At 65.1% G+C, this 55,572-nt stretch carries 56 protein-coding genes (2 of these 56 running past the window's edge); 18 read left to right on the plus strand and 38 right to left on the minus strand.

From position 1 onward, the window contains the following. The 8 genes from RB2654_RS19260 to RB2654_RS19295 form a co-directional block, all read right to left on the minus strand. Window positions 1-99 carry the 5' portion of a capsular polysaccharide export protein, LipB/KpsS family gene (locus RB2654_RS19260; RefSeq protein ID WP_008334935.1) on the minus strand. It extends 3,669 nt beyond the left edge of the window, so the window shows 99 of its 3,768 coding nt (coding positions 1-99); the start codon lies at window positions 97-99; its stop codon lies beyond the left edge, outside the window. A gap of 2 nt (window positions 100-101) precedes the next feature. Next, window positions 102-1,322 carry a glycosyltransferase gene (locus RB2654_RS19265; RefSeq protein ID WP_008334938.1) on the minus strand — a complete coding sequence of 407 codons (1,221 nt, stop codon included), beginning with the start codon at window positions 1,320-1,322 and terminating at the stop codon, window positions 102-104. 45 nt (window positions 1,323-1,367) lie between these two features. Then, the gene (gene kdsA / locus RB2654_RS19270; protein ID WP_008334939.1) at window positions 1,368-2,198 is read right to left on the minus strand and encodes a 3-deoxy-8-phosphooctulonate synthase; all 831 of its coding nucleotides are present in this window, start codon (window positions 2,196-2,198) and stop codon (window positions 1,368-1,370) included. Continuing rightward, complete coding sequence (locus RB2654_RS19275; protein ID WP_008334941.1) at window positions 2,195-2,995, minus strand: 3-deoxy-manno-octulosonate cytidylyltransferase; 801 nt, start codon at window positions 2,993-2,995, stop codon at window positions 2,195-2,197. The genes kdsA and RB2654_RS19275 overlap by 4 nt, the downstream gene beginning before the upstream one ends. Then, window positions 2,992-3,945, minus strand: a complete 954-nt coding sequence (locus tag RB2654_RS19280; RefSeq protein ID WP_040885871.1) for a KpsF/GutQ family sugar-phosphate isomerase — start codon at window positions 3,943-3,945, stop codon at window positions 2,992-2,994. The genes RB2654_RS19275 and RB2654_RS19280 overlap by 4 nt, the downstream gene beginning before the upstream one ends. A gap of 111 nt (window positions 3,946-4,056) precedes the next feature. After that, the gene (locus RB2654_RS19285) at window positions 4,057-6,255 is read right to left on the minus strand and encodes an ATP-binding protein (RefSeq protein ID WP_008334944.1); all 2,199 of its coding nucleotides are present in this window, start codon (window positions 6,253-6,255) and stop codon (window positions 4,057-4,059) included. Continuing rightward, window positions 6,252-6,701, minus strand: a complete 450-nt coding sequence (locus RB2654_RS19290; protein ID WP_040885296.1) for a response regulator — start codon at window positions 6,699-6,701, stop codon at window positions 6,252-6,254. The genes RB2654_RS19285 and RB2654_RS19290 overlap by 4 nt, the downstream gene beginning before the upstream one ends. Before the next feature lie 131 nt (window positions 6,702-6,832). Beyond that, window positions 6,833-7,993 carry an alpha/beta hydrolase family protein gene (locus RB2654_RS19295; protein ID WP_008334946.1) on the minus strand — a complete coding sequence of 387 codons (1,161 nt, stop codon included), beginning with the start codon at window positions 7,991-7,993 and terminating at the stop codon, window positions 6,833-6,835. A 174-nt stretch (window positions 7,994-8,167) separates the two neighbouring features. Between RB2654_RS19295 and RB2654_RS19300 the strand changes: the two genes are divergently transcribed. The 4 genes from RB2654_RS19300 to RB2654_RS19315 are packed head-to-tail and all read left to right on the plus strand — an operon-like array spanning window position 8,168 to window position 11,027. After that, the gene (locus tag RB2654_RS19300) at window positions 8,168-9,103 is read left to right on the plus strand and encodes a VOC family protein (protein ID WP_008334947.1); all 936 of its coding nucleotides are present in this window, start codon (window positions 8,168-8,170) and stop codon (window positions 9,101-9,103) included. 19 nt (window positions 9,104-9,122) lie between these two features. After that, the gene (locus RB2654_RS19305) at window positions 9,123-9,500 is read left to right on the plus strand and encodes a Rieske (2Fe-2S) protein (RefSeq protein WP_040885873.1); all 378 of its coding nucleotides are present in this window, start codon (window positions 9,123-9,125) and stop codon (window positions 9,498-9,500) included. A gap of 14 nt (window positions 9,501-9,514) precedes the next feature. After that, complete coding sequence (locus tag RB2654_RS19310) at window positions 9,515-10,288, plus strand: cyclase family protein (RefSeq protein ID WP_040885299.1); 774 nt, start codon at window positions 9,515-9,517, stop codon at window positions 10,286-10,288. Further along, a complete protein-coding gene (locus RB2654_RS19315; protein WP_008334951.1) occupies window positions 10,281-11,027 on the plus strand; it encodes an SDR family NAD(P)-dependent oxidoreductase in 747 nt (248 codons plus the stop codon). Before RB2654_RS19310 ends, RB2654_RS19315 begins: the two co-directional genes overlap by 8 nt. A gap of 46 nt (window positions 11,028-11,073) precedes the next feature. Here RB2654_RS19315 and RB2654_RS19320 read toward each other — a convergent pair whose 3' ends face one another. Further along, on the minus strand, window positions 11,074-11,841 hold the full coding sequence (locus tag RB2654_RS19320; RefSeq protein WP_008334956.1) for an SDR family NAD(P)-dependent oxidoreductase: 768 nt from the start codon (window positions 11,839-11,841) through the stop codon (window positions 11,074-11,076). Between the two features lie 87 nt (window positions 11,842-11,928). Here RB2654_RS19320 and RB2654_RS19325 point away from each other — a divergent pair, with 87 nt between their 5' ends. Next, entirely contained in the window at window positions 11,929-12,867 is a 939-nt protein-coding gene (locus tag RB2654_RS19325; protein WP_008334958.1) for a LysR family transcriptional regulator, read from the plus strand. Window positions 12,868-12,938: 71 nt separating this feature from the next. Continuing rightward, a complete protein-coding gene (locus RB2654_RS19330) occupies window positions 12,939-14,075 on the plus strand; it encodes an FAD-dependent monooxygenase (protein WP_008334959.1) in 1,137 nt (378 codons plus the stop codon). Between the two features lie 51 nt (window positions 14,076-14,126). Here the strand turns inward: RB2654_RS19330 and RB2654_RS19335 are convergent, their stop codons facing one another. The 4 genes from RB2654_RS19335 to RB2654_RS19350 form a co-directional block, all read right to left on the minus strand. Then, the gene (locus tag RB2654_RS19335) at window positions 14,127-14,666 is read right to left on the minus strand and encodes a TetR family transcriptional regulator (RefSeq protein WP_161600708.1); all 540 of its coding nucleotides are present in this window, start codon (window positions 14,664-14,666) and stop codon (window positions 14,127-14,129) included. Between the two features lie 84 nt (window positions 14,667-14,750). Further along, window positions 14,751-16,430 carry an FAD-dependent oxidoreductase gene (locus RB2654_RS19340; protein ID WP_008334961.1) on the minus strand — a complete coding sequence of 560 codons (1,680 nt, stop codon included), beginning with the start codon at window positions 16,428-16,430 and terminating at the stop codon, window positions 14,751-14,753. Between the two features lie 141 nt (window positions 16,431-16,571). Further along, a complete protein-coding gene (locus RB2654_RS19345; protein ID WP_008334967.1) occupies window positions 16,572-17,537 on the minus strand; it encodes a fumarylacetoacetate hydrolase family protein in 966 nt (321 codons plus the stop codon). Between the two features lie 33 nt (window positions 17,538-17,570). Next, window positions 17,571-18,485, minus strand: a complete 915-nt coding sequence (locus RB2654_RS19350) for an SDR family oxidoreductase (protein WP_008334977.1) — start codon at window positions 18,483-18,485, stop codon at window positions 17,571-17,573. Window positions 18,486-18,656: 171 nt separating this feature from the next. On the opposite strand from RB2654_RS19350, the gene RB2654_RS19355 reads away from it, so the two are divergent. Together RB2654_RS19355 and RB2654_RS19360 are read left to right on the plus strand one after the other, a co-directional pair. After that, the gene (locus RB2654_RS19355) at window positions 18,657-19,673 is read left to right on the plus strand and encodes an SMP-30/gluconolactonase/LRE family protein (RefSeq protein WP_040885303.1); all 1,017 of its coding nucleotides are present in this window, start codon (window positions 18,657-18,659) and stop codon (window positions 19,671-19,673) included. A gap of 38 nt (window positions 19,674-19,711) precedes the next feature. Next, window positions 19,712-20,578: a DMT family transporter gene (locus tag RB2654_RS19360; protein WP_008334980.1), complete on the plus strand. Its 867-nt coding sequence runs from the start codon at window positions 19,712-19,714 to the stop codon at window positions 20,576-20,578. A 75-nt stretch (window positions 20,579-20,653) separates the two neighbouring features. Here the strand turns inward: RB2654_RS19360 and RB2654_RS19365 are convergent, their stop codons facing one another. The 5 genes from RB2654_RS19365 to RB2654_RS19385 are packed head-to-tail and all read right to left on the minus strand — an operon-like array spanning window position 20,654 to window position 25,763. Beyond that, the gene (locus RB2654_RS19365; RefSeq protein WP_008334982.1) at window positions 20,654-22,339 is read right to left on the minus strand and encodes a sulfatase-like hydrolase/transferase; all 1,686 of its coding nucleotides are present in this window, start codon (window positions 22,337-22,339) and stop codon (window positions 20,654-20,656) included. Between the two features lie 30 nt (window positions 22,340-22,369). Next, window positions 22,370-23,146, minus strand: coding sequence for an ABC transporter permease (locus RB2654_RS19370; RefSeq protein ID WP_008334984.1), 777 nt, complete (start codon window positions 23,144-23,146; stop codon window positions 22,370-22,372). Continuing rightward, entirely contained in the window at window positions 23,146-23,916 is a 771-nt protein-coding gene (locus RB2654_RS19375; protein WP_008334985.1) for an ABC transporter permease, read from the minus strand. Before RB2654_RS19375 ends, RB2654_RS19370 begins: the two co-directional genes overlap by 1 nt. Before the next feature lie 22 nt (window positions 23,917-23,938). Continuing rightward, entirely contained in the window at window positions 23,939-24,910 is a 972-nt protein-coding gene (locus RB2654_RS19380) for an ABC transporter substrate-binding protein (RefSeq protein WP_008334986.1), read from the minus strand. Window positions 24,911-24,962: 52 nt separating this feature from the next. Then, complete coding sequence (locus tag RB2654_RS19385) at window positions 24,963-25,763, minus strand: ABC transporter ATP-binding protein (RefSeq protein WP_008334987.1); 801 nt, start codon at window positions 25,761-25,763, stop codon at window positions 24,963-24,965. A 149-nt stretch (window positions 25,764-25,912) separates the two neighbouring features. Between RB2654_RS19385 and RB2654_RS19390 the strand changes: the two genes are divergently transcribed. Further along, window positions 25,913-26,566 carry a TetR/AcrR family transcriptional regulator gene (locus tag RB2654_RS19390; RefSeq protein WP_008334988.1) on the plus strand — a complete coding sequence of 218 codons (654 nt, stop codon included), beginning with the start codon at window positions 25,913-25,915 and terminating at the stop codon, window positions 26,564-26,566. A gap of 1 nt (window position 26,567) precedes the next feature. Here the strand turns inward: RB2654_RS19390 and RB2654_RS19395 are convergent, their stop codons facing one another. The 4 genes from RB2654_RS19395 to RB2654_RS19410 are packed head-to-tail and all read right to left on the minus strand — an operon-like array spanning window position 26,568 to window position 29,316. Next, the gene (locus RB2654_RS19395) at window positions 26,568-27,038 is read right to left on the minus strand and encodes a winged helix-turn-helix transcriptional regulator (protein ID WP_008334989.1); all 471 of its coding nucleotides are present in this window, start codon (window positions 27,036-27,038) and stop codon (window positions 26,568-26,570) included. A gap of 42 nt (window positions 27,039-27,080) precedes the next feature. Beyond that, complete coding sequence (locus RB2654_RS19400; RefSeq protein WP_008334990.1) at window positions 27,081-27,506, minus strand: nuclear transport factor 2 family protein; 426 nt, start codon at window positions 27,504-27,506, stop codon at window positions 27,081-27,083. Beyond that, on the minus strand, window positions 27,503-27,739 hold the full coding sequence (locus RB2654_RS23480; RefSeq protein WP_008334991.1) for a hypothetical protein: 237 nt from the start codon (window positions 27,737-27,739) through the stop codon (window positions 27,503-27,505). The genes RB2654_RS19400 and RB2654_RS23480 overlap by 4 nt, the downstream gene beginning before the upstream one ends. Beyond that, on the minus strand, window positions 27,736-29,316 hold the full coding sequence (locus RB2654_RS19410; RefSeq protein WP_008334992.1) for a phytoene desaturase family protein: 1,581 nt from the start codon (window positions 29,314-29,316) through the stop codon (window positions 27,736-27,738). Before RB2654_RS19410 ends, RB2654_RS23480 begins: the two co-directional genes overlap by 4 nt. A gap of 137 nt (window positions 29,317-29,453) precedes the next feature. Between RB2654_RS19410 and RB2654_RS19415 the strand changes: the two genes are divergently transcribed. The 3 genes from RB2654_RS19415 (at window position 29,454) to RB2654_RS19425 (ending at window position 31,417) form a co-directional block, all read left to right on the plus strand. Beyond that, window positions 29,454-30,065 (plus strand): cupin domain-containing protein, encoded by a 612-nt coding sequence (locus tag RB2654_RS19415; RefSeq protein ID WP_008334994.1) that lies wholly within the window; start codon window positions 29,454-29,456, stop codon window positions 30,063-30,065. Beyond that, entirely contained in the window at window positions 30,058-30,546 is a 489-nt protein-coding gene (locus RB2654_RS19420; protein WP_008334995.1) for a VOC family protein, read from the plus strand. The genes RB2654_RS19415 and RB2654_RS19420 overlap by 8 nt, the downstream gene beginning before the upstream one ends. A 70-nt stretch (window positions 30,547-30,616) precedes the next feature. After that, complete coding sequence (locus tag RB2654_RS19425; protein ID WP_008334996.1) at window positions 30,617-31,417, plus strand: SDR family NAD(P)-dependent oxidoreductase; 801 nt, start codon at window positions 30,617-30,619, stop codon at window positions 31,415-31,417. Here the strand turns inward: RB2654_RS19425 and RB2654_RS23740 are convergent, their stop codons facing one another. Beyond that, window positions 31,418-31,855: a hypothetical protein gene (locus RB2654_RS23740; RefSeq protein ID WP_008334997.1), complete on the minus strand. Its 438-nt coding sequence runs from the start codon at window positions 31,853-31,855 to the stop codon at window positions 31,418-31,420. Window positions 31,856-32,002: 147 nt separating this feature from the next. On the opposite strand from RB2654_RS23740, the gene selD reads away from it, so the two are divergent. The 3 genes from selD to RB2654_RS19445 are packed head-to-tail and all read left to right on the plus strand — an operon-like array spanning window position 32,003 to window position 36,519. Continuing rightward, window positions 32,003-34,189 (plus strand): selenide, water dikinase SelD, encoded by a 2,187-nt coding sequence (selD, locus tag RB2654_RS19435; protein ID WP_008334998.1) that lies wholly within the window; start codon window positions 32,003-32,005, stop codon window positions 34,187-34,189. 56 nt (window positions 34,190-34,245) lie between these two features. Continuing rightward, the gene (locus RB2654_RS19440; RefSeq protein WP_008334999.1) at window positions 34,246-35,061 is read left to right on the plus strand and encodes an MBL fold metallo-hydrolase; all 816 of its coding nucleotides are present in this window, start codon (window positions 34,246-34,248) and stop codon (window positions 35,059-35,061) included. A gap of 36 nt (window positions 35,062-35,097) precedes the next feature. Further along, complete coding sequence (locus RB2654_RS19445) at window positions 35,098-36,519, plus strand: FAD-binding oxidoreductase (protein ID WP_008335004.1); 1,422 nt, start codon at window positions 35,098-35,100, stop codon at window positions 36,517-36,519. A gap of 213 nt (window positions 36,520-36,732) precedes the next feature. On the opposite strand, the gene RB2654_RS19450 is transcribed toward RB2654_RS19445, so the two are convergent. The 4 genes from RB2654_RS19450 to RB2654_RS19465 are packed head-to-tail and all read right to left on the minus strand — an operon-like array spanning window position 36,733 to window position 39,151. Next, entirely contained in the window at window positions 36,733-37,272 is a 540-nt protein-coding gene (locus tag RB2654_RS19450; protein WP_187432405.1) for an adenine phosphoribosyltransferase, read from the minus strand. Continuing rightward, complete coding sequence (locus RB2654_RS19455) at window positions 37,269-37,598, minus strand: hypothetical protein (RefSeq protein WP_008335006.1); 330 nt, start codon at window positions 37,596-37,598, stop codon at window positions 37,269-37,271. Before RB2654_RS19455 ends, RB2654_RS19450 begins: the two co-directional genes overlap by 4 nt. Window positions 37,599-37,616: 18 nt before the next feature. Beyond that, a complete protein-coding gene (locus RB2654_RS19460) occupies window positions 37,617-38,285 on the minus strand; it encodes a DUF2927 domain-containing protein (RefSeq protein WP_008335007.1) in 669 nt (222 codons plus the stop codon). Continuing rightward, window positions 38,282-39,151, minus strand: a complete 870-nt coding sequence (locus RB2654_RS19465) for an S-methyl-5'-thioadenosine phosphorylase (RefSeq protein WP_008335008.1) — start codon at window positions 39,149-39,151, stop codon at window positions 38,282-38,284. The genes RB2654_RS19460 and RB2654_RS19465 overlap by 4 nt, the downstream gene beginning before the upstream one ends. A 102-nt stretch (window positions 39,152-39,253) precedes the next feature. On the opposite strand from RB2654_RS19465, the gene RB2654_RS19470 reads away from it, so the two are divergent. Both RB2654_RS19470 and RB2654_RS19475 read left to right on the plus strand, forming a co-directional pair. Then, a complete protein-coding gene (locus RB2654_RS19470) occupies window positions 39,254-39,856 on the plus strand; it encodes a hypothetical protein (protein ID WP_040885306.1) in 603 nt (200 codons plus the stop codon). A gap of 92 nt (window positions 39,857-39,948) precedes the next feature. Beyond that, window positions 39,949-41,577, plus strand: coding sequence for a SulP family inorganic anion transporter (locus tag RB2654_RS19475; protein ID WP_008335010.1), 1,629 nt, complete (start codon window positions 39,949-39,951; stop codon window positions 41,575-41,577). Window positions 41,578-41,731: 154 nt separating this feature from the next. Here RB2654_RS19475 and RB2654_RS19480 read toward each other — a convergent pair whose 3' ends face one another. Together RB2654_RS19480 and RB2654_RS19485 are read right to left on the minus strand one after the other, a co-directional pair. Next, window positions 41,732-42,103 (minus strand): DUF4260 domain-containing protein, encoded by a 372-nt coding sequence (locus RB2654_RS19480; protein WP_008335011.1) that lies wholly within the window; start codon window positions 42,101-42,103, stop codon window positions 41,732-41,734. Between the two features lie 91 nt (window positions 42,104-42,194). After that, window positions 42,195-42,800 carry a flavin reductase family protein gene (locus RB2654_RS19485; protein ID WP_008335012.1) on the minus strand — a complete coding sequence of 202 codons (606 nt, stop codon included), beginning with the start codon at window positions 42,798-42,800 and terminating at the stop codon, window positions 42,195-42,197. Window positions 42,801-42,958: 158 nt separating this feature from the next. On the opposite strand from RB2654_RS19485, the gene RB2654_RS19490 reads away from it, so the two are divergent. Then, the gene (locus RB2654_RS19490; RefSeq protein WP_040885879.1) at window positions 42,959-43,450 is read left to right on the plus strand and encodes a GNAT family N-acetyltransferase; all 492 of its coding nucleotides are present in this window, start codon (window positions 42,959-42,961) and stop codon (window positions 43,448-43,450) included. 73 nt (window positions 43,451-43,523) lie between these two features. Here the strand turns inward: RB2654_RS19490 and ptsP are convergent, their stop codons facing one another. The 9 genes from ptsP to RB2654_RS19535 form a co-directional block, all read right to left on the minus strand. Further along, window positions 43,524-45,785, minus strand: a complete 2,262-nt coding sequence (gene ptsP / locus RB2654_RS19495; protein ID WP_040885308.1) for a phosphoenolpyruvate--protein phosphotransferase — start codon at window positions 45,783-45,785, stop codon at window positions 43,524-43,526. 314 nt (window positions 45,786-46,099) lie between these two features. Next, window positions 46,100-47,335: an aspartate kinase gene (locus RB2654_RS19500; RefSeq protein WP_008335015.1), complete on the minus strand. Its 1,236-nt coding sequence runs from the start codon at window positions 47,333-47,335 to the stop codon at window positions 46,100-46,102. A 69-nt stretch (window positions 47,336-47,404) separates the two neighbouring features. Next, on the minus strand, window positions 47,405-50,380 hold the full coding sequence (locus tag RB2654_RS23485) for a calcium-binding protein (RefSeq protein ID WP_008335016.1): 2,976 nt from the start codon (window positions 50,378-50,380) through the stop codon (window positions 47,405-47,407). 221 nt (window positions 50,381-50,601) lie between these two features. Beyond that, entirely contained in the window at window positions 50,602-51,423 is an 822-nt protein-coding gene (locus RB2654_RS19510; RefSeq protein ID WP_008335017.1) for a glycosyltransferase, read from the minus strand. Between the two features lie 39 nt (window positions 51,424-51,462). Next, on the minus strand, window positions 51,463-51,882 hold the full coding sequence (locus tag RB2654_RS19515; RefSeq protein WP_008335018.1) for a DUF1178 family protein: 420 nt from the start codon (window positions 51,880-51,882) through the stop codon (window positions 51,463-51,465). A gap of 64 nt (window positions 51,883-51,946) precedes the next feature. Next, the gene (locus tag RB2654_RS19520) at window positions 51,947-52,414 is read right to left on the minus strand and encodes an NUDIX hydrolase (RefSeq protein ID WP_008335021.1); all 468 of its coding nucleotides are present in this window, start codon (window positions 52,412-52,414) and stop codon (window positions 51,947-51,949) included. Between the two features lie 69 nt (window positions 52,415-52,483). Beyond that, on the minus strand, window positions 52,484-54,202 hold the full coding sequence (gene metG, locus RB2654_RS19525; RefSeq protein WP_040885310.1) for a methionine--tRNA ligase: 1,719 nt from the start codon (window positions 54,200-54,202) through the stop codon (window positions 52,484-52,486). Between the two features lie 60 nt (window positions 54,203-54,262). Further along, on the minus strand, window positions 54,263-55,159 hold the full coding sequence (locus tag RB2654_RS19530) for an EamA family transporter (protein WP_008335025.1): 897 nt from the start codon (window positions 55,157-55,159) through the stop codon (window positions 54,263-54,265). Continuing rightward, window positions 55,156-55,572 carry the 3' portion of a lipocalin/fatty-acid binding family protein gene (locus tag RB2654_RS19535; RefSeq protein WP_008335027.1) on the minus strand. The gene runs 30 nt beyond the window's last position, so the window shows 417 of its 447 coding nt (coding positions 31-447); the start codon falls outside the window, past its right edge; its stop codon occupies window positions 55,156-55,158. Before RB2654_RS19535 ends, RB2654_RS19530 begins: the two co-directional genes overlap by 4 nt.

The raw sequence follows: 55,572 nt of genomic DNA on the forward strand, positions 1-55,572 counted from the left end.
GAGGACGTGTTCACGGATGTCGATGGTCGGGTCGTGGCGGACCTGTCGCTGATCCAGAAGCTCCACGAAACGGCGAAAGGCGCGGTCGTTCTGCTTCATCTTCAAAAGGCCTTCTTGACCGGCGTGTCGACCTCGGCGGTGCCCCAGACCATTTCCCAAAGCTTCAGCCGGATGATCTCGTCCCGGCTCGGTGCGGGCGCGACGGGACCGATGTCGAAGGCTTCGTAAAACATGTCCTCCCACATCGCGAAGACGACCTCGTTCGAATAGTTCCCGGCATAGCGTTCTTGTCCGGCTTCACCCATACGCTTGCGCAGATCGCCGTCCTCCATCAGCGGGCGCAGCGCCCCGGCCAGCGAGGCGACGGGATCGACCCCATCGGCAAGCATCCCGGTCTCGCCATGCACGACCTGGGTGTTCACGCCATTGCAGGTTTCGAACCCGACCACGGGCAGGCCATGCGCCATCGCCTCACAGACCGTCATCGGGAATCCTTCCAGAAAGGACGGGATCGCGAAGATGTCGGCAGCGGCGAAGAACGGGTAGGGGTCGCTCGTCTCGCCATGCAGCACGACACGGCTTCCCAGACCGAGCGAGCGGATCTGTTTCTTCAACGCGCCGGTCATCGAGCCACCCCCAACAATGTCGAGCGTCCAGTCGGGAAAGGCGCGCGCCAGCGTCGCGAAGGCCCGGATCAGGGTATCGACGTTCTTGCGCGGGACGAGCCGCGACACGGCGAGGATCGACTTGCGGCTCCGGTCCGCGCCGGGGGTCGCCATCTTGGCGGGCGGCGCGATGGTGTTCGGAACGATCCTGATCCGGTCGTGCAGGCTTTCGTGCAGCGAGTCGCGGAACGGCTCCACCAGCAGGTGAATAAGCGTCGCGCCCGCGAACGAGATTTCGCGTTCGGCAGGGTCGAACACGTCGAGCCACTTGGGGAAGCGCGGGTCGATATGTTCGGACAAAACGATGGGCACGCCCACCTTCTGCGCGCAGCGCACATAGCGGCAGAAGGTCCGGTTCATGTGCAGGCCGACGAGCAGGTCCAGAGACTTGGCGGCGACCGCGAGCACCATCTTGTCGTCGGCCTGTTTGTCGTCCGCTTCCGTCAGGTGAATGAGGTCGATGCCGTCGTCGAGCGGCCAGCAGGACGGTCCCTTGGCGTCGTCGAAGGTAAAGATCGTGACGTCATGCCCGCGCTGCCGCATGGCGTTCGCCATCATATGACCGACGTTCTCGGTGCCGCCCCGGCCCTTGGTGATCCACGGAACGAAGAAGCCGATGCGCAGGCGGCGTCTGTCTGGCGTTCCGGTCTTGGCCATATGGTCCTCGTCGTCTGATGCCGCGGCGCAATAAGGATCAGTGGTCTACTGAATGAGTTCCCGCGTCAACGCGTCGTAGCGCACGAGCGCGGTGAGAACGCCGGCAAGCTCGTCGACCGGGATCATGTTCGGGCCGTCCGAAGGTGCGTTGTCCGGGTCTTCGTGGGTTTCGAGGAACACGGCGGACACGCCCACCGCACAGGCCGCCCGCGCGAGGATCGGCGCGAATTCGCGCTGCCCGCCCGAGGTCGTGCCTTGCCCGCCCGGCTGCTGCACCGAATGGGTCGCGTCGAACACCACCGGGTATCCGGTCTGGGCCATGATCGGCAGGCCCCGGAAATCGGTGACGAGCGTGTTGTACCCGAAGGATGTGCCCCGGTCGCAGAGCATGATCTTTTCATTGCCGGTCGAGGCGATCTTATCGGCCACGTTGCCAATGTCCCAGGGTGCCAAGAACTGGCCTTTCTTGACGTTGATCGCGCGGCCTGTCTCGCCAGCCGCCAAAAGCAAATCGGTCTGGCGGCACAGAAACGCGGGGATTTGCAGCACGTCGACCGCTTCGCCCACAGGGCCGCATTGATGCGCGTCGTGAACGTCGGTCAGAACCGGCACGCCGAACTCGTCGCGGATTTTCGACAGGATCGTCAGACCCTCGTCCATCCCAAGGCCGCGCTTGGTCGAGATCGACGAGCGGTTCGCCTTGTCGTAGCTCGACTTGAAGATGAACTTGGCACCCGCGCTCTCGCAGGCCGCCGCGATCTTTTCGGCCATCATCCGGGCATGGTCGAGGCTTTCAAGCTGGCAGGGGCCGAGGATGAAGGCGACGGGGTTCTCGCCGCCCACGGTCAGGTCGAGGATATCGACGGTCTTGGTCATTGTGCGATGGCCTCCAGTGCCTGTTCGATCCGGGCGGTGTCATGCGGGTTGTTGAGTTCCCAGAACACCCGACCGCGCCCGTCCACTTCGACGCAGCGCACCGACGCGCCGTTGGCGAGGAAACGAAGCTGCTCCAACCCTTCGAGTTGCTCCAACTCGCACTCGCCCCACGCGGCATAATCCAGCAGGGTCTGGCGACGGTACGCATACACACCGACATGGTGAAACACCGGGATCGGGTCCATGTCCGCGACCTTTTTCGGGTCGAGCCACGGGATCACCTCTTTCGAGAAGTAGAGCGCGTTGCCCGCATTGTCGCGCACGGCGGTCGTGCCGCCGACCATGCCGTTCTTGCGGTCCTCGACGAAATTCCCATAGGTCTCGCGGTCGCAGCGGATGATCGGCGTCGCCATCACCGCGTCCGGGTCACGCTTCATCTCGTCGATCAGCGCCTCCACGAACCACGGCGGGGTGAGCGGCGCGTCGCCTTGCAGGTTGACGATCAGGTCCGCATCCAGCCCCCCGTTCGTCACCGCATCGGCGCAGCGCGCCGTGCCGTTTTCGCAGTCGCGCGAGGTCATGATGACCTCGGCCCCGAACCGCTTGGCCGCATCCTCGATCCGCGCGTCATCGGTGGCGACATAGACCGCGTCCACACCGGGCACCGAACAGGCGGCCTCCCACGACATCTGGATCAACGACTTGTGGCTTCCGTCCGGCTGACGAACCGTGACCAGCGGCTTGCCGGGATAGCGGGTGGAGGCATAGCGGGCAGGGATCAGGATGACGGTCTTCATTGGACACCCAAGCGTAGAAGGTCGTGAAGGTGGACGATCCCGATGGGCTTGCCATCCGCATCCACCACGAAAAGGGCCGAAACCGCGTGTTCTTCGATCTTCGACAGCGCCTGACTGACCGGCACGTCAGTCTTGGTCGTGATCGGCGTCTTGGTCATGATGTCTCGCGCGGTCTTGTCGAAAAGCCCGTCGATGTTGCGGCGCACGTCGCCGTCGGTGATGATGCCCGTAAGCTTGTCGCCCTCCATGATCCCGGCGGTGCCAAAGCCCTTTTCCGAAATCGTCAGAACGGCTTCCTTCATCGGCGTGTCCGGCGTCAGGATCGGCAGGCGGTCGCCGTCATGCATCACCTGACCCACGCGCATCAACTGCACGCCCAGCTTGCCGCCGGGGTGGAACACGCCGAAATCGGTGGGGCTGAAGCCGCGCTTCTGCATCAGGCTCGCCGCCAGCGCATCGCCCAAGGCCAGCGTCATGGTGGTCGAGGTCATGGGGGCCAGCCGGATCGGGCAGGCCTCCGGCACTTTCGGTAGAAGAAGCTGGCATTGCGAGGCCAACATCAGGGTCGAGCCGGGGACGGAGGAAATCCCGATGATCGGAATGTCGAACCGCTGGCAGAATTCGATCATTACCAGAAGCTCGCTGGTCTCGCCCGAGTTCGAGATCAAAAGCGCCGTGTCATGCTCTTCGATCATCCCAAGGTCGCCATGCGCGGCCTCAGTCGGATGGATGAAGAACGCGGGCGACCCGGTGGACGACAGGGTGGCCGCGATCTTGCGCCCGATATGGCCCGACTTGCCCACGCCACCAACCACGACCTTGCCGTTTCGGTCGAGGATCAGCTGCGCGGCGGCCTCGAAATCTGCGGGCAGGCTGTCTGCAAGCGTGGTGAGCGCCGCGGCCTCGGACAAGAGAACATCGCGGGCGGTATCGATCACGGTCGTCGGCATGTTTTCCACAGTGTTTTCAGGCCGCCCCCGCGGTGGCCCGGTCGCGCGGACTCCTGTCACAATCGCCCCGTCGCGTCAACTTGGCCGCTCCCCCTGAACGGGGGTGCCGGGTCAGGCTGCGTGATGCCCGTCCAGCCCCGCGCGGATCAGCGCCGACAGCTCACCGGGGGGTGACGGCTTCTGCACGACAGGCGCGACCACGTCGCCCATCTGCTCGTCCGAAATGCCGGTATACCCGGACATGTAGATCACGGGCACTTTCGGGGCCATCGCGCGCACGGCGGCGGCGATTTCGAAGCCGCTCATCCCCGGCATGACCACATCCGTGAGGAGCAGATCGCAAGGCCCCGCACTCCCCAACCATTCGAGGGCTTCTGCACCCGACCGGGCGGTGGTCACGCGGTAGCCGAACCCTTCGAGCATGTCGCGCGTGATGGCGAGCAGATCGGGCTGATCGTCGACGACGAGGATGTGTTCGCCCGCACCGGGCGTGACGGGCTGATCGGTGGAGCGGCGCGGCGCGGCGCCTTCGGCACTCCCGCGCGGCAGTATCAGACGCACGGTGGTGCCGCGCCCGACCTCGGAATAGATTTTCAAAACGCCGCCGGATTGCTCGACGAAGCCGTAGACCACCGACAGGCCCAACCCGGTACCGTCCTGCTGGCCCTTCGTGGTGAAAAACGGGTCGGTCGCGCGGCGGCGCACCTCGGCACTCATGCCCGGCCCGTCGTCGCTGACCGAAAACTCCACGAAATCGCGTGCGCCCCCGTCCGGCCCCGGACGCCCCAACTGGCGCGACGACATGCCGTCGAGCGCGCGCGCCCGGACGGTGATCGTGCTGCCATGTCCACTGGCCCGGATCGCGTCGCGGCTATTTAGCACGAGGTTCAGAACCGCGTTCTCGAACTGCCCGTCGTCGCATTGGACCCAAAGCGGTGTTTCCGGCTCGACGATCTCCAGCCGGATCGACGCGTCGAGCGCCGGGCGCGACAGTTCCGCGACATTCGCCATCAGGGCCGCCACATCGTGCGACCGAGGCGCTCCCGGCTGGCGGCGCGCGAAGGTCAGCATCCGCCGGGTCAGATCGGCGCCGCGCCGGACCGCGTTGCGCGCCGTGTCGAGATAGCGGTTCCCGGTCTCCGACACGTCGTCGCGGGCAAGCTCGACGGCGTACTCGATGGTGCCCAGCAGGTTGTTGAAGTCATGCGCGATCCCGCCGGTCAGTTGCCCAAGTGCGTCGAGCCGCGCCGCGCGCTCGGCCTGTTGCCTGTTGCGCTCAAGCTCGCTCACATCGTCCAGCAGCACGACCGCCTGAACATCCTCGGAAGGCCGCGTGGCGATGGGCGCACTGGACACCTTGAGATAGCGCGGCATCTCGCCATCCCCGATGATGACGAGCGCGTCGCGGATCGTCTCGCCCCGTGCAGCGCGGACGAAAGGGTTCGCGGTCCCGGTCAGGGGTTCCATGTCGTCCACGCCGCGTGTCGGGATCAGGTCGGGCCAGTCGGCACCGGCCCCGAACACCTCCGGCGGAAGGATCGCCCGCGCCCCGGCGTTGTCGGCAACGATGGAGCCGCCCTTGTCCAATCCCAGAATACCGCTCTGCGCCGTTTCCAAAATCGCGTTCAGACGCGCATTCAGCGCCGCGATCCGACTGGTGTCGCGCGCCTTGGCCCGTTGCGACGACACGAGGGTCAGGGCGATCAGAAGGTTGCCAAGGAAGAAGGCACCGATCAGGGACACGACGAGCGCCGTGATGCGCAGCCGGTTGCGGTCGAGTTCCGCGCTCAGGGCGGCGTCGAATTGCAACTGGATGTCGACCAGATTGGCCACCGCATCCTCATCCGGCAGGCGCACCGCCGCGTCGATCTCGCCGGGCGAGGCCCCGCTGGCGTGAAGCCTGTCGATCTCGTCCAGCATGGCGTGATACTCGGCCAGCGTCGCCCGCAGATCTTCGCTTTGGATCGGGACTCCGACCTCTGCGCCCAATTCGTCCAGAGCGTCGAGCAACTCCATCGCCGTCTGATAGTCGGCCCGTGCCGCTTCGCCGTAGCGCCCGACATCCGCACGCAGAACGTGGTTCTTGAAGTTGTGGATGAAACCGCCGTAGCCGATGGCCCGCTCCAACCCGCCGACGATCCGCGGCACCTCGCCGGTGACCAGTTCCATGTCGGCTTCGGAATCGAGAACGGTGCGGTAAAGCGCGATGGACCCGACGGCGAGGATCAAGACGATCAGAACCGCGACCGCACCGGTCCAGATCTTGCGGCCGGTCGACAGCATCGTGCTGGCCGCACGCCCCCGTGTCACTGATCGTTCCCCGCCTGACGTCGCGCGAGCAGGTCGCCAATGATCCGGTTCAGCTGCTCCGGGTGGAAGGGTTTCGTCAACACCTCGTCCGCGCCAAGGCTTCCGGCGATCCTGAGCAGATGTTCCTGACCCGTGTGGCCGGTGGCACCCGACACCGCGATGATCGGAAGATCCGGCGGGGCCATGATCTCGGACTCGGGCCCCGGTCGCCGCACCCGGTTGATGAGAAGCAGGCCCCCGTCGGCCACGGGTCGGCCAAGGTCTCTTACGTAGATGTCGGTGATGAGCAGGTCGACCGCTTCGCGCGAGAGGATTTCCAGAGCCGCCGCCCCCCGTGCGACGACCGTGACCCGGTATCCGATCTTGCGCAGGCTCACCTCGAGCAGGAACCCGAAGTCGGGGTCGTCATCCATAATCAGGATGTGAGGTTGGAAAGGGTCGACCATGTCCGGGTCTCGCGCGCCTTATTCAACCGGGGCGAGGCCCGGCCATACATCACGCAACCCTCGCATGAAGCCCCGGGCGTGAAAAGGGGCACCGAACGCGTCGATGCCCCTGAAAAATCGTGAGTTTTAGATTACTTGGTGTGCCCGCCAAGCGTTTCGGCGAACCAGTCCGCGATCAGCGAGCGGCCGTAGGACATATTGTCGGCCCCGACATGCTCGACTCCGCCCTCGTAGGGCGTGAAAATCTTCATCTCGCGGCGCGGGCTGTTGACCAGTTGGTCGTAACTTTGGTGCGCGTATTCCAGCCCGATCTGGCGGTCGTTTTCGCCGTGGGTGATCAGGAACGGCACCTTGATCTTCTCCATCTGGCCAGTCAGGTCCATGCCCTTGGCCTTTTCCATGAAGTCGTCCTGATCGGTCGCGTCGAACACCCACCAGACGTGGTGCCAATAGTGCGGCACAGGGTTCTCGCCCTCGCGGCGCATCCGCTTTTCCTGCACTTCGGCCCAATTGTGGTTGGCGCCCCAGACCGCACCCGAGGCATAGCGCGGCTCGTTCGCGACGACACGCGGCACGTAGTAGCCGCCCAGCGAAATACCCGAGCAGCCGACGCGGGCGGCATCCACATCCGGGCGGCTTGCGGCGTATTCATAGACCGGCGTGCCCCAGCGTTCGCTGTCATAGGTGGCGTGAAGACCCTGAAGCCGGATCGATTCACCCGTGCCGGGCTGATCGACGCACAGGGTCGAGATGCCGCGCCGCGCCAGTTCGTGCGGCAGCCAGGTCCAGTAAAGCAGCTCCTTGTTGGAATCGAGCCCGTTCAGGAACACGACGCAGGGGCCTTCGCCTTCGATGCCCTCGCCCTTGGTGAAATAGGCGGGGATCACCTTGTCGCCATAGGGAATCTCGACCCGCTCGCAGTTCTCGTTTCGATAGCGCGCGTATTTGTCGAAACATTCCAGTGCCTTGGCGAAGGTTTCCTTGCGCCCCGGATGACCGTGGCCCTGCATCCGTTCGGCGGTCAGCAGGTAGAGACTGGCCCGGCGCAGCTTGTCACCGGCCGAAAAGAGCCGATCCTTGCCCTCGTCCTCTTCCGCCTGCGCGATCAGGTCGTTGGCCTTTTTCATCCATTCCTTCAGGAACTCCGCCGTTCCCGCGTCCTCGCCCGCTTCCGCCTTTTCAAGCAAGGGCTTCGACATATCCATGATCTCGCCAAGCTCGGCGCCGGATGCCATCGCGATCGACAGCGACAGGTTCCACACGTAGTTCGGAAAATACTCGAAAAGTGCCATGCACGTCCCTCCTCAGATGTTGGGCGGACGCTAATTAGACGAGCGACCAATGTGAAATTGAATCGGTGCACCCAAGGTATCTGTTTCGTGGATAGCGTGGATGGGAACAAACAATTTCTCCAATACCAAGCGGGATCATAGGTTGGCCGCTGACGACGAATTGGGAGGACAACCATGCGTATCATCGGACCCGATGAGATTGTGTTCGGGGTCGACGACCTCGACGCCTGCCGCGCGTTCCTGACGGACTACGGTCTCGACGAAACCGCTTGGACCGAAGGCAAGGGCGGCACGTTTTCCGCGCTCGACGCGACCTGCGTGTCGGTCTGGAAACGCGACGACGCCGACCTGCCCGCTGCGCTGCCTTCGGGCAACACGCTGCGCCAGACGGTCTATGGCGTCGAAAGCGCGAATGTCATCGACGAGATCGAGGCGGAACTGTCGACCGACCGCGAGGTGACGCGCCATCCCGACGGGTCGATCACCTGTGAGGACGACTGCGGTTTCGCCCTGAAGTTCCAAGTGACCAAACGGATCAAGACCGATCTTGAACCGGAACGGGTGAATAGCCCCGGCGCGGAACCCGCGCGTCTGGAAAATCAGCTTGGCACCACGCAGGACGCCGCCTGCAAGCCGCGCACCCTGTCGCATATCGTCTATTTCTCGCCGGACATCAAAAAGCACGAAGCGTTCTACATGGAACGGCTCAAGTTCGTTCTGACCGACCGCTTCACCAATGTCGGCCCGTTCCTGCGCCCGCAGGCCTGCCGCGATCACCACACGATGTTCCTGCTCGACACGCCGCCGCACATGGCGGGGCTGGAACACATCGCGTTCCACATGCAGGGGCCGACCGAGTTGATGCTGGCGGGCAGCCGGATGATCCAGAAAGGGTGGGAATCTTTCTGGGGGCCGGGGCGGCACGTGTTCGGCTCGAACTGGTTCTGGTATTTCAACTGCCCGCTCATGACGCATTTCGAATTCGACGCGGACATGGACCTGCACGACGACGACTGGGAGCCGCGCTTTGTCGAAGCCGGGCCGCAGACGGCGCAGGTCTTCCTGTTCGAGAACACCGAGAAGTGGTTCCCCGGTGCCCCTGGCGATTGACGACAGACCGCCCGTCACCGTGACCCGCGCCCTGTGCCGGGTCGAGGATCTGCGCGATGGACATTCGCGGGGCTTCGATCCGCTGGGCGAGGGGCGGGACACCATGTTCATCGTGCGGCAGGGCGACAGGCTGGTCGCATGGCGCAACAACTGCCCGCATTACGACAATGCGCGGATGGCATGGAAGAAGGACGAATTCCTGAACGCCGACCGCGACCGGATCGTCTGCGGCGCGCATGGCGCGCTGTTCGAGATCGACAGCGGGCTGTGCGTTCAGGGGCCTTGCCTTGGCGACAGGCTGATCCCCGTCGCACTCGACATCCGCGATGGCGAGGTCTTCCTCGCCGCACCTTACAAACACGGGATGCGCCCAAGACCGGGCCGACCCCATAATTGACCGAGGAGGCCCAGATGGCCCGTCGCATCGTCGACCTGTCCGTTCCGCTGAAAGCGGGGATCGCCAGCGATCCGCCACCGCTTCTGCCCAAGATCACCTATCGCGACCACGCCTTCGGTGCGGCGGAATTCGCCCCGATGGCGGGGCTTGAGGCATCGGATATGCTGGGCGGGGCGGGCCCTGCGTCGGAGGATCTTCAGATCACCACCCATGTCGGCACGCACATGGATGCGCCGTGGCATTACCATCCGACCATGAACAACGGCGAACGCGCGATCACCATCGACGAGGTGCCGCTGGAGTGGTGCATGGGGCCGGGTGTGAAGCTCGATTTCCGCAATCTGCCCGACGGCCATGTCGTCACGGCGGCCGAGGTCGAGGCGGAACTGGCGCGGATCGGCCATGACCTGCAACCGGGCGATATCGTGCTTGTGAACACCGCCGCCGGGGTGCGGTATGGCGAAGACGATTACCTTGCCCGCGGCATCGGCATGGGGCGCGAGGCGACGCTATACCTCACCGCGCGCGGCATGAAGGTCTGCGGCATCGACGCTTGGGGCTGGGACGCGCCGCTCGCCTATCAGAAACAGGCGATCGCCGAGACCGGGGACAAATCGCTTCTGTGGGAGGGGCACAAGGCGGGTGCCGAGACGGTCTATTGCCACATGGAAAAACTCCACAACCTCGAAGACCTGCCGCCCACCGGCTACACCGTCGCGGCCTTCCCGGTGAAGGTCGAAGGCGGCTCGGCCGGCTGGACCCGCTGCGTGGCGATTTTCGATGACTGAGCGGCTGGCAGGGAAACGCGCCGTCGTCACAGGCGCCGGGCGCGGCATCGGGCGACAGATCGCGGTGATGTTCGCGGGGCAGGGGGCAAAGGTGCTCGCCTGCGATATCGACGCGGATGCGCTGGGCCGGTTGGCGGGCGAACACCCCTCGATCCTGACCCATGTGGCGGACCTCACGACCGAGGACGGGGCCGGAGGGCTGGGCGAGGCGGCGGCGGAGGCCCTCAGCGCGGTCGACGTTCTGGTAAACGCCGCAGCCATCGTCCGCTTCGCACCGATCCCGGACATGGCGCTCGCGGATTTTCACACGACCACGAAGGGCGAGATCGACACGGTCTTTCTCGTCACCCGCGCGCACTGGCGCCTTCTCGAAGCCTCGGGTGCCGCGTCGATCATCAACTTCGCCTCGGCCAACACGCACACCGCGCTCAAGGGCCTGCCCGCCATCGCCCATACCGCCGGCAAAGGCGCGGCCTATGCCATGACGCGGCAGATGGCGATGGAGGGCGGGCCGTTCGGCATCCGCGCCAATTCCATCGCGCCGGGGTTCACCGTGACCGAGGAAACCGAGCAGCATCTGGATGGCCCGCTCATGGACAACGTGCGCGCCAAACTCATGGTCGGGCGGCTGGGCACGACCACCGACATCGGCCATCTGGCGGTCTACCTCGCCTCGGACGAAAGCGGGTTCGTCACCGGCGCGGATTTTCGGATCGACGGCGGCGCGACTGCGTGGTGAGGCCAACTTGGGCTGCGTGTGACACGAAAAAGGGAGCGGGGCGGGCCTAGCTTCCGTCGTGGATCAGGGTGCCACCATCCACCACGATGGTCTGCCCGGTGGTAAAAGCCCCGCCGGGCGAGGCGAGCCAGAGCGCGGTGGCCGCGATTTCCGACGGCTGACCGACACGGCGCAGGGGCGTCGCCTGCATCCGGCGCGCCATGAACTCGGCGTTCGCCATCAGGCCGCGTGAGAACGGCGTTTCGATCAACCCCGGCGCGATGGCATTGGCGCGGATGTTGTCCGGTCCGTGGGCGACCGCGATGTTGCGGGCAAGCTGGGCGAGGGCGGCTTTGGTCATCGAATAGGTCGCGATCGCCTTGTTGCCGCGCACCGCCGACAGCGAGGCCATGAGGATGATCGCACCGCCGCCCGCCGCCGCCATGTCGGGAATGAGCGCGGCGGAAAGCCAGGTGGCGGCGTGAAGGTTCACGTCGAAGGCACCCATATAGCCCGCCTCGTCGAGGTTTGAGAGGCCATTAACCGGCCCCTCGACGCCCGCGTTCGAGACGAGGATGTCGATGGGGCCACCTAGCGCGGCCTTCGCATCGCGGGCAAGCGCCTCGGCTGCGCTCCGGGTTCCAAGCACCGCGTGAATCCCGGTCGCGCCGATCCGGCCCGCCACGTCAGACACCTCCTCCGCCCGGTCCCCGGCGATGACGACCCGCGCGCCCGCGGCCACGAAGGCTTCGGCAATGGCGCGCCCGATACCTGTTGCGCCGCCGGTGACCAAAGCGCGTTTGCCGGTCAGCCCGAAAATGTCCGAGATGTTCATCGCGATCCTCCTGCAGCCCTTGTGCCAGCCGCGCAACTATTTACAAAACCGCTAATTCGGATAACTTCAATCCGTTTTCCAGATAGGATGGACATGCGCTTCAAAGGGCTCGATCTCAACCTGCTCGTTGCGCTCGACGTGCTGCTTCGGGAGAAGAACGTCAGCCGGGCGGCCGAGAAACTGTTTCTCAGCCAATCGGCCACCTCCGGCGCACTCGCGCGGCTCAGGGAGTATTTTAACGACGATCTGCTTGTGCAGGTCGGGCGGCAGATGGTGCTGACCCCGCGCGCCACGGCGCTGTCCGGCAAGGTGCGCTCGGCCCTCGTCCAGATCGACGGCACCATCATCCAGTCGCCGGAATTCGACCCCTCGACCGCGGTGCGCATCCTGCGCATCATCTCGTCCGACTTCATCACGATTTCCGTTCTGCGCGAGGCGGTGCGCGAAATTGGGAAATCCGCGCCGGGTCTGACCATCGACATTCAGCAACCCGCCAACAAACCCCACGAAAAGATCGAGCGGGGCGAGGTCGACCTTCTGCTCATGCCCGAGCTTTACATCTCGCCCGATCACCCGTCCGAGCAGTTCTTCACCGACGATTACGTGGTGATCGCATGGTCCGGCAATACGCAGTTCGGCGATACGATCACCGAGGATCAGTTCTTCGCGGCCCGCCATGCGACCGTGATGTTCGAAAGCCACACGCCATCCTACGAGGCGTGGTTCATCCAGAACAAGGACGGGCGCGAGCGCGACATCGCCATCGTCGTCGGCAGCTTCTCGGCGCTGCCCTTCATGATCGAAGGCACCGATTACCTTGCGCTCATGCACCGCTCGATGGCCGATATCTTCGCCCGGCAGATGCCGCTCAGGCTTCTCCGCTGTCCGATCGACATTCCACCGCTGGTCGAGAGCATCCAGTGGCACACCTATTCCGACGGCGACGAATGCCTCGCCTGGGTGCGCGAAAAGATCCACGAACAGGCGCGCGGTCTGGCTATCGGCGCGGTGGATACGACGCATTAAATCAATCTATTTCACCGCTAGCTCACGGCCCGCTACTGTCGCGCGGTGAGGAATTTCCGTGGGAGGACACGATGAGCGGTAACCTGTCGAAACACGTCAAGACGGCGTTGATCGTCGGCGGCGGTGTGGGGGGACCTGCGGCTGCGATCCGCTTGGCCGAAAACGGTGTGACCGTCGACCTGGTCGATATCGAAGAGAACTGGGGTGCGGCAGGGACGGGCGTGACCCTGTCGTCGCTGACCTGCCGGGCGCTCTGCGACTTGGGCTTTGCCGACGACCTGATCGAGAAGGGGCACCTGCACGACGGCCTGACCATGTGCGACCCGGTCGGCAACGTCATCGACGATATCGAGGCCCCGCGCCTTTATTCGCCGGACGTGCCGGGCGAGGGCGGCGTGATGCGCCCGGTCCTTCACGACATGATGGTGAACCGGATGCGCGATCTTGGCGTGACCATCCGCACCGGCACCACCGTCACGGCGCTGGAGCAGGACGGGCTTGCCGTCACGGCCCGTTTCACCGACGGAACGACGGGCACCTATGACCTCGTCATCGGGGCGGACGGGCTGTTTTCCAAGGTGCGCGAGATGGTGATGCCGGACGCGCCCAAGCCGGAATACACGGGTCAGGTCTGCTGGCGCGCGCAGATGACGCTGCCGCAGCATTGGGAAAAGGCCAAGATGTTCATGGGGCCGGTCAAGGTCGGCTTCACGCCTTACGCCAAGGACCGGATGTATCTGTTCCTGCTGGAAAACGTGAAAGAAAAGCCGTTCTACAAGGAAGAAGAGCTTCTGCCGAAGCTGCGCCAGCTTCTCATGCCGTTCGGGGGCGAGCTTGCGGGCATCCGCGACGAGATGGACGAGGACACGCCGATCCTTGCCCGTCCGCTGGAATCGATCCTGATCGACGGGCCGTGGAACGTGGGCCGGGTGCTGCTCATCGGGGATGCGGCCCATGCCACGACGCCGCATCTGGCCTCGGGGGCCGGGATGGCCGTCGAGGATGCGATCGTGCTTGTCGAGGAACTGGACAAGGCCGACACGTTCGAAGGCGGGATCGATGCGTTCATGGCCCGCCGCCTGCCGCGCGGAAAACTGGTCGTCGGCAATTCGCTGAAACTGGGCGAGTTGGAGCAGGAGGGGGCCGGGATGGATAAGATCGGCCCGCTCATGGGGCAATCGCTGGCTGCGATCGCGCAGCCCTACTGACGACATGCGAATGGGTGGAGGAGGGCGGCCACGACGGCCGCCCTTTTTCGGTCAGCGACTGGAAATCCCGGTGCTGAACAATTCGACCATGCGCGCGACCTGAACCGCGCGACGCGCACGATCCCCCGGTTGCAGACCGAGGCCGAGGGTATCGACCAGAAGGGCGATGTCGTCACGGTGGAAATCCGGCCGCAACTCGCCCGCTTCGATCCCCGACCGCCGGAACCGGTCGAGCACTTCGACGACCCGATCCCGAAGGTCGCTGAGGTCGCTTTCGGCCTCGGTCAGGGCAAGCGCCTGACCCAGTGCGGCATGGGCGGCGATGTCTTCGGCCAAGGCGTCCAGCATGAACCGGAACCCCTGCGGCGTGGCCGACACCTTTTCCGCCAATTGTTCGAAACGTGCTACATTTTGCTCGAATACCGCCATGGCGAGGACGGAACGGTTCGAAAAGTTACGGTAGAGCGTGGCGCGTCCGACGCCGGCCTCGACCGCGATCCGGTCCAGCGCGATCACGAAACCGTCCCGCGCGAACACGTCGGCTGCCGCCTTCAGAATCGCTTCGCGGTTCCGAAGACCGTCAGCGCGCATCTTTTTCTGTCCCATACCTTTGATTATCCGGGCCTTCTTCTGTGAGCAAGTCAGTGCTGTCGCGGGGTCGCGCTCGCCCCGGTCTTATACGTTCGGCACGGGCACCGTCTCGCCCGCCATGTGGCTGGCGGCGACGAAGCCGAAGGTCAGTGCGGGGCCAAGCGTCGCGCCGGGGCCGGGATAGGTGCGGCCCATGACGCTCGCCGTGTTGTTGCCGGTCGCATAGAGGCCTTCGATCACCTTGCCGTCCGAAGTCAGCACGCGGGCGAATTCGTCCGTCACCAGACCGCCCTTGGTGCCCAGATCGCCGGGGTAGATCTTGGTCGCCCAGAACGGTGCCTGTTCGATCCGTCCTAGGTTCGGATTCGGCTTCACGCGCGGATCGCCGTAGTAATTGTCGTAGGCCGTGCGCCCGCGCTGAAAATCCTCGTCCACGCCCCTGTCCGCGAACCCGTTGAACCGCGCGATGGTGGCTTTCAGCCCGTCCACGTCCACCCCGGTCTTCGCGGCCAGATCGTCGATGCTGTCGGCCTTTATCAAGAACCCGCTCTCCAGCCAGTCCTGCGGCGTGCGTCCGCCCGGCGCGGTGCCGAACATGTACCGCTTGCGATGCCGGGCATCCATGATGAGCCACGCGGGGATCGCCGCGACCTGTTCGTTCCGGTCAAGCTGCGCCCGCCCCGCATCCACATAGCTTTCGCTTTCGTTGCAGAACCGCGCCCCGGTCTGATCCACCATGATCGAATGCGGCAGCGACCGCTCCCACACCGGGAACCCCGTGGTGCCGTCTGGGTAGAGCGTCGAGGGGCCCCACCACGCTTCGTCCATCAGGGCGAGGCCCACGTCCATCTCGTTCATCGTCAGGCGGATACCGTCGCCCGTATCCTTGGGGCTGGCCGAGGACCACGTGCCGTCCACGGGCTGATGCGCCGCGCGGAATTCGGGATTGTGGGCGAACCCGCCCGCCGACAGCAAGACACCCGTCTTGGCCTCTATCCGTTTGGTCGTGCCGTTCTCATCGATGACAAGGCCCGTGACACGGCCCTCCGACTGCACGAAGCCCGCAAGCGCCGTGTTGAGCCGGATTTCGGCATTGGTCTTTGTCGTGAAGATGTGCATGAGCTGCCCGGTCAGGGTCTGCCCGATGGTCTGGGGCATCCGCCCGGTGATCCGCCACGCCGCCGTCGTCAGCAGAATTTTCGCCAACCTGAGCGCGGCTTTCAGCGTCCGGGTGGCAAGCGGCAGCAGGTAGACGTCATCGGTGGCAAAGGCCATCGCGGGGGCGTCCTGTTCGCCCTTGCGCTGACTGTCCTTCCACGCGCCCAGCTTGTTCGCGTCGAAGGTCTGGCCTTCGATGATCCGCCCGATCTTGCCGCCGGGCCGGTCGGGGTAATAGTCGGGATAGTTCGGCGCGCGCTGCCAGCGAAACCCCATCTTCTCGGCGTATTCCGCCATGCGCGGGGCGTTGGCGATGTAGGACAGCTTGCGCTGGCGCGACGAGCAGGGGCCGACCTCCTCGATCACGTCCTCCATATAGGTCAGCGCCTCCTGCGGGGAATCCGCCGCGCCATCGGCCTTCATCAGGTGGTTGTTCGGCACCCAGACCCCGCCGCCCGACAGGGCCGATGTGCCGCCCCACTTGTCGGTCTTTTCGATGAGCAGGACGGATTTCCCCGCATCCGCCGCCTTGATCGAGGCCAGCAGCCCCGCGGCACCCGACCCGACCACGATCACATCGACGCTTTCATCCCAGTTTTCGGCCATTTCGCACCCTCCCGTTCGCGTTGTGGACATGAGTGTCCACTTGTCGCGCGTTCCGGTCAATACTGTCCACTTCCGGGCCGCACAAAAAAGGCGGCCCGCAAAGGGCCGCCAGTCCATTGCCCGAGGGCAACTGGGAGAAAATCAAGCCGCGACGACTTTCTGGTCGATCGCGCCGAAAACCGATTGTCCGTCCGCGTCGAAGACTTCCATCTTCACCGTGTCGCCGAAGCGCATGAACGCGGTCCTGGCTTCGCCCTCGTCGATCATTTCGATGCCCCGACGCTCGGCGATGCAGGACGAGCCGACTTCGCGGTAGGTTTCGTTCGACACGGTGCCCGAGCCGATGACCGTTCCGGCCACGAGATCGCGGGAATAGGCGGCGTGCGCGACCAACTGGTCGAACCCGACGGACATGGCATAGCCGTTAGCCGCGCCGAATTTCTCGCCGTTCCACCAGACGTTTAGCGGCAGGTCCACGCGCGCGTCGCGCCATGCGTCGCCAAGCTCGTCCGGCGTCACGGCGATGGGCGCCATGGCGCAGGGCGGTTTGGCCATGACCCAACCGAAGCCCGATTTCATCTCCAGCGGCGCGATCCGGCGCAGGGACCAGTCGTTGATCTGCACGATCAGCCGGATGTGCTTGCGCGCATCCGTGGCCGACGTGCCCAGCGGCACCTCGTCGGTGATGATGCCGAACTCGCCCTCGAAGTCGATGAAATCGTCTTCGGTTGGGAATTTCACGTCCTGCGTCGGCCCGTAGAACTTCGACGAAACCCCCTGATACATATAGGGAAACGGAGGCTTGAACTTGTCCTCCATGCCGAAGACCTTGTCCATCAGGTCGCCGTGGCTGTCAAAGGCCGACCCGTCCAGCCATTGCCACGCGCGCGGCAGGGGGGCGAGTGCGGCGGCAGGTTCGAACCCGCCGCCAAGCCCGTTGTTGACCGCTTCGTATTCCATTTCGAGCTGGATCTCGACCTCGTCCCAGCGTTCCATCAACTCCTGCATCGTGTGGGCGCCCTTGGCCGGTTCGATCCGGGTCAGGTCGCGACTGACGATGAAAAGCCGCCCGTCCTTGGTGCCATCGGGCATGGTTGCGAATTTCATTCTGTCCTCCCAGTGGGTTGTTCTTGTTCGGTGTCAGATCATCGCGGCGGCGACAAGAGCGGCCGCATCCGTATCGCGGGTAAAGCCCAGCCGGTCCGCCGTCGCGGTTTCCAGACGCGGGTACGATCCGAACAGCGCGACGATCTCGGGGTCCGGTGCGAAGGTGACGGTCGAAGGGCTGTCCGGGAACCGGGATTTGAGCGCCGCCACCAGCTCCCCGAAGGTGAGCGAAAGCGCGGGCAGGGTGAACGCCCTGTCCGGCCCGATGTCCGTCAGCATCGCACCGTGGACGAAGTTGGCGGCCACGTTGTCGACCGAGGTGAGCCATGTGCGGCTGTCCTCGGCCACCGGGAGCGTGATGTCCTCGCCGCGTTTCACGCACCAAAACAGCCGCGACATGAAGGCTGTCTTCAGCCCCGCGTCGGCCCCGTCCCGCGCCATAACGCCGGAGGGGCGCAGTGACACACCGTCAAGCCAGCCGCGCGCGGCGAAGTTCGACAGGGCGACCTCCATCATCAGTTTCTGCGCGCCGTAGATCATCGTGGGGGCAAAGGGCGTCGCATCCGTCACCGGGTCGGGCAGGGGTTTGGCATAGACCGCGATGGTCGAGGCAAAGACCATCCGCGTGTCGGGCCGCGTGTCGCGCAGATGCTCGAACAGCCCGAGGGTCGCGTCCACGTTCACGGCCCGCGCCAGCGCATAGTCCGCTTCCGCCGCTCCGCCGAGGATCGCCGCGAGCAGGATCACCGCATCGGCCCCGTCCAGCGCCGCATCCCGCAGGGCAGGGTTCGCGAAGTCGCCGACATGGGTCGTGACGGGTTTGCCGTCCGGGGTGGGCATGTCGACGCGGTCGACCATCGCGATGCGCTCGATTTCGGGATCACTGGCCAGCCGACGGGCGACCCGTTGTCCGACGAACCCACCCGCGCCAATCACCGCAATCTTCATTCTGGACGTCCCGTCTTGCAAATTGAACAGTTGACCAAGTAATAAGTCCCGGATCGTGCAGAGACAAGGAATCCCGGCCGTCCGGCGCATTTCTTTTTTCGCGGTAAGGTATTGGCCCGATCCATAGTTGCGGATGGTTTGGCGGGTGCGGTGTGGCGAAAGGAGGCAGGCATGACCAACCCCCTGATCGGATTTCAGATCGCCCCGGCGGAGCTGTCCTATATCGGGCACGACCTCGAACGCCCGGAGTGCATTCTGGCCGAACAGGATGGCACACTCTGGAGCGCGGATGGCCGGGGCGGCGTCATGCGCATCGACCCGGACGGGACGCAGGCGTTGATCCTTCAGAAGGGGACCGAGGCGAACACCGCGTCCTCGTTCGAGGATCGCCTCGTCAACACGACCGGCAGCCTGCCCAACGGCCTGACCTTCGATGCGAACGGCGACTTCCTGATCGCGAATTTCGGCACCGACCGGGTGGAGCGGATGACGCGCGACGGCGAGACGAGCGTGGTGATCGACAACGTGGACGGGCGGCCCTTCGGCAAGGCCAATTTCGTGACCCGCGACACGAAAGGGCGACTTTGGCTGACCGTGACGACCACGATGAACCCTTGGACCGAGCACGTGAAAACGAATTCCCGCGACGGCTATATCGCCCTCATCGACGAGCGCGGCGCGCGGATCGTGGCCGACGATCTGTGCGGCACCAACGAGTTGCGCTTCGACGCGAACGAGGACTGGCTTTACGTCGCCGAAACCACCAGCCGGAACATCACCCGGTTCCGGGTCGACGGCGATACGTTGAAGGATCGCGAAATCTACGGTCCGACCGTGTTGCCGGGCTTCTGCGACGGCATCGCGCTCGACACCTACGGCAATCTCTGGACGACGCTCATCATGGCCGACCAATTGGTCGCGATCACGCCCGAAGGTGACGTGCTCACCATTCTCGACGCGGGCGGTGACCCGGCGGCGCTGGCCCGGCTGGACGAGGCGTGGCGCAAGGGGCAGGTGACGCCGGAGATCATGCAGGCCTGCGGTGGTCCGCAGTGTCGCTGGATGGCCTCGCTCACCTTCGGGGGGCCGGACCTGAAAACGGTCTATCTGGGCAGCCTTCAGGGCACGACGATCCCGTATTTCCGGTCGCCGGTCGCGGGCTTGCCGCTCATCTACTGGAACGCCTGAGGCTGGCGCCGGGTCGGCCCGCTCGTTAGATGGTTAACATGGAAACGATTCTGCCCGCCGCCCTGTCGCTTGCCGCCGCCGCTCTCTGGGGCCTGTGTAACCATATTCAGCGCCATGCGCTCGACGACACCGACACGATGACAGGCGCGTTTCTGTCGGTGGCGGTGGTCGCCGTGTGCTGTTGGCTGGCCGCACCGTTCTTCGTCGATCCAAGCTGGTGGAACTCGCGCGGCACGCTCATCTTCGTCATCGTGGGCGTGTTCTTTCCGGCACTCGGTCAACGGTTTCAGATCGCGGGCGTCTCGCTCGTCGGTCCGGCGCTGACCGCTTCCATCGCCGCCTTTACCCCGGTCATCGCGATCGGCCTCGGCGTCCTGTTCCTTGGCGAGTCGCTTGGCCTTCAATCCGCGATCGGGCTGATCCTGACCATCGCCGGGCTGCTTCTGGCCACGTGGTCGCCGCGCGGGATCAAGCGGGGGTGGCCGCTCTGGGCCATTCTCGTGCCGCTCGGCGCCTCGCTCGTGCGCGGAATCAGCCAACCCGGTCTGAAGTTCGGGATGCAGGATGTGCCCAGCCCGCTCTTCGCGCTGCTCGTCACCACGACCGTCTCGTCGCTCGTCCTGGGCGTCATGCTGGCCCTCCACCACCGGCAGGGCCGCACGCGCTTCGGGTCCGGCGTCGGATGGTTCGCCTTGAACGGGCTCGTGAACGGGGCCGGGATTCTGGCGCTGAACGCGGCCCTCACGATGGGCACCCTCACGCTCGTGTCGCCGCTCTCCGGCACGGTTCCGCTCTGGGCGTTGCTGCTGGGTCTGTTCGTGTTCAAGCGCGAGACGCTGAAGTGGAAACACCTCGCCATCGCGCTCCTCATCGTCGTGGGCGGTGCGCTGATCGTGACGCGGTAGGCGTTGTAAAACGCCCGAGACCCGCCCTTCGGCCGTGCGGGGCGGCCCGACGGGTGACGCGCAAACGCCCCGCGCTCAGGTCGCCGGGCGTTTGTCCTGCGCGGTGCGGTTCACGTAGTGGTCGACCGACCCCGGCGGCACGTCTTCGGGGGCCCAGACCCCGATCATGATGCCCGATCCCGGCCCCATGTTCTTGCGCCGCGACAGGATCTGTTTGGTCGGCACCGTCACCCGCTGCGAGTTGCGCAGCGCCCAGTGGTGCAGGTGGCCGTACATCTCGGCAATCGTGTCGGCATGGTCCGGGGACTTGCCCAGATCGACCAGTTCGTTCGGGTCGTTCCTGAGGTCGAACAGCACGGGCCGGAAGCCGCCTTCGAAATGGATGAGTTTCCAGTCATGGGTCGCGACCATAAACATGCGGCTGTCGTCAGGGGCGAGCCCCATGTGCTCGGCCTGCGGCGTGTGGCCGAAATCGTATTCGCAGAAGCTGACGTCGCGCTTGGTGCGCTTTGCCGTCCCGTGCAGGATCGGGATCAGGCTTTCGCCCTCGAGGATATGATCCACATCCGTCGCGTCGCCGCCCGCCACTTCGTAGAACGTCGGGGCAAGGTCGATCATTTCGACCAGCGCGTCGCAGGTCGTGCCCCGTGTCGCGTCCGCATCGGGCGAGGGGTCGTAGATGATGAGCGGCACTTTCACCGAGGTGTCGTGGAAGAACATCTTCTCGCCCATCCAGTGATCCCCGATGTAATCGCCATGGTCGGAGTTGATGACGATCATCGTGTCCTCCATCCGGCCCGACTCTTCGAGATATGCCCACAGCACGCCCATCTGGTCGTCGATCTGCTTGATGAGACCCATGTAGGCGGTCAGCACCGTCTCGCGCACATGGTCCTGCGAAAAGCTCTTGCCGACCGGGGCTTCGATCATGCCGCGCACGACCGGGTGGTCGGTGTCCTTCTCGGCCTCGGCGCGAACGGGCGCGATGAAATGCTCCGGCCCGTACATGTCGTGATAGGGCGCGGGCACGATATAGGGCCAGTGCGGTTTTATCAGCGACAGGTGACAGCACCACGGGCGATCCCCGGCCTGCTCGATGAAGTCGATCCCACGCCGGGTCATATAAGGCGTCTCGCTGTCCTCCTCCGCGATGTTCGCAGGCTCGGTCGAGTTCTTCAGGAACCAGCCCGACAGCACGTTGCCGTCGTCGTCGAGGCCCGAATTGGCGTAGTCATGCCACGGGTTCTCACCTTCGTAGCCTTTTTCGCGCAGATAGGCGTTGTACTTGTCCGCCGAATGGGTTTCGAGGAACGGCCCGCCCTTGATCTTGCCCTCGAAGGCAAGCCCGTCGTCCCGTTCGAACGCGTCGAAACCACATTCCGACACGCGCGCGCCGATCAGGCTGTCGGGCTCCAGCCCCAGCCGCCGCATCCCTTCGGCATCGGCCTGCATGTGGGTCTTGCCGACAAGAACCGCGTCCATCCCCATGTTGCGCAGGTGGTCGCCCATGGTCATCTCGCCCACGTTCAGCGGATAGCCGTTCCATGCCGCCCCGTGGCTGTGCACGTAGCGCCCGGTATAGGTCGACATCCGGCTGGGTCCGCAGAGCGGCGACTGGATGCGCGCATTGGTGAAACGCACGCCCATCTTGGCGATCCGGTCGATGTTCGGCGTGTCGAGGTGCGGGTGGCCGTAGCAGCTCAGATAATCCCAGCGCAGTTGGTCGAACATGATGAACAGGATGTTCTTGGCCTTGGCCATGGTGGCACCTCGTTTGTGCGGGTGGTGGATTTATTGCCGACCGGCAAGCGCCGAGCGGCGATAGTGCCAGTCCAGAAGACGGCGGTTGGCCCAGTTCGTCGCGCCGTTCACGATGACCGAGACGATGGCGATCACGATCAGCGCGGTCATCACGCGGGTCATCGAGAAATCGGATTGGGCGATGCGCAGGTAATCGCCCAGCCCGTTGGTGGACACGATGATCTCGGACACGACGGTCAGCAGAAGCGCGACGGTGATCCCCAGCTTGATGCCCGCGAAGATGCGGGGCAGGGCGGCGGGCAGGTCGATCATCGTCATCCGCTCCCACGTCGTCAGGCGCAGCGAGCGGGCGAGGCGGGCCTGCATCGGGTCCTGCACCTTCACCGCGTCGATGGTGTTGATGACGATGGGAAAAGACGCGCCCCAGACCACGACGACCAGCTTGGCCGCGTCCCCGATGCCCAGAAGCATGATGGCCAATGGCACCACCGCGATGGGGGGGAGGGGGCGGAAGAACTCCAGCACCGGCTCGACGATCTCGCCCAGCACGCGGACGCGGCCCAGGACGATGCCCAGCGGCAGCATGGTGACGAGCGCGATCGCAAATCCGATGGCCGCGCGGCGCAGGGTGTCGAGCGTGGCGGCCCAGAGGTTCCCCCAATCCTCGACAATCGTCAGCGCGACGGCACTGGCGCGCGGGAAATAGAAACTGTCCGCGATCATCGCCCAGACTTCCCAGACGACAAGGATCAGCAGGATGAAGATGATGCCGGGCCAGTTGATGCGGCCATTGATGAACCTGTCCATTACGCGGCGGCTCCCATAGCGGAATAGCGGCTCTGCCAGCCGGCCAGCGGATAGCGCACGGCGGCGACGAGGAAATTCATGGCGATACCCAAAAGGCCGATGATGAACATGAGCGCGTACATCTGATCCCACAGCAGGCTGAAGCCCGCGTTATAGATCATCGCGCCCAGACCCTGACCGCCCAGCAGCATCTCGGTCGCCGTGGTCGCGAGGAGCGAGACCGAGGCGGACAGTCGGATGCCGGTGAAGATCTCGGGCATCGCGGCGGGCAGACGGATCTGCCACAGGATCTGCCAGTCTGTCAGGCCATAGATTTTGGCGGTGTTCACCTGCACCGGCTCGACCGTCGACAGCGCGTTCGAAGCCGAGATGTAGGTGGCCCACATGCAGCCGAAGATGATGACGAAGTAAAACAGCGCGGGCGTGATCCCGAGCACGAAGATCAGAAGCGGCACCAGCGCCGGGGGTGGCAGCGAACGCAGGATGTCGGTGATCGGCTCCAGCGCGCGGCGCAGAAGCGCGAAACGCGCGGCGACCAGCGCGACAGCGATGGCGATGACCACCGCGACCGAGAGACCGATCAGCATTCGCTGGACGGTGGCGAAGAAGTTCAGCCAGAAATCGCCGCTGGTCACGAAGGCCCAGATGGCGGCCCCGATCAAGGCCAGCCGGGGCATGTAGTCGGGCGACACGAGGCCGGTCGCGGTCACGATTTCCCAGATCACGAGGAAAATCAGAAGACCGAAGGTCCGTCTTGCGAGCAAAAGCATCGTGTCGCCCCTTGGCCTTGGCTTACTTGTAATCGACGGCGCGCACGGCGTCGTTCAGGTCAAGCTTGCCGTCTTCGATCATGCCGGTCAGCACCATCTGCTCCAGCAGCGGCTCGTACTGGTCGATCGTGGTTGTGAAGCTTTTCGCCTTGAGCGGCAGCGGGGTCGCGTTGGCCGCGCCTTCCGGCATCCCGAATTCCGCCATCAGGATCGCGTTGACCTTGGACCGGTCCTCGACCAGTTCGCGGTAGGACTGCTCCATCGCCGCGAGAAAGCGTTTCGCGATGTCCTCGTTCTCGGCCAGCCACTTGTCCTGCGCGAACCAAGCGCCGAGCGCGTATTCCGTGCCTTCGTCGGAATGGATCAGGCCATTGGCAAGCTCGACCGCGTTGATCTTGTCCGACGACATGATCATGCCGTGGAACGGCTCACCGACATGCACGGCGTCCACATTGCCGACCTCGAGCGCCGAGGGAAGCTGCGGGAAGGGCAGGGCGACGAATTCGACCGTGCTCGGGTCAGCGCCAGCGGCGACCATGTGGCTCATGAAAGCCAATGTGGCGGGCGAGTTCTTGGCGACCACACCGATGGTCTTGCCTTCGAGCGACTTGAGGTCGGTGGTCCCGGCCTCTTCCGTGCCGATCAGCCAGTTGTGGTTGTAATCGGGCTGACGCTCGGTGTCGCCGGTGCCGAAGACGGCGATGGGCAGACCCTTGGAGCGGGCCAGAAGCGCGATCCCGGCGGCGGTCTGGCCGATGTCGGCCGAGCCGGACGCAAGCGCGGTCATAAGCTCCGGCCCGCCGTTCACCACGGTCAGTTCGATGTTGAGGTCGTGCGCCTCCATGATCCCGCTGTCGATGGCGTATTTGATCGACACCAGCGGCGGGATTTTCATGTAGGCGACCTTGACCGTGTCCATCGCAAGGGCTGCGACGGGCGCGGCGGCGGTCAGCGCGGCCAGCGCCACACCTTTCAGAAAGTTACGTTTTTTCATGGTTTCCTCCCTCGGAATGATACCCGCGGCTGGCGGGACTTGACCTGTCAGGTCAGGATCGCTTGAACGACCGGATGCGCTCGATCACCTCGTGACGGATGCGCAGGAACTCCGGGTCCTCGCGGGTTGTGAGGTGGTCGCGGGGCTTGGCCAGCGGCACCTCGATCTCTTCGACGACGTGGGTCGGGCGGTTCGACAGAACGACGATCCGGTCGGCCATGTAGACGGCTTCCTCGACATCGTGGGTGACGAGGATGCAGGTCTTGTTGAATTGCTTGGCAAGCCTGAGCAGCAGGTCCTGCATGTCCGCGCGGGTCTGCGCGTCCACGGCGGCGAGCGGTTCGTCCAGCAAGAGCAGCTTGGACCGCGTGGCCAGCGCCCGCGCAATCGCCACGCGCTGTTGCATCCCGCCCGACAGCTCCCACGGATAGCGATCCTCGAACCCCTTGAGGCCCACCGCTTCCAGCATTTCCATCGCGATGGCGCGCTTTTCCTCTTTCGTGGCCTTCAGACGCCGCATCGCGAAGAGCACGTTCGCGATGTTGCGCTTCCACGGCAAAAGCGAGCGGGAGTAATCCTGAAACACGACCGACAGCCCTTCGGGTGGCCCATCGACCGCTTTGCCCTGAAACAGCACCTGACCTTCGTCGGGCACGTAAAGCCCGGCCAGCGACATCAGAAGCGTGGTCTTGCCGCAGCCCGACGGGCCGACGATGGTCAGGAATTCTCCGGGCTTGGCCGCGAACTCGATCCCGCCTAGGATCTTCAGACGTTCCGAACGCGATCCGAGCGATTTCTGAAGCCCGGTGACGGACAGGATGTCGACAGCCGATGCGGCTCCGTCGTCAAACATGCATTCCTCCCCACGCGACTCGCGTCACGCTTCCTTTGCATTTCGCTGAAGCTTATTTATACAATCAACCAAATAGTGGAAAATCGCATATCCCAAGGTGATGTATCGGTCTGGTCGATAGGTCGCAGGGACAGTCAGGGGAAGGTCCAATGGCAGCGGCGGCACGCAAGCAAAAGGTGACACGCCAGAACGGCGATCAGACCCGCGAAAAAATCCTCGATGCGGCCGAGGCATCGTTCGGGGAACAGGGTTTCGCGGCCGTTTCCTTGCGCGAGATCACGACGCGGGCCGAGGTGACGCTGGCGCTCGCCTCTTACCACTTCGGGACCAAGGACAACCTGTTCGAAGAGGTGGTCGCGCGTCGCGCAACGATCTTGTGCGCCGAGCGTCAGGCGCGGCTCGACGCGTTGCAGAACCCCGACGTGCGTGAGATTCTGGGCGCTTTCTTCGGTCCGCTCTTCGATATGGCCAAATCCGGCGACCCGGGGTGGCCCGCTTATTTCCGCGTGCTCGCCCGTCTGGGCGAGGGCGACGAATGGATGCATCTTCTGAGCCGATATTTCGACGAAACCGCGCAGGCCTTCGTCGCCGCGCTTCAGAAGGCGATGCCCGGCGTCGATCCGGATGGGCTCAACCGCGGCTTCGTGATGGCCCTGCACGCCATGCTCGCCACCGTGTCGCAACATGCGCGTGTGACGACCCTGACCGGGGGCAAAGTGTCGGCCCACAACCTCGAGGCCGCGCAGGAGGCGCTGTTGACCTTCGCCACCGCAGGTATCGAAAGCTTCGATAGCAGGCGCTGACTTATTCCCCGAAGCGGGCGCGCGCGGCCTCGACCTCGGCGCTGTTCGCTTCGATCCAGCGAATGACGCGGTCCAGTTCCCCGGCCAGCCCCCGGCCCAGATCGGTCAGCGCATAGTCCACCCGGGGCGGCACGGTGTCATGCTCGCGCCGCGCCACGAACCCGTCGCGTTCCAGCGCGCGCAGGCGCAGGGTCAGCATCCTTTGGGATATGTCCCGCTCCGCCGACAGCGCGGCGATCACCCGTTTCAGCGTCGCGTGGCGGTAGGTTCCGGTCGCCAGAACCTTCAGGATCAGCGCGGACCAGTTGTCGCCCATCCGCGCCAGAACCTCGCGCACGGGCGCGTCCTTGTCCGGCGGCACGTCGCCCATCTGCCGCGCAAGATCCGACAAGCCAGCCAGACGCGGGTCGTCGCCCGTGCGCGACGGTTCGCCAATGGTCAGAAGGGTGCGCAACTCGGTTTCGGTGGGCATGGCCCAAAGCTATGCCAAAACCCGCCCCCGCCGTCCATCGGCCTAGTGCGGCAGACCCATTTCGATCTCGGTGCCGTCGAGCTTGATATTGGTGAAGCTGTTGTAGGCCACCTGGATTTTGGTGAACCGACCGTCGCGCAAGTCATACATGATGAGCCCGTGATAGACGAACATCTCGCCCTTGCGGACCGCGCCGAACAGCGTGTCCGGGTTGTCGGCGAGCGCCTCGAACTCCGTCCGCATCTCGATCGCGACATGCGCGTCGTTCCCGATGAAGCGCAGCGGGTTCAGCCGTTCGTCGAAGTCCGGCCAGATCTTGTTCTGGTAATGATCCTTCATCCCCGCGACCCCGGTGAACCGCAGCGCGCCGTTCAGCATCTCCATATCGTCCGCGATGTAATCCTCGAAGGCCGATGCGTCGCGGGCGTTGAACCGGGCGATGTAGTCGTCGAACGTCGCGCGGTTCACTTGGCGCCCTTCTTTTTCGGCGGCTTGGCGCTGCGGAACCAGATCGTCAGCAGGAACCAGATCGTGCGCGCGTTGAGCAGCTTCAGCGCCGCGCGCGCCTCCTCCGGCGACAGCTTCGCCGTCATCGGCATCGCCCCGAAAATCTTCCCCCGCACCACGAGGTAATTGCGCTCATCCGCCTCGATCTTCGAGACGGTCATGAGTTCCTTGCCGGTGTTGTCGAGCAGTTTCATGCGATCACCTGTTCAAAGTCGATGCCAAGGTCGTCGAACATGCGCAGCGCGGTCGCGCGCCCCGCGCCGAACACGCCGCCCCCCGGATGCTGGAACGGCCCCACAAGATACAGCCCCTCGACCCCCGGCACCGTGTATTGGCCGAGGTCCGGGTTCGGGCGGTGTCCCATCGACTGATACAGGAACGGCGCGCAGCCATGCATATCGCCACCGACGAAGGAGTTCGGGCTTGAGCGTTCCATGTCGAGCGGCGACCAGTGCGACGCCGCGATGATGTTGTCAGCCCCGAGGTTCGAGATGAACGGATCGTATTGGCGCAGCGTTTCGGCCGCGTAGTCCTCCTTGACCTCGTCCCACTTCTCCGGCCCCTTGCCGTCGATGTTGTAGGGCACCATCGTGATCGAGTGGAAAATCCCGGCACCCGCCGGCGCGCGCGACGGGTCGCCATGCGTCTCGTCCCCGCCGCCCAGAAGCCTGCGGGCCGGGATGCGTTTGCGCCGGATGTCGTCGAAGTCGTTCAGCATCGGCTCCAGCGTATTGTAGGGGAAGTATTCCAGCATGACGGCGGCGGTCACGTCCTCGCCATAGCGATACTTGGTCTGCTCGCGCAGGTCGTAGTGGCTGACGAACAGCGACTGGGTCGAGAGCGTCACGTTCTTCGCGCGGGTCTTCACGCCCTCGTCCAGACCGTCGATGAATTTCGACAGGACATGCGGGTGGATCGCGCCGATCACCGCGTCCTTGGCCATGAAGGTCTCGCCCGTGGTCAGCCGCAGCCCCTTCGCCTCGCCGGAGTCCACGATCACCTTGTCGACCTCGGCACCCAGCCTGATCTCGCCGCCCTGATCCTCGAGGCAGCGCACCAGCGCGTCGGTCAGCCCGCCCGAGCCGCCGACCGGCTGGCTCACCCCGTATCGGTGGATGATGCCGGGCATGATGAAGATGCCCATGCCGGTGCCCAGTTCGTCGGGCAGTTGCAGGTTCTCGGTCACCAGCTTGATGAGGTGCAGCTTGACCCGGTCGTCCTCGAACGCGTTGTCGATGATGTCGAGCGACGAGCGGTTCATCGCGTCCAGCACCTCGCGCCCCTCGGCCTCCATGTCCATCATCGCCATGAACGGCCCCCACGGCAGCGGCGGCGCGTAGGACCCCGACATGATCATCGGCAGCATCCGCATCGCGCGCTCGGCGAACCGGCGATAAGTCACCGCGTCGTTCTTGTTGAACTCGGCGATATTGGCGCAGGCCTGATCGAGGTCTTTGGGGGTGATGAGCACTTCGCCATCGAGAAACAGCGAGGCATAGGGGACGTCCGGGTAGCGATACTCCAGCCCGTATTTCCCGATGAGGTCCAGCTCGTCCTCGGTAATCATCGGATTGCCCTGAATCATGATGTGCACCGACGAATGCAGATCGTGCCGATAGCCCGGCGTATTGATCTCGCGCGTGACGACCCCGCCACCCGGCCATTCCTGCCGTTCGAGGATCAGCACCTTCTTGCCCGCGCGGGCAAGGTAACAGGCGGCCACCAGACCGTTGTGACCGGCCCCCATCACCACGACGTCATAGTTCGACATGAAGTCCTCCCAACTGAATGGCACATCCTTATCCGGCCCCCGCCGGAGCGCGAAAGAAGGCACATTTCTGTACCCACCTTGAACGATCGACCAATTTACTGCAAGAATTGGTCGATCGACCAAATAGGGAGGCTTCGATGGTCAGCCAGAACGTGCGCCGTGTGGTTACGGGCCATGACGACAGGGGCAAGGCGGTGGTCCTGTCGGACGGCGCGCCGCCCAACGTGATTCGCCCCGAACATCAGCCGGGACTGGCGTTTCACGAGCTGTGGCACACCGATGCCTCGCCTGCGCCGGTCACCGCGACCGAAGCCGAGCCGACCGACCGCTACACCGAAACCGCCCCGCCGCCGCACGGCACGATCATCCGCATGGTCGACATCCCGCCGGAAGGGGAGGACGGGCCGGATTTCGACAAGGAAACCGCCCGCGCGCTGTTCGAAAAGGTCGGCCTGGGCGAAAACGCCGAACATACGATTCCGGGCCGCCACCCGCTCATGCACCGGACCGAATCCATCGACTACGGCATCGTCCTCGAAGGTCAGATCGTCCTGCTTCTGGACGACAGCGAAGTGGTGCTCGAACAGGGCGACATGGTCGTTCAACGCGGCACGATCCACGCCTGGACGAACCGCACCGACCGGATCACGCGGATGCTCTTCGTGCTCACCGACGGCGCCTTCGACCCAAATCTCGCGCGCAAGACTGCCGAACACGACAAGCGGATCAAGGAGTTGGCAGGTGTCTGACGGCGCGTTCCCAGATCTCAGGTTCCACCACGTCGGCTTCTCCGTCGCGGATATCGAAACCGCCATATCCTTCTACGGCGAGGTGTTCGGCATGGAGGTCGAGGAGCGCCGCTACCTCGAACCCATCGACACGCACCTCGCCTTCCTGCGGCGCGACGATTTCCGGTTCGAGTTCTTCCAGAAGGGCGGCTCGCGGCCCGTGCCCGAGCATCGGCTGAAACCCAACACCGACCTTGGCGAGCAGGGCACCAAGCATCCCTGTTTCTCGGTCGAAGACCCGCAGATCGCGCTCGAACTGCTTCATGCCCGGCCCGATTGCGAAATCGTCGGCCTGATGCGCGAACTCGGCAAACCGATGCTGCACGAGGCCGACCCGGTCCTGACCGAGGGCGACCCGCGCCCGCGCGCGGTGGCCTTCTTCTTCCGCGACCCGAACGACCTCATCGTCGAAATCCTCCGGGCCGCGAACTTCCCGGACTGATCTTCTCTGTTTCAAGAAACCTCGGGGTCCGGGGCAGCGCCCCGGTCCGACCCCGCCGAAAGGACCGCACATGGCCTATTCTCTCGATGGCAAAGTCACAATCGTCACCGGCGGGGCCGGGGGCATCGGCTCCTCGGTCTGCCGGATCATGGCCGCGCACGGCGCCCGGATCGTCGTGGCCGATATCGACCTCGACCGGGCGCAGGCTCTGGCCGATGAGCTTGGCGAAGAGGCCATCGCGACCCACCTCGACCTCGCCTCCGAGGACAGCATCGGGGCGATGTTCGCCACCACGATGGATCGGTTCGGGCGCCTCGATGTGATCGACAACAACGCGGCACTCCTCAGTGCCGAAATGGCGCAGCGCGACGGCGACATCGAACATATGGCGACCGCGGATTGGGATGCGACCTACCGCGTCAACACGCGCGGCACGATGATCGCTTGCCGCGAGGCGCTGAAAATCATGTCGCCGCAGGGGTCCGGGTCGATCGTCAACACCGCCTCCAACCTCGCGCTTCAGGGCAACCTCATCCAAGCGGCCTATTCATCGTCCAAGGCCGCCGTGATCCAGATGACCCGTTCCATCGCCACCTCGCACGGCAAGCGCGGCATCCGCGCCAACGCGGTGCTCCCGGGTCTCACCGGCACGCCCGCCGCGCTCGCCCACCTGCCGCAGGAACTGCGCGAAACGGTCGAGGAAGAGACGCTGACACCCTATCTGGGCGGGCCCGACGACATCGCGCATCTGGTGGCGTTCCTCGCCTCGGACGAGGCGCGCTATATCACCGGGCAGGCCTTCGCGGCGGATGGCGGCACCTCGGTCCACATCCCCGGTTTCGCGCGCCTCAGCCGGTTTTTTCAGGGCTAGTCAGCCCGCGAAATCCACCACGGCCACATAGCTGCCATTGAAGGCGCGGTAGAACACGACCGTCCCGACGGGCGAGGAATTGACCAGCGCGTTGCGGGCGGCGGCCGGGTTCAGGTGGCAGTAGCTCGTCACCGTCGCCCGTGACAGAAGCGAGCGGCGTTCGACCGTGGTGAAGAACCCGTCATAGCTGTCGCTGACCGTCGATTTTCCGAACTTGTGGACATTCGCCCGGTCCTGCTGAAGCACCTGACCCGCCGTGGTCAGCCGATTGCCGGACGAGTTGAAGTGATCGAAATTCGACCATTCCGCCGAATAGGTGACGATGACCTGACCGGGGATCGAACTGATTCCGTCATTGCCGTAAGGAATGCAGGACTGGGCCCGGACGGGCGCTGCGGTCAAGACGAGCGCGGCGGCGAGCGTGGCGATTTTGCGCATGGTGATCTCCTTTGTGCGCCGATGATAACATGGCGCGCCGCCTCGCGTCCTGACCCCGATCAAATCCGCGCTCTTCCCCCGTCTCGGTCGTCGCGCCGCATGGGCAAGGGCCGCACCCTGCGCTAAACGGGGACGGAAGGAGAGCCCATGCAGCCCCAGATCCCTCTGACCCGAGACCTCGTCCTCATCGGTGGCGGCCACGCCCATGCGCTCGCCGCCCGGATGTGGGGGATGAAGCCGGTGCCGGGGGTGCGCCTGACGCTCATCAACCCCGGCCCGACCGCGCCTTACTCCGGAATGCTGCCGGGCCATATCGCGGGGCATTACACCCGCGACGATCTGGACATCGACCTCGTGAAACTCGCGCGGTTCGCGGGCGCGCGGCTGATCCTCGGCGCGGCGGAGCATATCGACCCCGTCGGCAAGAACATCCGCCTGAGCAGCGGGCGCAGGGTGGCCTATGACGTGGCCTCGATCGACGTGGGCATCCATGCGGAGATGCCGGGGATCGAGGGGTTCGCGGATCACGGGCTGGGGGCCAAGCCGCTGGATCGCTACGCCTCGGGCTGGGCCGACTTCGTGGAGCGCGCCAAAGCGGGCGAGGTCGCACCGCAGGTGGCCGTGATCGGCGGCGGCGTGGCGGGGTGCGAACTCGCCATGGCGATGTCGCACCGCCTGCGCGCCGCCGGTCTCACGCCTTCCGTTACACTGATCGAGGCCGGCCCGGACCTGAGCGGGTTCACCCCCAAGGCGCTGGGCCATGTCCGCCGTGGGCTGGCGCAGAACGGCGTCACGGTTCTGACCGGTGCAGCGGTCGAGGGCGTCACCGACACGGCGGTCCGCCTGTCCGAGAGGCGCAGGGTGCCCGCCGCCCTGACCGTCGGGGCGGCGGGGGCCTTTGCCCACGGCTGGCTGTCGTCCAGCCCCCTGCCGCTCACCGAAGACGGCTTCCTGCGCACCCGCCCGACATTGCAGGTCGAGGGCCATGACGATCTGTTCGCCGTGGGCGACTGCGCCCACCTGATCGAAACGCCGCGCCCCAAGGCCGGGGTCTATGCGGTGCGCGCCGCGCCGGTGCTGGCGGCGAACCTCCGGGCCACCGTGGCGGGCGGCGCCCTGCGATCCTTCCGGCCGCAGTCCGACTTTCTCAAACTCGTCTCGCTGGGCGGCAAGTCCGCCCTCGCGACCAAATGGTCCGCCGCCGTATCCGGCCCGCTCCTTTGGCGCTGGAAGAACCGGATCGACCAGAAATTCATGGATCGGTTCCGCCATCTGCCCAAGATGCCCGCAGAGCCGCTCCCCGATCAGGTCGCCCAAGGCGTGCGGCAGGAGCTTGGGTCCGAGGCGCAGATGCTGTGTGCCGGATGCGGGTCCAAGGTCGGGCCGGGGGTGCTCTCGGCCGCGCTCGACCGCCTCGGGTCCGGCGCGCGGCGCGACGATGTGCTGACCGGCCCCGGCGACGATGCGGCGGTGCTCGCCATCGGCGGCGCGCGGCAGGTGCTGACCACCGATCACCTGCGCGCCTTCACCGAAGACCCCGCGCTCTTTTCCCGTATCGCGGCCATTCACGCGCTGGGCGACATCTGGGCGATGGGCGCCGAGCCGCAGGCCGCGCTCGTCTCGCTCACCGTCCCGCGCCAGTCCGAGGCGCTTCAGGCCCGCGTGATCGAGGATATGATGGGCGCGGCGCAGGAGGTGTTCACGCAGGCCGGGGCCGAAATCGTGGGGGGCCACAGCACAATGGGGGCCGAGACGGTGCTGGGCTTCACGCTCACCGGCCTTCTCGACCGCGACCCGATCACCGTCGCGGGTGCGCGCCCCGGCGACGCGCTGATCCTGACCCGGCCCATCGGCACCGGCACGATCCTCGCGGGCGAAATGCAGGGCGTGGCCGAGGGCCGCGACGTGGCCGCCATGCTGAACCGCATGGCCCGGGCGCAGGGCGACACGGCCCGCGCGCTTGCTCCGGCCCATGCCATGACCGACGTGACGGGCTTCGGCCTTGCCGGTCACCTCGCGGCGATCTGCCGGGCTTCGGACGTTGGGGCCGAGATCGACCTTGCCGCCGTGCCCACCTATCCCGGTGCCCGCGCGCTGGCGGCACGGGGCGTCCGCTCGACGATCCACGCCGCCAACATGGCCGCCGCCCCGGTTGCGGGGTTCGGGGATGGCGACCTCATGGCGCTTCTTCACGACCCCCAGACCGCAGGGGGCTTCCTTGCCGCCGTCGCGCCCGAAGACGTGGACGATTGCCTGGCCCGGATCGACGCGACCGGGGAAACCGGCGTCGTCATCGGGCGGATCGTCGAAGGGCAGGGCATGCGTCTGGCCTGACGCCGCTCACACGGAGTTGAGGCGACGCGCCCGTGATCCGTGTCAGGATGCCTGCCATGTCGATGATCCGGTTTGCCGCTGCCCTCACCCTTGTCGCCACACCTGCGCTCGCGCAGGAGCGGATCGAGTCGCACTGTCACGCGCTCGCGCAGGACATGGGCGTGCCGTTTTTGCACAAGGCCAACTATGTCGATGCGGTTCCGGCGGACAACGTGCGCATCTCTTACGTCGGACACGCCTCGTTTCTGATCCAGACGCCGGGCGGGCTGAATTTCATCACCGACTACACCGGCGATCAGGGCGGGGCGCGGCTCATCCCCGATGTGGTCACGATGAACAACGCCCATATCAGCCACTTCACCATGTCGCCGGACCCCGACATCGCGAACGTGTTGCAGGGATGGGCCGATGCCGATGGTCCCAAGGCGCACGAACTCGATCTGGGCGAGGCGCTCATCCGCAACGTGCATACCGACATCCGGTCCTTTGACGGACGGGTCGAGGACGGAAACTCGATCTTCGTCTTCGAAATGGCCGGTCTTTGCATCGGCCACCTCGGACACCTGCATCATGTGCCGGACGCGGGCCAGTATGCCGAGGTCGGGCGGCTCGACGTGGTCATGGCCGCTGTGGACGGCGGCGTTTCGCTGGACACGCAAAGCATGATCGAGGTGATGGAGCGGTTTCGCGCCCGCGTGGTCATCCCGATGCACTGGTTCGGGCGCTACACGCTCGACAGGTTCATCGGCGGGATGCGGGCCGGTGGGTTCGACGTGGTGGATGCGGGCATCGGGTCGATCACCCTGTCGATGGACACGCTCCCACGCACCCCCACCGTCATGGTCCTGCAACCGGGCCTGTTGACCGAGTGACTTGCCCTGCGCCCTGCGCGGTGCCATCCATCTGACATGACGGACCTGACTCCTGCCGACGATGCATTCGCCGACCGCCTGCGCACGCGCCTGCCCGACGCCGCCTTTCGCGACCTGACGCCCGGATACCTCGAAGAGCCGCGCGGTCTGTTTCAGGGCGGCGAGGGGCTGCTGGTCGCCCCCGGCACGACCGACGAGGTGGCCGAGGTGGTGCGCGCCTGTGCCGAGGCGCGGGTGGGGATCGTGCCCTATGGCGGCGGCACCGGGCTGGTCGGCGGGCAGATCATGGAAGACGGCCCGCGCCCGGTGATCCTGTCGCTTGAACGGCTCACCCGCGTGCGCGGCGTCTACCCGGCGGAAAACGTGGCCATCGTCGAGGCGGGCGTGATCCTTGCCGACCTACAAGCCGCCGCGCTGGCCGAGGATCGGCTGTTCCCCCTGTCGCTCGCCTCCGAAGGCTCGGCGCGGGTCGGCGGCGTGCTGTCGACCAACGCGGGCGGCGTGAACGTCCTGCGCTACGGCAACACGCGCGAGCTGTGTCTGGGGCTGGAGGCGGTGCTGCCCGACGGCTCGATCTGGCACGGGCTGAAACGGCTGCGCAAGGACAACACCGGCTATGATCTGCGCGGCCTCATGATCGGGGCCGAGGGCACGCTGGGCATCATCACGGCGGCCACCATGCGGCTTTTCCCGCGTCCCGCCCGCACCGGCACCGCGCTTTTCGCCGTCGAAAGCCCCGCTGCCGCGCTCGACCTGCTCGCGCTCGCGGGCGCGCGGATCGGGCAGGGGATCAGCGCGTTCGAACTCATGTCGGGCGAGGGGCCGCGCTTCCTTTTCGAAACGGATTGCCCCGCCCGCTGCCCGATGGACCCGATCCCGGAGTGGTCGGTGCTGATCGACCTTGGCCTCGGCGCTGGCGACGACCCGGACGAGGCGCTTACAGGCCTGTTCGAAGCGGCGCTGGAGGCGGGGCTGGTCTCGGACGGCGTCATCGCGCAGTCCGAGGCGCAGCGCAGCGCGTTGTGGCAGATGCGCGAGGAAATCCCCGAGGCGAACCGGCGCATCGGCTCGGTCTCGTCGCATGACATCTCTCTCCCGCTCTCGTCGATCCCGGACTTTCTCGACCGGGCGCGGCAGGCGGTGGCGAAGGTCGGGGACTTTCGCATCAACGCGTTCGGGCATCTGGGCGACGGCAACCTGCATTACAACATCTTCCCGGCGGCAGGCGTGGCGCGGGCCGAAGTGATGGACCGACGCGCCGAGGTGGCGGAAGCGGTCTATGATCTGGTGGCCGGGATGGAGGGATCGTTCTCGGCCGAGCATGGTGTGGGGCGGCTCAAGGTCGGCGATCTGGAGCGGTATGGCGACCCCGCCAAACTGGCCGCGATGCGCGCGATCAAGACGGCGCTCGATCCGAAAGGGATCATGAATCCGGGTGTCATGCTGCGCGACAGGTAAAGCGCGGCACGTTAACGAAATTCTCGGTATTTACCTGTTTTAAAAGGAAAACCTTTTCCGCGGCAAAGGTTTCAGGGTAGAAATGCCCGCACAAACGAAGAGCGCCCCGCCGGGGGGACGAGCGGGGCGCTGCACGGGGGGACGTGCGTATGCAAGCAGCGGTTTGCTCCTACAAACCACGCCCTGATTACGGCACAAGTGTTAACGAAACCTCTACAGGCCCTCGAATTCGCACAGGATGTGCACGTCCATGCCCATCGCTTCGAGTTTCGCACGCCCGCCCAGTTCCGGCAGGTCAACGATGAAGGCGCAGCCGACGATCTCGCCCCCCAGTTTCTCGATCAGCTGGATGCCCGCCTGCGCGGTTCCGCCGGTCGCCAGCAGGTCGTCGACCAGCAGAACCTTTTCGCCGGGCTGGATCGCGTCGTCATGGATTTCCATGACCGCCTCGCCGTATTCAAGCTGATAGGCCTGCGACAGCGTCGCCCCCGGCAGCTTGCCCTTCTTGCGGATGGGTGTGAACCCCACCGACAACTGGTGCGCGATGGCGCCCCCGATGATGAACCCGCGTGCTTCCAGCCCCGCGACCTTGTCGATGCGCGTGCCGGCATAGGGGTTCAGAATCTGGTCGATGCACATCCGAAACCCGCGCGGGTCGGAAAAAAGCGTGGTCACATCGCGGAACATGATCCCCTCGTGCGGGAAATCGACGATGGTGCGGATGTAGTCCTTGACGGTCTTCATATGTCTCACTTCGTGTTTTCGATCATCGAACGGCTCACGATATAAAGCTGCGTGTCGCCGGGTGCACGCTGACATTCGCCCATCGTGGCGTCGAAAATGCCGCGCCCGCCGACATCTTCGACGATGTCGATGAATCGGGTTTCGCGCTGGAACGTGGCGTGCGACCAGAACCCCATGAGCCAGCCCGCGAGTTGCTCGAACTCGCTCCCCTCGGCCTGCGCGGCGATGGTCAGCACCTGTTCACAGGTCCATCGGCCCGCGCCCATGACGAACCCGTCGGCGGCGGCGGTGCCGGTGGTCAGCGTGGCGGCAAGGGCGAAGATCAGGCGTTTCATGGCGGTCCTCCCGAAGTGTCAGGGGCGCGCGTAATGGCGCTTCAGGGCCATGATGTCCTGTTCTCCCAGTTCCGTCGAGGCATTCGTATCCTGCGAAAACACCGAGGTTTCGTCGTAGTAGGGATTTCGGATGTCCGTCATCAGCCCCATGGCCTGCGTCAGTTCTTCCAGCATCACGCTTTCATAGGCCCGGATCTGAAGCGTCGTGGAAAAGATGATCGCGACCTGGCGGATGCGCCCCGTCTCGCGCTCGAACAGCACGCGGGTCGACGCACCGCCAAGCGGCGAGCCGTCGACCCCTTCGATGCCGGTGCCTGCGATGGGGTCGCCGCGTTCGAGGTCGAAGAAAAAGACCTCGATTTCGGCATCCGCCGCGGCGTCGACCTCGACCACCCGGAACCCCGCATCGGCCCCGTTGAGCGCCTGAATGGCCCGTTCCAGCGCGGCGGCGGCCCGCAGTTTCTTGCCGCCGAGATAGGCATCGTCGATCTGGCGAACGGCGATGCGGATCGGCCCGAGCCGATCCCATTTCACCAGCGGCTTGCGGCATTCGCCGCCCGGATCGGCACCGCAGGAGACGGCGTTGTAGAAGTCGTCGTCGCTCATCGGCCCGTTCGCTTCCACGAATTCCTGTGCGAGCGCGAGACCCGGAAGGCAGGCCGCGAGCAGGGCGGCGGCAATCCTCACAACACGCGGCCGGCGATGGTCGAGAGTTTGGCGACCAGATCGGGGTCGCGTTTTTCGGGGACCGTCATGATCGCGAAGTCCAGCGCCGTGTCGCACCCGTGCGGGCAGGTGTCCCGCGTCGCGCCCAAGAGCTTGGGCAGCTTTGCGATCAGGTTGCGGGCGTTCTCGGAATTCGCGCCGAGTGTGGCGATGATTTCGGAGATGTCGACCTCGCCATGGTGCGGGTGCCAGCTGTCGTAGTCGGTAATCATCGCGACCGAGGCATAGTCGATCTCGGCCTCGCGGGCGAGTTTGGCTTCGGGCATGTTGGTCATGCCGATGACGTCGCAGCCCCAAACCTCGCGGTAGAGTTTCGATTCGGCGAGTGTCGAGAACTGCGGCCCTTCCATGCACAGATAGGTGCCGCCCTTGTGGACGGTCACCCCCGCCTCCTGTGCCGCGGTCAGGCAGGCCCCGGCCAGCCGTTCGCAGATCGGATGGGCGAGGCTCACATGGGCCACGCATCCGGTGCCGAAGAAGCTTTTCTCGCGCGCCACGGTCCGGTCGATGAACTGGTCGAGGATCACGAAGTCGCCCGGTGCCATGTCCTCGCGGAACGACCCGCAGGCCGAGACCGAGACGATGTCGGTGACGCCCAGCGACTTCAGCGCGTGGATGTTGGCGCGATAGGGCACCGTGGTGGGGGAGTGGACGTGGCCGCGCCCATGCCGGGGCAGGAAGGCCATTTTCACACCGTCCAGAACGCCCGTCATGATCTGGTCCGACGGATCGCCCCAAGGCGTCTCGATCGTGACCCAGTCCGCGCCTTCCAGCCCGTCGATTTCGTAAAGGCCCGATCCGCCGATCACGCCGATCATCGTGTCCATGACTGCCTCCTCATGTCACCGGCGAGTGAACCAGCCCGCCGGATCATAGACAAGCCGCAATCGGGGCAAGTTGCTGACCGAATCCGGGAATAGGCGCATCTCATGTTTAACTTCAGCACTTTACAATCCATCAATCCACCGCCCCCTCGTGACCTCGCACCCGCGCTCGTCACGCTCGGCACGTGGTCTTTCTTCGCAAATCTCGATCCCGCGCTGCTTGGGCGCGGGGTCCTTCCGATCTGGATCGCCATGGCGGCCGGATCGACCGTCTGGATCGCCGGGCGCGTGCCCGATTACTACAAACGCGCCCACGACCGGGCGCATCGGGTGACCATCCTCGGCCTCACGTCTCTGGTCCTTGCGATCATCGTCGTCGCGGGATTGTCGGCCGAGGCCTGGATCGTCCAGTCGGTCTGGATCGCCGGGTCGATCCTGTATGGCGTGATGTTTTCCTGCGCCGTCCTCATGGGGGAGCCGGACGATCACGCCATGCTCTGCCCGCGGTGGGCGGCGGCGCCCGAATTCATCGTGACGGCCCTGTGGGTCATCGCCCTGCGCAACGCGATCTTCGCGCTGGCGGCCACCGTGCTGATGTCGCGGCTCACACTGACCGAATGGGTGGTGTTCGTGACCTTGGGCAAGATCGGCGCCTACTACGTCGGGGAATGGGTCACAGTGCGGCTTTTCTTCACCACGAAGGCCTGACCTGAACCGTTCGGAACAGTCGGGGGTGGCTTTTTCTGCGTCGCGGCGATAAAGCGACCCCCGCGAACACGATCCCCCGAACGAGGTGACCCTTGGCCCGAGCTCTTCTGGCACGCTTTGCCAATCGTATCGAGACGCCCGATCTGCGCCTCGCCCCGACAGAACCCCTGAGCATCTCGCGGCTGAGGATCGAGCTTCTGTCCGGTCTGACCGTCGCGCTGGCGCTGGTGCCCGAGGCGGTGGCCTTCGCCTTCGTCGCCGGGGTTCACCCGCTGGTGGGTCTGTACGCCGCCTTTCTCGTCGGTCTCATCACCGCGATCCTCGGCGGGCGGCCCGGCATGATTTCGGGCGCGACCGGCGCTTTGGCCGTGGTCATGGTGGCCTTGGTGGCCGATCACGGGGTCGAATACCTGTTCGCCGCCGTCGTGCTGATGGGGATCATTCAGGTTTTCGTCGGGCTGATGCGATGGGGCAAGTTCATCCGGTTGGTGCCGCATCCGGTGATGCTGGGCTTCGTCAACGGCCTCGCCATCGTTATTTTCCTCGCGCAACTGACGCAATTCAAGGTGCCCGGCACGGTCGAGGCGGCGGGGCATGGCGCTGCGGGCGGGGAATGGCTGACCGGTCTGCCGCTTGTCGTGATGCTCGCGCTCGTCGGTCTGACCATGGCCGTGATCTGGCTCATGCCGAAGATCACCAAAGTGGTGCCCGCCCCGCTGGCCGGGATCGCGGTGGTGGCCGCGGTCGTCATCCTTTTCGGCATCGACGTGCCGCGCGTGGGCGATATGGCCAACATCAAGGGCGGCTTCCCGCCGTTCCAGATTCCGGCCGTGCCGCTCACCTGGGAGACGTTCCAGATCGTCGCGCCCTATGCGGTGATTCTTGCGGCCATCGGTCTGATCGAAAGCCTGCTGACCCTGAACCTCGTCGGTGAAATGACCGGCCAGCGCGGCGGCGCGAGCCAGGAATGCGTGGCGCAGGGCGCGGCCAACGTGGTCACCGGGTTCTTCGGCGGCATGGGCGGCTGCGCCATGATCGGCCAGTCGATGATTAACGTGAAATCGGGCGGGCGCACGCGGATCGCGGGCATCGCCGCGGCGCTGTTTTTGTTGTCCTTCATCCTTTTCGCCTCGCCCTTGATCGAGCAAATCCCGCTCGCGGCCTTGGTGGGGGTCATGTTCATGGTTGTGATCGGCACCTTCGCGTGGAATTCGGTCCGCATCCTGACCCGCGTGCCGCGCATCGACGCCTTCGTCATCCTGCTCGTGACCGCCGTGACGGTCTGGCAGGACCTCGCGGTCGCCGTGGTCGTGGGCGTGATCGTTTCGGCGCTGGCCTATGCCTGGGGCAACGCGACGCGCATCCGGGCCAAGACCTATGTGACCCCCGAGGGGGCCAAGGTCTATCAGGTCAACGGCCCGCTTTTCTTCGGCTCGTCGGACGGGTTCGTGGAGCTTTTCGACATCGACAAAGACCCGTCGAAGGTCGTCGTGGACTTTGCCGACAGTCGGGTCGCCGACCAGTCGGCATTGCAGGCGATCGAGGCGGTGGCGGCGAAATACGAGGCGGCGGGCAAGCAGATCCAGCTTCGCCACCTGTCGCGCGACTGTCATCGGCTGCTCACCCGCGCCGGGCACCTGATGGTCGATAGCGACGACGACCCGGATTACGAGGTGGCGGTCGATTACTCGGTGCGCACGGGGATTCTGGGCGGTCACTGAGGGTGCGGGTCTGGTGAAAAGTCCGACTGGCGTGTTAGGTTGGGCGTGAATTTGTGTCGATTTGCCAACAGGTTGCGCTGATTTGGCGCCTACCAGAATACTAGGATTCTAGTATTCCCGATCACGCTCTGCCGACGTCGCCCCAAGCGACCCCTCAGAACGACAGATGCGTGCTTCTGAACGCTGTCCGGTGCTTCAACCCGTAGCCGACCACGCGGTCCATTCCGATGTGGCACAGCCAGATCGAACCGAAAGCGAGGGCCGGAGGCGTGCCGGTGGCCCAGCCGACCCCGATCAGGGCGGCAGGCAGCGTATAGGTGTGGCCGAGGTTGTAGCACCATGCGCCGATCCGAGGTCCCGCGAGATACCCGAGGGCCGAAAGATCGGGGGCAAGAAGGAAGATGGCGAAGAGCCACCAGCTTACTCCGGTCGAAGCGAACAGGGCGACGCCGAAGGCGAACAACGCCACACCTTCGAGGCGCAGCATGGCGATTTGCGGGGTTTCGAGGGCGCGGCGGCGGGACATTTTGGCCTCCTATCACTGGAGACACTCTGACCTATTCACTCGTGGGGTGAAATTCGCGAAAACCGACGATGAGATATTCAGGAATGAATGCTCAATCGTCCGGGCGGGTCAGCTCGAACGCCTCGCGAATGACCGCGTAGTCGCGATACCCAAGCCGCGTGACCATACCGAACCGCGTGATGTCGAACTTGCCGTCGACAAGGCAATCGTCGCGGATATGCACGCCCACGACGCGCCCGATCACCATGTAATTGTCTTCGCCCTCCAGCGGCACAAGCTGGCTCAACCGACATTCGAGCGAGGCCGGGGCGAGCGCCACACGCGAACAATCGATTTCGTTGCAGGCCGCCTTGGTGACCTTTGCATGGGGAAACTCGTCCTCGCCCGCCGCAAGACTCGCGGAGGAGGCGTTCATTTCGTTGATCGCCTCGTATTCCACCACGTTCACGCAGAACACGCCGGTCTGGTCGATATTGCCGAGCGTGTCCTTGCCCCGCGCACGGTCGGCCTTGCCGCTGGTCGAGGCGAACATGACCTGCGGCGGGGTATAGGCGACCGCGTTGAAGAAGGAATAGGGGGCGAGGTTGTCGTAGCTGCGCGTCGAGCGTGTCGATATCCATCCGATCGGGCGGGGCGCGACAATCGCGTTGAAGGGATTGTGCGGCAGGCCGTGGCCGTCTTCGGGGCGGTAGAACATTGGAAAACCTCGCGAACGCTTGGCCCATTGCTACCGCGTGCCCGGGTGGAATGGAATGCGCCGATCCGGTTTTCGCGCATGATTTCCGGCGCCCGAGGGCTTCCAACCCCGCCCCGGATTGGGCTAAGGCGGGTGGAAGCCGGAGAAAGGAAAGCGCGCTGTTCACGCTGGCCCGAGAAACGCCCGCCGACTGGTGGGAGGTCGAAGCCCTTTACGACCTGTGTTTCGCACCGGGGCGAGAGGCGCTGTCGTCCTACCGCCTGCGCGACGACGTGTCCCCCGTCGATGGCCTGTCGCTGACCGCCCGCGACCCGGAGGGCATTCTGGGCGGCGCGATCCGGTTCTGGCCGGTTCATGTGGGGCGGCACGATGCGCTGCTTCTCGGCCCGGTCGCGGTCCACCCGACGCGACAGGGCGAAGGGCTGGGCGGGCTGCTCATCCAGCACAGCCTCGAACTCGCGCGCGATCAGGGCTGGTCGCGGGTCATGCTGGTGGGCGACGCGCCATATTACAGCCGGTTCGGTTTCGAGAAACTCGACGGGGTCGAAATGCCGCCGCCGACGAACCCGGAACGTGTGCTGGGGTATGACCTCGTCCCGAACGCGTGGGAGGGGATCTCGGGCAAGGTCACGCGCTGGTCCAAAGGCTGATTGTTCAGAAAAGCCGGTTCTTCGGGCCTCATGCGACCCGTCTTCGGCCCAAATGTCGGAAAAACCCTAGCGTTCAGTCTTCGCGACGGAACAGGTACTGCATCACCGGCTCGCGCACGGACTGCAATCCGGACCGCCGCGCGGTGTCCATCACTTCGCGCAATTCGCCCAGATCGGTGCGCCGGATCAGATGCTTCACCGGGCCCACGGAGGCGGGCCGCATCGACAGGGTGCGCATCCCCAGCGCCGCGAAACAGACCGCTTCGACCGGGCGCCCGGCATCCTCGCCGCAGAATGACAGGGGCGTTTCGGCCTCTCCGCACCGCTGCACGATCATATCGACCAAATTCAGGAACGAGGTGTTGAGCGTGTCGTAACGCCGACGCACACGTTCGTTTTCGCGGTCGGCGGCGAAGAAGAACTGCTTCAGGTCGTTGCCGCCGATCGAGATGAAATCGGCCTCCTCGAAGAACTGCCGGGGTGCGAAGGCAAGCGACGGAGTCTCCAGCATCGCGCCGACCTCGACGGTTTTCGGCATGACGTGGCCCAGCTTTTCCTCGCGTTCGAGCTGGGAATAGAACAAGGCGCGGGCTTCCGAGAACTCGTCGAACTGCGCGATGAACGGGAACATGACCGACAGGTTGCGCCCCGCCGCCGCCCGGATCAGCGCCTGCAACTGCATCCGCATCACGCCGGGGCGGTCCAGCCCCACGCGGATCGCGCGCCAGCCCAGGGCCGGGTTCGGCTCGTCCTGCGGCTTCATGTAGGGCAGCACCTTGTCCGACCCGATGTCGAGCGTGCGGAACACCACCCGTTTGCCACCCGCCGCATCCATCACGCGGGAATAAAGCGCCGCCAGTTCCTCGCGTTTCGGAACGTTGGTGCGGATCAGGAACTGCAATTCGGTGCGAAATAGCCCCACGCCCTCGGCCCCGGAACTTTCGAGCGAGGGCAGATCGGCCATGAGGCCCGCGTTCATCACCAGCGACACCGTCTTGCCGTCGTCACTGGTCGCGGGCATGTCGCGCAGGCCGACATAGCGTTTCTGCTGTTCCGCCTGCATCGCGACCTTGTCACGGAACGCGGCCCTCACGCTGTCTTCGGGGCGCAGATGGACGACGCCCTGATCGCCGTCGACGATGATCGCGTCCCCGTTCAGCGCCTCGGTCGTGATCCGTTCGGCGTTGACGATCAGCGGAATGGCCAGCGCGCGCGCGACGACGGCGGCGTGGCTCGCCACCGACCCGCCCTCGAGCACGATGCCCTTCAGGCTCCGCCCGTATTCCAGAAGCTCGCCGGGGCCGATGTTCTGGGCCACGAGGATCGGATCTTCGGGCATCTCGGCCCCGGTGTCGCCGCCTTGCCCGGTCAGGATACGCAGCAGCCGGTTCGACAGGTCGTCCAGATCGTGCAGACGTTCGCGCAGATAGGCATCGGGCACCTGTGCCATCCGCGCGCGGGCCGAGCTTTGCTCTTTCTCCACGGCGGCTTCGGCGGACAGGCCGCGGTAGATGTCCTCCTCCATCCGCCGCATCCAGCCCTTCGAATTGGCGAACATGCGATAGGCTTCCAGCACCTGAATCTGGTCCTTGTCGGCGGTCTGAGCCGTCGCCAGCAATTCGTCGACGGAGACCCGCAGGTCGTCCACGGCGGCACGCAGACGTCGCGCTTCTTCATGCGGGTCGTCCGCGATCGGGTTCGTGACCACGACGCGCGGCTCGTGCAGCCAGACATGGCCTTCGGCGATGCCCTCTTGCCCCGAACCGCCCCGGAACATGGCAGGCCGCTGGTGCAGGGCGGCCAGCGCCGCGCCTTCCCCGACGAAGGCGCCAAGCTCGGTCATCTCGGCCAGCACCATGGCCACGACTTCCATGCCGTAGACCTCGTCCTCGGTGAACTTGCGCGCTTCCTTGGACTGGACGACGAGCACGCCGAGGGTTTCGCCAAGACGTTGCACCGGGACGCCGAGGAAGGACGAGAATATCTCTTCCCCCGTCTCGGGCATGTAGCGAAAGCCCCGTTCCGAAGGCGCATCGGGGCTGTTGATGATCCGCTTGGTGCGCGCGACCCGGCCGACAAGGCCTTCGCCCATCCGCATCCGGGTCTTGTGAACCGATTCCGGTTTCAGACCTTCGGTCGCGCAAAGTTCGAGCGTGTCGGCATCGCGAAACAGGTAGATTGAGCAGACCTCGACTCCCATCGAGGTCGCGATGATCTCGGTGACATGGTCAAGCCTCTCCTGTCCCGCGCCGTCGGCCGCGAGCGCCTCCCGGAGCCTGCCGAGCAGCTTGCGCGACTCGGTCGGCTCTTCGGTCGCAGAGGTTTCCTTGTTCAACCGTATCCCCTGAAGCAATCGAGTGAGTTAAACCACACCGCCGCCCCTTCCGAAAAGCGTTTTCCTGACGTCATTGGTATGTGGTCGGGTTTGCCGTAAGGGCAGGCGCGTCTTGGCGCCGCTGCCGAAAGGCGCGGCATCGCCGTCATGGAAACGCGGATTTTCGCTTCTCTGTTTCCCGAATACCTCGGGGGTGGGTCTCATTTGCCGTGCAAATGAGACCAAGGGGGCTGGCCCCCTGATCGCCGTGCGCCGGACAACGTCCGGGGCGCGGCTAAAAAAGTGCGGGCGCGCGGCGCGCCCGCTCCGTTCGGTCAGACCTTGTCGAGTTCGAAGGCGTCGTGGAGCGACTGGACGGCCAGCTCCATGTATTTGCGGTCGATCAGGACCGAAATCTTGATCTCGGAGGTCGTGATGACCTTGATGTTGATCGAATCCCGCGCCAGCACCGAGAACATCTTGGCGGCGATGCCCGCGTGGCTGCGCATCCCGATCCCGACGACCGAAACCTTGGCCACGTCGGTGTCGGCCACCAGTTCGCGGAAGTTGATCGCGCCTGCGTCCTTCGCCTTGGCCAACGCGTCCTCGGCCCGCTTCACCTGATTGGTGGGGCAGGAGAAGGTCATGTCCGTGCGACCCTCTTCCGAGATGTTCTGAACGATCATGTCCACGTTCACGCCCGCCTCGGAGAGCGGCGTGAAGATCGCGCTCGCGATGCCGGGGCGGTCGGCCACCGAGATCAGGGTCATTTTGGCTTCATCGCGGCTATAGGCCACACCGGAGACGGCATTCTGTTCCACGATTTCCTCCTCGTCGCAGACCAGCGTGCCTGCATTGGGGTCATATTCTTCGAAAGACGACAAGACACGCAGTTTGACCTTGTAGCGCATGGCGAGTTCGACCGAGCGGGTCTGGAGCACCTTGGCGCCAAGCGAGGCCAGTTCGAGCATTTCCTCGAAGGCGATCTTGTCGAGTTTGCGGGCCTTGTCCTCGATCCGGGGGTCGGTGGTGTAGACGCCGTCCACATCCGTATAGATGTCGCAGCGTTCAGCCCCGAAGGCCGCGGCAAAGGCGACGGCGGTCGTGTCCGATCCGCCCCGGCCCAGCGTGGTCACGCGGCCTTCGGGGCTGATGCCCTGAAAGCCCGCGACGACCGCGACCTTGAAACCTTCCCCGAATTTCTGGTTGATCGCGTCGGTGCCGATATCCTCGATCCGTGCAGCCGAATGCGCGGAGGTGGTCTTGACCGGAACCTGCCAGCCTTGCCAAGACCGCGCGGGGATGTCCATTTCCTGCAAACGCAGCGCCATGAGGCCCGCGGTCACGATCTCGCCCGACGCCACGACCGCGTCGTATTCGCGCGCGTCGTAGAGCGGCGAGGTTTCCTCGACCCAGCCGACGAGTTCGTTGGTCTTGCCGGACATGGCGGACACAACGACGATCACGTCGTAGCCGTTCGCGACTTCGCGCGCGACCCGTTTGGAGGCGCGCGCGATCCGGTCGAGGGTGGCGACGGAGGTGCCGCCGAATTTCATCACCAGAAGCGGCATTTGCGCCTGTCCCCGTGGTCTTTTTCAATCCCGCGCCTGATAAGCTCAGGCGCGGGATTGCGCAAGAGGTCAGGGGACCGCGATGGGCTCTTCCTGAATGGTGACGTTCGGGATGTCGGCGACCGTCAGGCCCTGGAGCGTCAGGGCGACCGAGGCCGCCACACCGCCACCCACGCTGCTGGTGGTCCAGAGCAGGTAGAGGCCGTCGGTGCCGCCATCGACGATAGAGTAGTTGCCCAGTTCCCCGGCCGGGACCATCACCACGTCGTCGGCGGTGTTGAAGTCGGTGACCACGCGGTCGTTCGTGCCGTCAGTGCCGACCTCGTTTCGCACGAAGATCGTGTCGTCCCCGTCGCCCAGCGTGATCTCGCCCACGCCCTCGACCGCGACGAAGTCGTTGCCGCTGCCGGCGTTGACCGTGTCGTTGCCGGTGCCGGTCTCGATCGTGTCGTCGCCGCTGCCGCCGCTTATGTCGTCATCGCCAGCGCCGCCGTCCAGGGTATCGCCCATCGCTTCGCCGTTGATGATGTCGTCGCCGTCGCCACCGCGAATGATGTCGCCGCCGTCGTAGCCCAGCAGGGTGTCGTTGCCTGCGCCACCATCGATCACGTCGGAGCCGCTCCAGCCGTCGACGTAATCGTTGCCATCGCCCGCGTCGATCGTGTCGCCGCCGGTATCGCCGAAGATGGTGTCGTTCCCGGCGCCGCCGGTCACGGTGTCGTCGCCTGCACCGGCATCGATGTCGTCTTCGCCGTCACCGCCGTCGATGGTGTCGTTGCCGCCGTTCCCTTCGATGATGTCGTCACCCGCTCCACCACGCAGAATGTCGTCGTTGGTGCCGCCGAACATGGTGTCGTTGCCGTCGCCGCCATCGGCCTCGTCCGCGCCGCCCATGCCGTCGATGGTGTCGTCGCCGCCACCGCCGTCGATCATGTCGTCACCCGGATTGCCGAGGATGTCGTCGTCGCCTTCGCCACCGAAGATGGTGTCGTTGCCGTTTCCGCCCTGAAGGCTGGTGCCGCCGTCGCCCCCGGTGATGACGTCGTCGCCGTCCCCGCCTTCGATCAGGTCGGTCAGGATGCCGCCTGCGATGGTGTCGTCGCCATCGCGGGCGATGATGGTGTTCGCGGTCGAATTGGCCGACAGGTCGTCGTCGTCATTGGTGCCGAAGATGTCCGGCCCCACGATGCTGTCCGCATCCGCATCGCTCAGACCCTTGAGCAGGATACGGGCATAGACCACGTCCGACCCCGAGGAGCTGTCGGTGATCGTCAGCAAAAGCCCGGCGTCGAGCCCGGTGGTGTTCACCGCGAGCGGCCCGTCGAGGCCCAAGTCGTTGGCGTTCAGCCCCTCGATCTGAAGGATGTCCTGCGTGACGTCGAAATCCTCGATCACCGCCACATTGGGCGTGGTGCCGTCCGCGAGGTAGTAATCCGGGTCGGAGTTGTCGACGATGAAGGTGTCCGCCCCCGCGCCGCCGCTGCCCGTGTCGCCGATATCCAGATAGATCGTGTCGTCTCCGGCCCCGCCGTCGAGCGTGTCGATGCCCGCGCCACCGTCCAGAACGTCGTCGCCGTTCTCGCCGAGCAGCGTGTCGTTACCGTCGCCACCGCGCAGGTCGTCGTCGCCGTCGTAGCCCAGAAGCAGGTCGTTACCGTCGCCGCCGTCGAGCAGATCGTTGCCGGTCCAGCCGTCGACCTCGTCGTCGCCGTCTCCGGCATAGACGGTATCGTCGCCCGCGCCGGCGTCCACGGTGTCGTTGCCGACGTCCGTGTTGATCGTGTCGTTGCCCGTGCCGGACACGACGTCGTCATCCCCGGCACCCGTCCAGATCGCGTTGTCTCCGTCGCCGCCGTCGATGGTGTCGTCGCCGTCGCCGCCACGGATCTGGTCGTCGCCGTCACCCGCGGTGATCGTGTCGTCGCCCGTGCCGCCGCGCAGGTCGTTGTCGCCGGACAGGTCGGTGATCGTGTCGTTGCCCGCGTCGCCCTGAACATAGTCGTTCCCGGCTTCGCCGTTCAGCGTGTCGTTGCCGTTGCCGCCCGAGATATCGTCGTCGCCATCACCGCCGAGCGCCACGTCATCGCCGTCGAAGCCGACGATCGTGTCCTGACCGGCGCCCCCGTTCAGCGTGTCGTTGCCGATCCCGCCGTTCAGCGTGTCGTCGCCGTCGCCACCGTCGAGGTCGTCGTTCTCGGACCCGCCATAGAGCATGTCGTTCCCGGCATCGCCCGCAAGCGTGTCGGCCCCGCCGTTGCCGCGCAGAATGTCGTCGTCCGCGCCGCCCGAGATGTCGTCCGCGCCGGAGCCTCCGGTGATGTCGTCCTCGCCCGCGCCGCCCGTCAGGGTGTCGTCACCGAAGCCCCCGAAAAGCGCATCGTCGCCCGCGTCGCCCGAGACCTGATCGTTGCCGTTGCCGCCCTGGATCGTGTCGTCGCCCAGGCCGCCTTCGATCGTGTCGACCCCGATGCCGCCGTCGATTGTGTCGTTGCCCGCGCCGCCGTCGATGGTGTCGTCCCCGGCGTCGCCCTGAAGTGTGTCGGTGCCGTCTTCGCCGAAGATATCGTCGTTGCCGCCGCCGCCGCTGACGAAGTCGTTGCCGCCGTTGCCGTGAAGTTCGTCGTCGTCGAAGCTGCCGTAGAGGGAGTCGTTGCCCGCGTTGCCTTCGATATAATCCTGACCGAAGCCGCCGTAGAGCTCGTCATTGCCTTCTTCGCCGAAGATCGTGTCGTCGCCCAATTGGCCACTGACCGTGTCGTCACCCTGAAGCGCGTGGATTTCCTGAGCGCCGGCCCCGGCGTAGTAAAGGTCGATCTGGTCGGTGAGGTAGATCGCGCCCGTGTTGTCGACGGTCACGTTCGGGTCGTCCGGTCCGCCGTTCACGCCACCGCCGGTGCCCGTGCCGTTGTCACCCGGATCGATGGTGCCACCGCCGCCCTGATTGTCGTCACCGTCGGAGCCGTCCATGCCGTCGTCGGGACCGCCGAAGTCGAAAAAGAATGCGAAACCCAGCAGCAGCGGGATCAACAGAAGCAGAAAGAACATGGCACGCCCCCCGACGTAAAAAATGCACGGGGCCCGAAGAAAGCGGCAGCCGTCGGTCACCCCCAGTGCTGCGATACTAACTGAGGGTTTGGCGAACTGGATACAAAATTCCGCAATTTCGCCGCGAAAAAGCCATTATTCCCAGCGCGTTAAGGTTAAATTGTTTCCCCTGAATGCGATTGTAGACGGAATGTCGGGCACAGTTTCCGCAAGTGAAACAGTTACTGCGCGGCGATTCCGGTGTCGCCGCCGGTCGCGGTGATTCCGGGGAAATGACGGGCCAGCCACGGGAAATAGGGGAACACGCCCGCGATGGATTTGTCGTCCAAAACGTCGTCGGATTTGTGGGCGCGACTGTCGTTCAACCCATGCACGGCGCGCAGATAATAGGGGCGCATGTGCGTGACCATGTAGGACGGATGGCGCAGGCCGATGCGTTTGTGACTGGTCAGGAACGGGTTGCGCTTGGTGGTGCCCGGCGCGATCAGGGCGAGGCCGAGGTTCGTGTAGGGCACGTATCGCGGCGACAGCCAGTCGATCTTGCCGCCCTCGATCCCCAGCGTGTAGCCGCGCGGGAAGGACAGGAAAGTATAGGGTCTCGGGTTCATCGGGTCGCGCAGGGCGAAGCTGCCGTAGTATTTCACGGCCGCCACGAAATCGGCCGAGACCGCATCGTCGTCGTCCAGCACCACCTGCGCCACGCGGTCGTCGCCATAGGCGCGCGCGACCGTGTTCTTGATGATGTGCCCCGCCGAGCCTTCGGGCCGGAACAGGATGCGGCATCTGTCCTTGCCGAGCGTGTCGAAACACAACTCGCGCAGCCGGGTCTGCCAGTCTTCGGGCATCAGGGTCGACGACAGGATCAGGTGTTCGAAGCCGCCGTCGGTCTGCCCGGCCAGTGAGGCGAGCGTGACCTCTTCGAAGTATTTCAGGCGGTGTTCCAGCCGGTCCGGAGCGAACAGAAGCGCGGGATCGGCGGCATGGCCGGACTTCCAGCCCGACTGGCCGAAGAACGAGAAGCGGGTTTCGAAAACGACCTTCATGCCCCTGATTCTAACAGGTTCGCGGCACTTGGCTACAGGCTAGTTCGCCTTGCGCGTCGGAAGGAACGGGAGGGGCGCAATGGGGATACCGTCCTCGAGCAAGGATACGGCATCTTTCGGGTTCGCCTCGCCGTAGATCATCCGGTTGGGCGTTTCGCCCTCGTGCATCTTGCGCGCTTCGGTCACGAAGGATTGGCCGACATAGTCGGCCTCGGCCTCGACCTTGGCCTTGAGTTCGGCGATTTTGCGGTCCCGCTGGGCCTCGGGCGAGGTTTCGGCCGATTTCGCGGCCTCGGAGGTGGTCACGCGCGGCGCCATGAGCGATTTCTCGACCGTTGAGGTGCCGCAGTCCGGGCAGGTCACGTGCCCCTTGGCCGCGAGCGTGTCGAACGCGGCTGCATTCTGGAACCAGCTTTCGAAGACGTGCCCATCGGCACATTTCACGGCGTAGCGGATCATCGCATCAACCTGTCACAAACGGTCAGCGATTATGTAACCCTTTGCCGGAGCCGTGCAAGACGGGTCACAGCAATGTCGGGTCGAAGTTACGGATGATCTGGGCCAGTTCCGGTTCCTGCACCAGCTTGGCCGCCTTCTTGCGGCCCATCCACTTGCGCTGGCGTTGCGTGCGCTCGGGCCAGTTGCTAAGTTCTTTCTTCACTTCCACTGGAAAGACCGCCACCACCACCGGCATCCGGCGGCCGTTCTGGATCTTGGCGTAGGTGTAGAACCCGATGACCGCGTTGTGCGGGCGCGTTTTGACCCCGGCTTCCTCGAACGCTTCGATCCCGGCGGCTTCGGCGGGCGTGCACTGGTGCATCGGCCAGCCCTTCGGGATGATCCAGCGCCCGGTCCCGCGCGAGGTGATGAGCAGGACCTTCACCTTGCCGTTCACGATCCGATAGGGCAACGCGCCGAACTGCGAGCGAACGTCACGTTTGCCCGTGTTTCTAAGATGAAACGGCAATTGCTGTATCATCATCGCGGCCATCCTGCCCGGCACCTCCTGTTGTCAGGATGGTAACGCCGGGCGATGAAACGGCAATGACAATTCCGGGTGTCAGGCCCGCTGACCGGCGAATTTCTCTTGCCAGCTTTCACGGTCTTCGTCGGTGATCTTGGTGAAAAGCACCTCCGGCACCGTGAAGGCATGACCCGCGGGTAGAACGGCAAGCGCGGCGTCTACATCGTCGGGCCAGTCGGTGTCGAGCGTGTTCATCCCCGACAGCATCTTGGCGGCGGCGTCCGGCACGAAGGGGGCCGAGATCACGGCGTAGACGCGGATCAGGTTCAGCATGAGCCGGATGATCGCGCCTGCCTGATCGGGATCGGTCTTGAACACGGTCCAAGGTGCCGCGGTTTGCAGGTATTCGTTGCCCACGGCCCAGATCGCGCGAAGCTCCTGCGCGGCCTTGCGCACCTCCATCGCCTCCATCTGCTTTTCGTAAGACCGGATGCGGGCGGTCAGATCGGCGATGAGCGCGCGTTCGGCCTCGCCCAGTTCGCCGCCCTCCGGGACGGCTTCTCCGAATTTCGAGGCGCAGAATTTCGTGACGCGGCTGACGAAGTTGCCCAGCACGTTGGCGAGGTCGGTGTTGATCGAGGACTGGAAGTTTTCCCACGTGAATTCCGCGTCGGAGTTCTCGGGCGCGTGGGACAGCAGCCACCAGCGCCAATAGTCGGCGGGCAGGATTTCAAGCGCCTGATCCATGAACACGCCACGGCCCTGCGAGGTCGAGAACTGGCCGCCATCGTAGTTCAGGTAGTTGAACGACTTGATGTAATCGACCAGCTTCCACGGCTCGCGCGATCCCATGATCGTCGCGGGGAAACCAAGGGTGTGGAAGGGGACGTTGTCCTTGCCCATGAATTGCACATAGCGAACATCGTCGGCACCTTTGTCGGTGCGCCACCAGCGTTCCCAATCACTTTCCGAACGTCCGGTCGCATCGGCCCATTCCGCGGTCGCGGCGATGTATTCGATGGGGGCGTCGAACCAGACGTAGAAAACCTTGCCCTCCATCCCCGGCCAGTCCTCGGTGCCCTTCTTGACCGGGATGCCCCAGTCGAGGTCGCGGGTGATGCCGCGATCCTGTAGCCCGTCGCCGTCGTGAAGCCATTTCTTCGCGATCGAGGTGGTCAGCACCGGCCAGTCGGTTTTCTGGTCGATCCAGGCGTCAATCTCGTCCTTCATGGCGGATTGCTTGAGGAACAGGTGCTTGGTCTGGCGCACTTCCAGATCGGTGGAGCCGGAGATGGCCGAGCGCGGTTCGATCAGGTCGACGGGGTCGAGCTGCTTGGTGCAGTTCTCGCACTGGTCGCCGCGTGCCTTGTCGTAGCCGCAGTTAGGGCAGGTGCCCTCGATATAGCGGTCGGGGAGGAAGCGGCCATCGGCGTTGGAATAGACCTGCTCTTCGCTGACCTCTTCGATATAGCCGTTTTCGGCCAGTTTCCCGGCAAGGTGCTGGGTCAGCGCGTGATTGCGCTGCGAAGACGAGCGACCGTAGTGGTCGAACGACAGGCGGAACCCCTTGGCGAGTTCGGCCTGCACGTCATGCATCCGGGCGCAGTAATCCGCGACCGCTTCGCCGGTCATGGCGGCCGCAAGCTCGGCAGGGGTGCCGTGTTCGTCGGTCGCGCAGATGAACATGACCTCGTGACCGCGCGCGCGCATGTAGCGGGCATAAAGATCCGCCGGAAGCTGGGAGCCGACGAGGTTCCCGAGGTGCTTGATGCCGTTGATATACGGCAGGGCCGAGGTGATGAGGACGCGCGCCATGTCATATCCTTGCGTGAGTTCGCGCAGGGTGTAACGCAAGCCGCGCGGGCGTGCCAGTGGTCAGGTGACGAGGATCAGAACCACGATGGACGCGAGAAGCAGCACCATGCCCACGACTTCGCGGCGGGTCGAGCGGTCCTTGAACAGAAACCACGACACCATGAGCGAAAAGACCAGTTCGATCTGGCCGAGCGCGCGGACATAGGCCGCGTTCTGAAGCGCGAAGGCCACGAACCAGCCCAATGACCCGAGCATTCCGGTCACGCCGACGAGAGAGGTGACACGCCAGCGTTTGGCCACGCGCGTCATCTCGCCGGGCTGGGCCATGCGGAGATAGGCGGCCATGGCGAGCGACTGGAACGTGGTCACGGCGGCGAGCGTCACCACCGCGCGGAAAAAGGCGCTGTCATTCGCGATTTCCAGCGTGGCCCCGCGATACCCGATGGCGGCGAGACCGAAGAGCGCGCCCGCGACAAGGCCCAGCCCGGAAGCGCGGTTGAACAGGGCGAGCCGCCCGCCGCCCGTTTTCCAGCTCAACAGCATCACGCCCACAACTCCGATCAGGATCGCGCCAAGACCTGCGGGCGCGACGGGTTCCCCCAGCAGGACAAGCGAAAAAAGGACGACGAGGATGGTTTCGGTTTTGGTGAAGGCGACGCCCACGGCGAAGTTGCGTTCGGCGAAAAGCTGAACGGTCGCCATGGTCGCGACGATCTGGCTGAGGCCGCCGATCGCCACGAAGGTCCAAAAGCGGAGCGTGGTCGCAGGCAGGGGCTCACCCCGCAAGGCAAGCCAGACCGCCGTGACGGCCAGCGCGATGGGGGCGGCGAAGATGAACCGGGAAAACGTCGCGCCGCCGGAACTCAGCCCGGTGCCACGCAAGGACTTTTGCAGGGCGAAGCGGACGGTCTGAACGGCGGCGGCGGCCAGCGCCACCAGCACCCACGGCTCGATCACCTGAGCGATCCGAGGTCGTAGCCGTTCCACTCCATCACGTCGCGCGCGGCCTTGAGCCGGTCGGGCGAGATGTCGGCACTTTTGTTCAGGATCGCGCCGAAGCTGTGATCGGGGCGGCCCAGCACGACGGTGCGGTCATCCGCGTCGGCCCAGAGGACGAAGAGCGTGCCTGTCGCGCCCGCGAACTCCAACCGACCGTTGCCCCGGTCGGTGAACGTCACGACGTTTTCGGCGCCGGGCAGGGCGGCGAAAAAGGTCGCCCCTTCGCGGTCATGGATCGACCATGTGCCGCCGGGCGCCCGCCCGACGGCGGCCACTTCGACCCATTGGCCCATGAAGCGCGCCGCGTCGTAGCCCACGACTGACGTCATGCGCGGGCCTTCGGGCGCGGGCGTGCCGCAGGCGGAAAGGGC

This window comes from Maritimibacter alkaliphilus HTCC2654, assembly GCF_000152805.1.
Taxonomy (GTDB): Bacteria; Pseudomonadota; Alphaproteobacteria; order Rhodobacterales; family Rhodobacteraceae; genus Maritimibacter; species Maritimibacter alkaliphilus.

Bases quoted from the DNA above. Each gene is read 5' to 3' on its own strand.
- RB2654_RS19350 (WP_008334977.1), bottom strand. From the start codon at position 18,485: ATGAAGATTGCGGTGATTGGCGCGGGTGGGTTCGTCGGACAACGGGTC.
- RB2654_RS19315 (WP_008334951.1), top strand. From the start codon at position 10,281: ATGACTGAGCGGCTGGCAGGGAAACGCGCCGTCGTCACAGGCGCCGGG.
- RB2654_RS19445 (WP_008335004.1), top strand. From the start codon at position 35,098: ATGACGGACCTGACTCCTGCCGACGATGCATTCGCCGACCGCCTGCGC.
- RB2654_RS19300 (WP_008334947.1), top strand. From the start codon at position 8,168: ATGCGTATCATCGGACCCGATGAGATTGTGTTCGGGGTCGACGACCTC.
- RB2654_RS19480 (WP_008335011.1), bottom strand. From the start codon at position 42,103: ATGTCCCGCCGCCGCGCCCTCGAAACCCCGCAAATCGCCATGCTGCGC.
- RB2654_RS19375 (WP_008334985.1), bottom strand. From the start codon at position 23,916: ATGCTTTTGCTCGCAAGACGGACCTTCGGTCTTCTGATTTTCCTCGTG.
- selD (WP_008334998.1), top strand. From the start codon at position 32,003: ATGCAGCCCCAGATCCCTCTGACCCGAGACCTCGTCCTCATCGGTGGC.
- RB2654_RS19455 (WP_008335006.1), bottom strand. From the start codon at position 37,598: ATGAAACGCCTGATCTTCGCCCTTGCCGCCACGCTGACCACCGGCACC.
- RB2654_RS19390 (WP_008334988.1), top strand. From the start codon at position 25,913: ATGGCAGCGGCGGCACGCAAGCAAAAGGTGACACGCCAGAACGGCGAT.
- RB2654_RS19310 (WP_040885299.1), top strand. From the start codon at position 9,515: ATGGCCCGTCGCATCGTCGACCTGTCCGTTCCGCTGAAAGCGGGGATC.
- RB2654_RS19465 (WP_008335008.1), bottom strand. From the start codon at position 39,151: ATGGACACGATGATCGGCGTGATCGGCGGATCGGGCCTTTACGAAATC.
- RB2654_RS19290 (WP_040885296.1), bottom strand. From the start codon at position 6,701: ATGGTCGACCCTTTCCAACCTCACATCCTGATTATGGATGACGACCCC.
- RB2654_RS23485 (WP_008335016.1), bottom strand. From the start codon at position 50,380: ATGTTCTTTCTGCTTCTGTTGATCCCGCTGCTGCTGGGTTTCGCATTC.
- RB2654_RS19370 (WP_008334984.1), bottom strand. From the start codon at position 23,146: ATGGACAGGTTCATCAATGGCCGCATCAACTGGCCCGGCATCATCTTC.
- RB2654_RS19500 (WP_008335015.1), bottom strand. From the start codon at position 47,335: ATGCCGCTTCTGGTGATGAAATTCGGCGGCACCTCCGTCGCCACCCTC.
- RB2654_RS23480 (WP_008334991.1), bottom strand. From the start codon at position 27,739: ATGAAACTGCTCGACAACACCGGCAAGGAACTCATGACCGTCTCGAAG.
- RB2654_RS19365 (WP_008334982.1), bottom strand. From the start codon at position 22,339: ATGGCCAAGGCCAAGAACATCCTGTTCATCATGTTCGACCAACTGCGC.
- RB2654_RS19325 (WP_008334958.1), top strand. From the start codon at position 11,929: ATGGACATGCGCTTCAAAGGGCTCGATCTCAACCTGCTCGTTGCGCTC.
- RB2654_RS19380 (WP_008334986.1), bottom strand. From the start codon at position 24,910: ATGAAAAAACGTAACTTTCTGAAAGGTGTGGCGCTGGCCGCGCTGACC.
- RB2654_RS19510 (WP_008335017.1), bottom strand. From the start codon at position 51,423: ATGAAGGTCGTTTTCGAAACCCGCTTCTCGTTCTTCGGCCAGTCGGGC.
- RB2654_RS19280 (WP_040885871.1), bottom strand. From the start codon at position 3,945: ATGCCGACGACCGTGATCGATACCGCCCGCGATGTTCTCTTGTCCGAG.
- RB2654_RS19410 (WP_008334992.1), bottom strand. From the start codon at position 29,316: ATGTCGAACTATGACGTCGTGGTGATGGGGGCCGGTCACAACGGTCTG.
- RB2654_RS19385 (WP_008334987.1), bottom strand. From the start codon at position 25,763: ATGTTTGACGACGGAGCCGCATCGGCTGTCGACATCCTGTCCGTCACC.
- RB2654_RS19520 (WP_008335021.1), bottom strand. From the start codon at position 52,414: ATGGCCGCGATGATGATACAGCAATTGCCGTTTCATCTTAGAAACACG.
- kdsA (WP_008334939.1), bottom strand. From the start codon at position 2,198: ATGACCAAGACCGTCGATATCCTCGACCTGACCGTGGGCGGCGAGAAC.
- RB2654_RS19355 (WP_040885303.1), top strand. From the start codon at position 18,657: ATGACCAACCCCCTGATCGGATTTCAGATCGCCCCGGCGGAGCTGTCC.
- RB2654_RS19330 (WP_008334959.1), top strand. From the start codon at position 12,939: ATGAGCGGTAACCTGTCGAAACACGTCAAGACGGCGTTGATCGTCGGC.
- RB2654_RS19320 (WP_008334956.1), bottom strand. From the start codon at position 11,841: ATGAACATCTCGGACATTTTCGGGCTGACCGGCAAACGCGCTTTGGTC.
- RB2654_RS19415 (WP_008334994.1), top strand. From the start codon at position 29,454: ATGGTCAGCCAGAACGTGCGCCGTGTGGTTACGGGCCATGACGACAGG.
- RB2654_RS19360 (WP_008334980.1), top strand. From the start codon at position 19,712: ATGGAAACGATTCTGCCCGCCGCCCTGTCGCTTGCCGCCGCCGCTCTC.
- RB2654_RS19425 (WP_008334996.1), top strand. From the start codon at position 30,617: ATGGCCTATTCTCTCGATGGCAAAGTCACAATCGTCACCGGCGGGGCC.
- RB2654_RS19470 (WP_040885306.1), top strand. From the start codon at position 39,254: ATGTTTAACTTCAGCACTTTACAATCCATCAATCCACCGCCCCCTCGT.
- RB2654_RS19485 (WP_008335012.1), bottom strand. From the start codon at position 42,800: ATGTTCTACCGCCCCGAAGACGGCCACGGCCTGCCGCACAATCCCTTC.
- RB2654_RS19515 (WP_008335018.1), bottom strand. From the start codon at position 51,882: ATGATCCGCTACGCCGTGAAATGTGCCGATGGGCACGTCTTCGAAAGC.
- RB2654_RS23740 (WP_008334997.1), bottom strand. From the start codon at position 31,855: ATGCGCAAAATCGCCACGCTCGCCGCCGCGCTCGTCTTGACCGCAGCG.
- RB2654_RS19440 (WP_008334999.1), top strand. From the start codon at position 34,246: ATGTCGATGATCCGGTTTGCCGCTGCCCTCACCCTTGTCGCCACACCT.
- RB2654_RS19295 (WP_008334946.1), bottom strand. From the start codon at position 7,993: ATGGCACTTTTCGAGTATTTTCCGAACTACGTGTGGAACCTGTCGCTG.
- RB2654_RS19395 (WP_008334989.1), bottom strand. From the start codon at position 27,038: ATGCCCACCGAAACCGAGTTGCGCACCCTTCTGACCATTGGCGAACCG.
- RB2654_RS19335 (WP_161600708.1), bottom strand. From the start codon at position 14,666: ATGCGCGCTGACGGTCTTCGGAACCGCGAAGCGATTCTGAAGGCGGCA.
- RB2654_RS19340 (WP_008334961.1), bottom strand. From the start codon at position 16,430: ATGGCCGAAAACTGGGATGAAAGCGTCGATGTGATCGTGGTCGGGTCG.
- metG (WP_040885310.1), bottom strand. From the start codon at position 54,202: ATGGCGCGCGTCCTCATCACCTCGGCCCTGCCGTATATCAACGGCATC.
- RB2654_RS19265 (WP_008334938.1), bottom strand. From the start codon at position 1,322: ATGGCCAAGACCGGAACGCCAGACAGACGCCGCCTGCGCATCGGCTTC.
- RB2654_RS19275 (WP_008334941.1), bottom strand. From the start codon at position 2,995: ATGAAGACCGTCATCCTGATCCCTGCCCGCTATGCCTCCACCCGCTAT.
- RB2654_RS19345 (WP_008334967.1), bottom strand. From the start codon at position 17,537: ATGAAATTCGCAACCATGCCCGATGGCACCAAGGACGGGCGGCTTTTC.